The organism is Kribbella sp. NPDC002412 (assembly GCF_053592935.1).
This window is the reverse complement of the sequence record NZ_JBSFBL010000056.1, coordinates 1-49,359: the sequence shown is the minus strand read 5'-3', so window position 1 is coordinate 49,359 and position 49,359 is coordinate 1. Positions and strand designations below refer to the sequence as shown.

General features: G+C 68.2%; 45 protein-coding genes. 10 read left to right on the top strand and 35 right to left on the bottom strand.

What is annotated here, in order from left to right:
* Positions 1-1,300 precede the first annotated feature (1,300 nt).
* Entirely contained in the window at positions 1,301-2,326 is a 1,026-nt protein-coding gene (locus tag ACWCOV_RS33830; protein ID WP_449833424.1) for a YncE family protein, read from the top strand.
* A 291-nt stretch (positions 2,327-2,617) separates the two neighbouring features.
* Here the strand turns inward: ACWCOV_RS33830 and ACWCOV_RS33825 are convergent, their stop codons facing one another.
* Positions 2,618-3,469 (bottom strand): helix-turn-helix transcriptional regulator, encoded by an 852-nt coding sequence (locus ACWCOV_RS33825; protein ID WP_449833423.1) that lies wholly within the window; start codon positions 3,467-3,469, stop codon positions 2,618-2,620.
* Between the two features lie 85 nt (positions 3,470-3,554).
* On the opposite strand from ACWCOV_RS33825, the gene ACWCOV_RS33820 reads away from it, so the two are divergent.
* A complete protein-coding gene (locus tag ACWCOV_RS33820; protein WP_449833422.1) occupies positions 3,555-4,346 on the top strand; it encodes an SDR family NAD(P)-dependent oxidoreductase in 792 nt (263 codons plus the stop codon).
* On the opposite strand, the gene ACWCOV_RS33815 is transcribed toward ACWCOV_RS33820, so the two are convergent.
* Positions 4,347-4,487: a hypothetical protein gene (locus tag ACWCOV_RS33815; RefSeq protein WP_449833421.1), complete on the bottom strand. Its 141-nt coding sequence runs from the start codon at positions 4,485-4,487 to the stop codon at positions 4,347-4,349.
* A gap of 244 nt (positions 4,488-4,731) precedes the next feature.
* Here ACWCOV_RS33815 and ACWCOV_RS33810 point away from each other — a divergent pair, with 244 nt between their 5' ends.
* Positions 4,732-5,790: a recombinase family protein gene (locus ACWCOV_RS33810; protein WP_449833420.1), complete on the top strand. Its 1,059-nt coding sequence runs from the start codon at positions 4,732-4,734 to the stop codon at positions 5,788-5,790.
* Positions 5,791-6,347: 557 nt separating this feature from the next.
* Positions 6,348-6,476 (top strand): hypothetical protein, encoded by a 129-nt coding sequence (locus ACWCOV_RS33805; RefSeq protein WP_449833419.1) that lies wholly within the window; start codon positions 6,348-6,350, stop codon positions 6,474-6,476.
* 12 nt (positions 6,477-6,488) lie between these two features.
* Here the strand turns inward: ACWCOV_RS33805 and ACWCOV_RS33800 are convergent, their stop codons facing one another.
* The 6 genes from ACWCOV_RS33800 to ACWCOV_RS33775 form a co-directional block, all read right to left on the bottom strand.
* Entirely contained in the window at positions 6,489-6,827 is a 339-nt protein-coding gene (locus tag ACWCOV_RS33800; protein ID WP_449833418.1) for an Atu4866 domain-containing protein, read from the bottom strand.
* Between the two features lie 30 nt (positions 6,828-6,857).
* Positions 6,858-7,691, bottom strand: a complete 834-nt coding sequence (locus ACWCOV_RS33795; protein ID WP_449833417.1) for an SDR family NAD(P)-dependent oxidoreductase — start codon at positions 7,689-7,691, stop codon at positions 6,858-6,860.
* 25 nt (positions 7,692-7,716) lie between these two features.
* Positions 7,717-9,132, bottom strand: a complete 1,416-nt coding sequence (locus ACWCOV_RS33790) for an amidohydrolase family protein (RefSeq protein WP_449833416.1) — start codon at positions 9,130-9,132, stop codon at positions 7,717-7,719.
* Positions 9,133-9,909 carry an SDR family oxidoreductase gene (locus tag ACWCOV_RS33785; RefSeq protein ID WP_449833415.1) on the bottom strand — a complete coding sequence of 259 codons (777 nt, stop codon included), beginning with the start codon at positions 9,907-9,909 and terminating at the stop codon, positions 9,133-9,135.
* A 94-nt stretch (positions 9,910-10,003) separates the two neighbouring features.
* Entirely contained in the window at positions 10,004-10,849 is an 846-nt protein-coding gene (locus ACWCOV_RS33780) for an SDR family NAD(P)-dependent oxidoreductase (RefSeq protein ID WP_449833414.1), read from the bottom strand.
* A gap of 108 nt (positions 10,850-10,957) precedes the next feature.
* Entirely contained in the window at positions 10,958-11,812 is an 855-nt protein-coding gene (locus ACWCOV_RS33775) for a helix-turn-helix transcriptional regulator (RefSeq protein WP_449833413.1), read from the bottom strand.
* A gap of 132 nt (positions 11,813-11,944) precedes the next feature.
* Here ACWCOV_RS33775 and ACWCOV_RS33770 point away from each other — a divergent pair, with 132 nt between their 5' ends.
* Both ACWCOV_RS33770 and ACWCOV_RS33765 read left to right on the top strand, forming a co-directional pair.
* The gene (locus tag ACWCOV_RS33770) at positions 11,945-12,769 is read left to right on the top strand and encodes a helix-turn-helix domain-containing protein (RefSeq protein ID WP_449833412.1); all 825 of its coding nucleotides are present in this window, start codon (positions 11,945-11,947) and stop codon (positions 12,767-12,769) included.
* A 431-nt stretch (positions 12,770-13,200) separates the two neighbouring features.
* Positions 13,201-14,829 carry a pentapeptide repeat-containing protein gene (locus ACWCOV_RS33765; RefSeq protein ID WP_449833411.1) on the top strand — a complete coding sequence of 543 codons (1,629 nt, stop codon included), beginning with the start codon at positions 13,201-13,203 and terminating at the stop codon, positions 14,827-14,829.
* A 190-nt stretch (positions 14,830-15,019) separates the two neighbouring features.
* On the opposite strand, the gene ACWCOV_RS33760 is transcribed toward ACWCOV_RS33765, so the two are convergent.
* The 23 genes from ACWCOV_RS33760 to solA all read right to left on the bottom strand — a co-directional run bounded on the left by ACWCOV_RS33760 (position 15,020) and on the right by solA (position 38,111).
* The gene (locus ACWCOV_RS33760) at positions 15,020-15,745 is read right to left on the bottom strand and encodes a hypothetical protein (RefSeq protein WP_449833410.1); all 726 of its coding nucleotides are present in this window, start codon (positions 15,743-15,745) and stop codon (positions 15,020-15,022) included.
* A gap of 86 nt (positions 15,746-15,831) precedes the next feature.
* Positions 15,832-16,722: an AbiTii domain-containing protein gene (locus ACWCOV_RS33755; protein ID WP_449833409.1), complete on the bottom strand. Its 891-nt coding sequence runs from the start codon at positions 16,720-16,722 to the stop codon at positions 15,832-15,834.
* 403 nt (positions 16,723-17,125) lie between these two features.
* Entirely contained in the window at positions 17,126-17,482 is a 357-nt protein-coding gene (locus tag ACWCOV_RS33750; protein ID WP_449833408.1) for a helix-turn-helix domain-containing protein, read from the bottom strand.
* Positions 17,479-18,309: an AAA family ATPase gene (locus ACWCOV_RS33745; protein WP_449833407.1), complete on the bottom strand. Its 831-nt coding sequence runs from the start codon at positions 18,307-18,309 to the stop codon at positions 17,479-17,481. The genes ACWCOV_RS33750 and ACWCOV_RS33745 overlap by 4 nt, the downstream gene beginning before the upstream one ends.
* Positions 18,310-19,042: 733 nt before the next feature.
* Positions 19,043-19,183, bottom strand: coding sequence for a hypothetical protein (locus ACWCOV_RS33740; protein ID WP_449833406.1), 141 nt, complete (start codon positions 19,181-19,183; stop codon positions 19,043-19,045).
* A 234-nt stretch (positions 19,184-19,417) separates the two neighbouring features.
* Entirely contained in the window at positions 19,418-19,768 is a 351-nt protein-coding gene (locus ACWCOV_RS33735) for a hypothetical protein (RefSeq protein ID WP_449833405.1), read from the bottom strand.
* A 110-nt stretch (positions 19,769-19,878) separates the two neighbouring features.
* Positions 19,879-20,112 (bottom strand): hypothetical protein, encoded by a 234-nt coding sequence (locus ACWCOV_RS33730; RefSeq protein WP_449833404.1) that lies wholly within the window; start codon positions 20,110-20,112, stop codon positions 19,879-19,881.
* Between the two features lie 80 nt (positions 20,113-20,192).
* Complete coding sequence (locus ACWCOV_RS33725) at positions 20,193-21,245, bottom strand: tartrate dehydrogenase (RefSeq protein WP_449833403.1); 1,053 nt, start codon at positions 21,243-21,245, stop codon at positions 20,193-20,195.
* Positions 21,242-22,345 carry an alanine dehydrogenase gene (gene ald / locus ACWCOV_RS33720; RefSeq protein ID WP_449833402.1) on the bottom strand — a complete coding sequence of 368 codons (1,104 nt, stop codon included), beginning with the start codon at positions 22,343-22,345 and terminating at the stop codon, positions 21,242-21,244. Before ald ends, ACWCOV_RS33725 begins: the two co-directional genes overlap by 4 nt.
* A 26-nt stretch (positions 22,346-22,371) precedes the next feature.
* The gene (locus ACWCOV_RS33715; protein ID WP_449833401.1) at positions 22,372-23,859 is read right to left on the bottom strand and encodes an NAD-dependent succinate-semialdehyde dehydrogenase; all 1,488 of its coding nucleotides are present in this window, start codon (positions 23,857-23,859) and stop codon (positions 22,372-22,374) included.
* Positions 23,860-23,875: 16 nt separating this feature from the next.
* Positions 23,876-25,141: an aminotransferase family protein gene (locus tag ACWCOV_RS33710; protein ID WP_449833400.1), complete on the bottom strand. Its 1,266-nt coding sequence runs from the start codon at positions 25,139-25,141 to the stop codon at positions 23,876-23,878.
* Between the two features lie 91 nt (positions 25,142-25,232).
* On the bottom strand, positions 25,233-26,516 hold the full coding sequence (locus ACWCOV_RS33705; RefSeq protein WP_449833399.1) for an NAD(P)/FAD-dependent oxidoreductase: 1,284 nt from the start codon (positions 26,514-26,516) through the stop codon (positions 25,233-25,235).
* A 14-nt stretch (positions 26,517-26,530) separates the two neighbouring features.
* Positions 26,531-27,196 (bottom strand): haloacid dehalogenase type II, encoded by a 666-nt coding sequence (locus ACWCOV_RS33700; protein WP_449833398.1) that lies wholly within the window; start codon positions 27,194-27,196, stop codon positions 26,531-26,533.
* 16 nt (positions 27,197-27,212) lie between these two features.
* Positions 27,213-28,148, bottom strand: coding sequence for an aldo/keto reductase (locus ACWCOV_RS33695; protein ID WP_449833397.1), 936 nt, complete (start codon positions 28,146-28,148; stop codon positions 27,213-27,215).
* Positions 28,145-29,599, bottom strand: coding sequence for an aldehyde dehydrogenase family protein (locus tag ACWCOV_RS33690; RefSeq protein WP_449833396.1), 1,455 nt, complete (start codon positions 29,597-29,599; stop codon positions 28,145-28,147). The genes ACWCOV_RS33695 and ACWCOV_RS33690 overlap by 4 nt, the downstream gene beginning before the upstream one ends.
* A complete protein-coding gene (locus tag ACWCOV_RS33685) occupies positions 29,596-30,549 on the bottom strand; it encodes a succinylglutamate desuccinylase/aspartoacylase family protein (RefSeq protein WP_337000070.1) in 954 nt (317 codons plus the stop codon). The genes ACWCOV_RS33690 and ACWCOV_RS33685 overlap by 4 nt, the downstream gene beginning before the upstream one ends.
* A 23-nt stretch (positions 30,550-30,572) precedes the next feature.
* A complete protein-coding gene (locus ACWCOV_RS33680) occupies positions 30,573-31,925 on the bottom strand; it encodes an aminotransferase class III-fold pyridoxal phosphate-dependent enzyme (RefSeq protein WP_449833395.1) in 1,353 nt (450 codons plus the stop codon).
* Complete coding sequence (locus tag ACWCOV_RS33675) at positions 31,922-32,788, bottom strand: ABC transporter permease (protein ID WP_449833394.1); 867 nt, start codon at positions 32,786-32,788, stop codon at positions 31,922-31,924. Before ACWCOV_RS33675 ends, ACWCOV_RS33680 begins: the two co-directional genes overlap by 4 nt.
* Positions 32,785-33,681 (bottom strand): ABC transporter permease, encoded by an 897-nt coding sequence (locus ACWCOV_RS33670; protein WP_449833393.1) that lies wholly within the window; start codon positions 33,679-33,681, stop codon positions 32,785-32,787. The genes ACWCOV_RS33675 and ACWCOV_RS33670 overlap by 4 nt, the downstream gene beginning before the upstream one ends.
* A gap of 7 nt (positions 33,682-33,688) precedes the next feature.
* Positions 33,689-34,822, bottom strand: coding sequence for an ABC transporter ATP-binding protein (locus tag ACWCOV_RS33665; RefSeq protein ID WP_449833392.1), 1,134 nt, complete (start codon positions 34,820-34,822; stop codon positions 33,689-33,691).
* Positions 34,815-35,912: an ABC transporter substrate-binding protein gene (locus ACWCOV_RS33660; RefSeq protein ID WP_449833391.1), complete on the bottom strand. Its 1,098-nt coding sequence runs from the start codon at positions 35,910-35,912 to the stop codon at positions 34,815-34,817. Before ACWCOV_RS33660 ends, ACWCOV_RS33665 begins: the two co-directional genes overlap by 8 nt.
* The gene (locus ACWCOV_RS33655) at positions 35,909-36,955 is read right to left on the bottom strand and encodes a succinylglutamate desuccinylase/aspartoacylase family protein (RefSeq protein WP_449833390.1); all 1,047 of its coding nucleotides are present in this window, start codon (positions 36,953-36,955) and stop codon (positions 35,909-35,911) included. The genes ACWCOV_RS33660 and ACWCOV_RS33655 overlap by 4 nt, the downstream gene beginning before the upstream one ends.
* A 16-nt stretch (positions 36,956-36,971) precedes the next feature.
* On the bottom strand, positions 36,972-38,111 hold the full coding sequence (gene solA / locus ACWCOV_RS33650) for an N-methyl-L-tryptophan oxidase (protein ID WP_449833389.1): 1,140 nt from the start codon (positions 38,109-38,111) through the stop codon (positions 36,972-36,974).
* Between the two features lie 245 nt (positions 38,112-38,356).
* On the opposite strand from solA, the gene ACWCOV_RS33645 reads away from it, so the two are divergent.
* Entirely contained in the window at positions 38,357-39,103 is a 747-nt protein-coding gene (locus ACWCOV_RS33645; protein ID WP_449833388.1) for an IclR family transcriptional regulator, read from the top strand.
* Positions 39,104-39,523: 420 nt separating this feature from the next.
* Here ACWCOV_RS33645 and ACWCOV_RS33640 read toward each other — a convergent pair whose 3' ends face one another.
* Positions 39,524-39,970, bottom strand: coding sequence for a wax ester/triacylglycerol synthase domain-containing protein (locus ACWCOV_RS33640; protein ID WP_449833387.1), 447 nt, complete (start codon positions 39,968-39,970; stop codon positions 39,524-39,526).
* Positions 39,971-40,101: 131 nt separating this feature from the next.
* The gene (locus ACWCOV_RS33635; RefSeq protein ID WP_449833386.1) at positions 40,102-40,386 is read right to left on the bottom strand and encodes a hypothetical protein; all 285 of its coding nucleotides are present in this window, start codon (positions 40,384-40,386) and stop codon (positions 40,102-40,104) included.
* A 370-nt stretch (positions 40,387-40,756) separates the two neighbouring features.
* On the opposite strand from ACWCOV_RS33635, the gene ACWCOV_RS33630 reads away from it, so the two are divergent.
* From ACWCOV_RS33630 to ACWCOV_RS33620, 3 genes are all read left to right on the top strand, one after another.
* Positions 40,757-41,392: a hypothetical protein gene (locus ACWCOV_RS33630; RefSeq protein WP_449833385.1), complete on the top strand. Its 636-nt coding sequence runs from the start codon at positions 40,757-40,759 to the stop codon at positions 41,390-41,392.
* A gap of 329 nt (positions 41,393-41,721) precedes the next feature.
* Positions 41,722-44,652 carry a leucine--tRNA ligase gene (gene leuS, locus ACWCOV_RS33625; RefSeq protein ID WP_449833384.1) on the top strand — a complete coding sequence of 977 codons (2,931 nt, stop codon included), beginning with the start codon at positions 41,722-41,724 and terminating at the stop codon, positions 44,650-44,652.
* 141 nt (positions 44,653-44,793) lie between these two features.
* Positions 44,794-46,392: a DHA2 family efflux MFS transporter permease subunit gene (locus tag ACWCOV_RS33620; RefSeq protein ID WP_449833383.1), complete on the top strand. Its 1,599-nt coding sequence runs from the start codon at positions 44,794-44,796 to the stop codon at positions 46,390-46,392.
* A 239-nt stretch (positions 46,393-46,631) separates the two neighbouring features.
* On the opposite strand, the gene ACWCOV_RS33615 is transcribed toward ACWCOV_RS33620, so the two are convergent.
* Together ACWCOV_RS33615 and ACWCOV_RS33610 are read right to left on the bottom strand one after the other, a co-directional pair.
* Positions 46,632-46,799: a hypothetical protein gene (locus ACWCOV_RS33615; protein ID WP_449833382.1), complete on the bottom strand. Its 168-nt coding sequence runs from the start codon at positions 46,797-46,799 to the stop codon at positions 46,632-46,634.
* A gap of 359 nt (positions 46,800-47,158) precedes the next feature.
* Complete coding sequence (locus ACWCOV_RS33610; protein WP_449833381.1) at positions 47,159-49,015, bottom strand: hypothetical protein; 1,857 nt, start codon at positions 49,013-49,015, stop codon at positions 47,159-47,161.
* Positions 49,016-49,359 lie beyond the last annotated feature (344 nt).

Here is a 49,359-nt window from a genome sequence, read left to right as displayed (position 1 = left end):
GAGCTCGACATCTGGATCCGCGACAACGGCGAGTGGCTCGGCCGCGTCCGCGACAGTCCGGCCGCGTCACCTGGATCCCAGGCACCGACCTCCGCCCGCTGTAGGCGACTCGACGGCAGCCCACAACATGGAGAAGGGAGAGCCGCCGCCTGGCACCGTGAGGCCATCACCGCGGCCACAACGGACGTCGGCGTCGATCAACAGGGCAGGACATCCGGATCGGGGGCTATCCGTCGGTCGGGGGTCGCGGCGAGCAGGAGCCAGGACTGCAGCCACAGCGTGGCCAGCACGAGCACGAGCAACGGCCGTGCATCGGTGAGCAGAGTCCGCGGACCGGCGGCCACCTGCTCGCCAACCACAGGCGGGCCGGCGGCGAGTGGCGCGCTCAGGAACTCCCCTTGCCATTAGCGGCGGCGGCGCCGATAGGGTTCAGAACACATGGACTGAACGCGAATGCGCCAGTGGCGGCAAGCTATGGATGGTCGGAAACGTTCGCGAGAGATGACCGTGACCTGCCATTGAGACCTTCGGCTGTGGCGACGACGAACGCGTTCCAGTCCCACCCGGCGCGGCGGGCCACTGCGGCGTGATGGTGATGTTGAGTCCGAACAGGCTGACGATGGCCGCGGCCGGCAAATCGGCCGCTAACGCGATCAAGGCGGGCGTTGCGGGATGCTCGGACGGAAACGCCGTGCTGGCGCAGGTGTGGACAGAACCCAGGCGTTGATGTGGCCCTTGGTGCTGCGTCCTGGAACAGCCAGAACGGGCCACCGTTGGTCGAGGTGGTGATCAGCGCGAGCGCGCTCGGGTCACAGGGCGGGGCCGGTAGCTCATCGAGGAGCTTGCGCAGGCTAGGCGGCGAGGCGATCACCGGGGCGGTCAGAGTGAGGCGGAGACCGCTGGTGTGAGGTGTTCGTTGGCGAGCTCAACAATTCGGGTCAGCTGAATTCCGTAGAGCAGCAGGAGCGCGCCAGCCGCGCGCAGGTCGAGTGCCAGGTCGCTGTCGTGGAGGCAGCGCCCGTCGTCCCGGCGCCCCGTGCGGTGAATAACAAACCCGGTGGTTCGCGGCATCTAGGTGATCAAGGGGACGCAAAAGCGGCGAACGTCGGCCCGGCAGTGCTCGACCAACCACAGCCGATATCGCGGCCGAAAGAGGCGATTCTGGGGCTCTCGCGACGCTGATTGGAAGGACTTTGAGATGTTGCATGTTTCATTGGCGCTGGCGCCGCTGTGCGGTACGCCGGTACCGCGGCCACGACCGCGGACTGCGTTCACCGCGGGCGGGATCCTCCGACGGGTGATGCCGTTGCTCCTGACAGGGCCACTGGTGGGGCTGTTGCTCGGAGCGATGCCGCCCGCTCAGGCGGCAATTGGGATGCCGGCCGTCGCGAGCCCCGCCGCTTCCGCAATGAGCAATCCCAAGGTGACCACGATCCCTGTTGGCCTCGGGCCTGTTCGGGTCGCCACCAACCCACGAACCAACACCATCTACGTCACCAACAACAGCGACGGCACGATGTCGGTCATCAACGGAAAGAAGAGAACAGTGGTGGCCACCATCCCCGTCGGTGTCATGCCACTAGGGGTCGCGACCAACCCGCAGACTAACACCGCCTATGCGGTCGACCCCCACACCAGGACGATGTCGGTGATCGACGGAGCGGCCAACACGGTGACAGCCACGGTCACCTTGGGCTCCCACCCAGACGAGGCCGCGACCAACCCACAGACCAACACCATCTACGTCACTGACTCAGCCGCCCAAACAGTGTCGGTGATCGACGGAGCGACCAACACGGTGACGGCCACGATCCTCGGGATCTTCAATCCTCTGGGGGTAGCGACCAACCCGCAGACCAACACCGTCTACGTGACCGATGGGAGTCTCGGCAGGGTCGCGGTGATCGACGGAGCAACCAACACGGTGACCGCCACGATCTCTGTTGGCGGCAACCCGGCGCAGGTCGCGACCAACCCGCAGACCAGCACCGTCTACGTGACAGATGCGCCCAGTGGCGGCCCGGGCACGCTGTGGGTGATCGACGGGCAGACGAATACGGTTAAAGCAACGGTTTCCCTGGCCAACAACCCATTCGGCGGGGTGTCCCCGGTCGCGACCAACCCGGTGACCAATACCATCTACGTCGCTCACACCAACAGCGACCTCAGCGGCACCTTATCGGTGATCAGCGGACAGACGAACACGGTGACGGCCACAGTTCCCGTAGAGCAGTTCCCACTAGGGGTCGCGACCAATCCACTGACCAACACTGTCTATGTGGCAAACACTGGAAGCAGCTCGGTGTCGGTGATAGTCCGCACCTGACGCTAGCTGGCGTCTTCGACTTGCCGATCTCCGCCTCCGGGGCCGGCACCTTGTAGCCGTTCCAACCTGCGTCGGTCGCTGTAGCCGGTGCCCGACCGGTAGCTCCACGGGTTCAAGATCACTCATGTATGCGCAGGTGCCCGGACTGCCGAGCAGCGATTCCGCATCGCCGTCTGGCGCATCCCCGGTCAGGCTCGTACTGAGCGACTGCTACGCCGGGAGTCGGTCTACATCGGTCGGCGTGAGGTTGCTGCGGACGCCAGCTGCAGCGCGGCGACAGGACCATGTCTCTCAGCGGGGCACGTCCATGCGCTGGGTGCCGATGACGGACAACAGCCGCAGGGCTTCTTCGGACGGAGATCCGGGGTCAGCGGTGTAGATCACGACCCGCTGATCGCGGTCGGCGATGTCGAGGATGTCGCAGTTGACCGTGACCGGGCCGACCTGCGGATGCTGGAAGGTCTTGCACAGGGTCGGCTCGGCCGAGACGTCGTGGGAGGACCACAGCCGGGCGAACTCTTCACTTCCGGCGAGGAGGTCACGCACCAACTCGGCCACCCCTGGATCGTCGGGGTAACGGGCAGCCGCGGCGCGCAGATCCTGGGCCGAGCTGCGGGCGAACTCCTCCGCGTCCGAGACCCCGTACAGGCGCTGCCCCTGCGGGTGCGGTCCAAGGAACGCGCGGCGAACGAGATTGCGATCCCGCGGCGAGAGGGCTGAGAAGTCCTCCATGAGGGCGGCCGCCAGATGATTCCAGGCGACCACCTCGTACATCGCCGAGGTCACGATCGCAGCGGCCTGCGGCAGCCGCTCCAACAGGTCGCGGATGCTCTGCCGCACCAGGCGCGGGGGCCCCGGCGGCGGACCAGGCGGAGCGCCGGCGAGGTGGTGCAGGTGATCGCGTTCGGCGTCCGACATACGCAGGGCACGGGAAAGCCCAGCCAGGACCTCATGCGACGGGCGCGGCGCGCGAGCCTGTTCCAGTCGCGTGTAGTACTCAGTCGAGATGAATGCCAACTGTGCCACTTCCTCGCGGCGGAGTCCCGGAGTACGGCGGCGCGTCCCAGCAGGCAGCCCCACATCTGCAGGCGTGATCCGCTCGCGCCGGCTGCGGAGGAAGTCGGCCAGTTCTCGTCTGTCCACACTCCCAGTGTGCTCGGTGTCGCACGGCTATCCAGGTACCGCCGGTACCTGGTTGGCCTCGGCGCACTGCCGCAGGCTCGGTGACATGGACAACACACGAACGACTGACACAGTCACCACCGGCATGCTTGTGGACAAGGTCGCCTTCATCACCGGCGCCGGTCGCGGGATCGGCGCCGCCGCAGCTCGGCTTTTCGCCCGGGAAGGCGCCCGAGTACTCCTCGCGGCCCGGACGGAGGCACAACTGAAGGCAGTGACCGAGGAGATCCGGGCTTGGGGAGGCATCGCCGACTACGTGGTCTGCGATCTGGCCGACACAGCCAGCATCCGCGCTGCGATCGACCGGGCCGTGGACCTCTACGGCCGACTCGACATCGCCTTCAACAACGGCGCGGCGATCCAGCAACCCGGCCCCATGGACCAGATGGCGCAGGCCGACTTCGATCACATCTACGCCGTGAACCTCAGGGGTCCGTGGCTGGCCATGATCGCCGAGATCGCCGCCATCCGGGCTACCGCCGGAACAGGGGCCATCCTCAACAACTCCAGCGTCGGCAGCCTGATGGGCAACCCCGAGTTGCCGGCGTACGGCGCAATGAAGCGGGCCGTTAACAGTCTCACTGAGTCGGCCGCGGTCACCTACGGCCCGGAAGGTATCCGCGTGAACGCCATCGCCCCCGGCCACACCCAGACCGAGATGATCCGTACCTGGGAGGCGGACTCCCCCGGTCTCGCCGAACGACTCATCGCGCACACCCCGTTGCGCCGCGCTGCCGACCCCGAGGAAATCGCTCAGGCCGCGGCCTGGCTCCTCAGCGACCGCTCGTCGTACGTGACCGGTACGGTCCTTCGAGTCGACGGCGGCGCGCGGGCCTGATCACAGCTGGGCAGGCGGGGTGGCGCTGATTTCCGCTTCCAGCGCATCCTGGATGATCGCCGAGGTGCTCGGGTCGGCCGGGGATTCGTCCCGGTCGAGCATCGCGGCGTGTTGACCCCCGCGCTTGCTGATGTCGAACAAGGCCTGGTTGCAGAGGATAAGTAGCGTCGGTCACCGGGGGGTTGCTGACCTGCGTGGTACCACCAGCGGGCTCCATCCGGCGTCCGTTCGGCCACGGGCGGGTGTTGAGAATCGATCGTTTCTCGACACCGCCGTCGGCGGCGCCGATTGGCCCGCTGGTGGACCGGATCGGTGTCGAGAAAACGTGTCGAGAAGTCGGAGTGTAGAACAACTTGCCCTAGGCCCTTTCTCGTACAGTTCCGGCATGACGACCGTCGCGGACCTCGCACAGTTGGAACTCGAAGGTGATCCGATCGACCCGATCGGCGGCGGAGCGTTGATCGGGTACGCCCGGGTCTCGACCCGCGACCAGAGGCTGCACCGCCAGGTCGACGCTCTCACTGCGGCCGGTTGCCAGCGGATCTTCGAGGAGAAGCTCAGCGGCAAGAACACCGACCGCCCCGAGCTGGCCAAGTGCCTGGAATACCTGCGCCCCGGAGACACGATCGTCGTCCTCGAGCTGTGGCGTCTCGGTCGGAGCCTGCAGGACCTGATCTCTATCGTCGGCGAACTGCGCCGCCGTGGCATCGGGTTCAAGTCCCTGCACGAAGCACTCGACACCACCACGCCCGGCGGCCGGCTCGTTTTCCACGTCTTCGCCGCCCTGGCCGAGTTCATCCGCGAACTCATCGTCGAGGGCACCAACGAAGGCCTCGCCGCCGCGCGAGCCAGAGGCGTGCGACTCGGCCGGCCTCCGGCGATGACCCCGGAGCAGATCCACTCCGCCCGCACGCTGCTCACCCAGCCCGAGAACAGCGTGTCCTCGATTGCGAAGCTGCTCGGGGTGAGCCGGTCGACGATCTACAAGTACATCCCAGAGCTGACCAGACAGCCGACGCTCCCGATCGACGCCGAGCCGCAACCTGAGGCAGCCGCGTCCATCGAGGCACCGCAGCCGGCTCGGACGGCGAGTGAGCCCGGACCGACTGGCCGAGGGCCAGCGTGTCCGACTTGTGCCTACCGGCCGACCGACTCTCGCGAGCTCCAGCTGCACCGCGACGGTCTCGCCACTATCTGGTTGACCCTCGACCCCGACGATCCCGGGCGGGTCGTCGAGCGGCGCCACTGCGAACGATGCCAGCCGCACCGGGCGCGAATCGTCATGTGCGGGCTCTTCGACACAACCGTCATGCTCGGCGACGACCTGGCCGTACCCGAACTGTCTCCGCTCCCCCAGCCGGCCGTGCAGTGGCTCACAAAGAACGCTTGGAAACAGCACGACGGCGACTGGTACTGCGGCAAGCACACCAAGGCCAGGCAGTGAGCGGGTGGCCGAGCGACTGGAGGTACACACGCTCAGAGGTCGACTGGTCGAGCCGATCAACGTCAAGGAGCGGTGACCAACCTGCCGCCGATTAACGGCAGAATCGGGTCCGGCGCACGAGGGGGCGTCACGTTCAGCCTTGGCGGCTGACTGGCTCAGGTGACGATGGGGCAGGGCGTCCACGACCTGCCGTGGCCCTGGCCGTCCGAGCTCGCCCACCGACTCGTCCACCTGGAGCCACTGCACGCCTTCCTTCCCGAGGACCACGTCCTGGCCGGCAAGAGCGAGCTACGCCCGGCCGATCTGCGCGAGTGGGGCATCGATGCCGGACCCGGCGGGCGCGGCCGAGTGGCGCGGCTACCTGACGCGGCTCGCCGAGCGGTTCGGCGTACCGCTGCGCTTCACTGCTCCGGCCATCGGCCAGCGCCACCTGGTCGACCAGTTCCTGCGGGAGAAGATGGCCATCGGCCTGGGCGAGATGAGCATCGACGCCACCGGATCCGGCTTGCGGAGAGTCCCGATCGTCGAGCCGACCCCCCTTGCTGCCGTGGTCGGTCGTGTGGCATCGCCGCAACCCACGCCCGCTGCTGCAGACCTTGATCGGCAACCTGCGCACCGTCGCCCTGCCGGGTCCGCCAGACCTGGACCACTGGGTGCCCGATCCGGACTTCCTGCCCGTGGACTGACCACCGGACGGCTCACCGCTCCCGGTAGAGCACGAGGTGCTCGTGGTACAGGACTCCTTCGCGGACGTCGCCGGTGGCGGTGAAGCCGGTGTCGTCGACGTAGTCGATGTGGCTGCCGGTGACGGTGTAGCGGCCGGTGTAGGCCCGGGCGCGGCCGTCGCGTGCTTCCTCGTAGCGGCCGTTCGGCAGGAGTTCCTGGCGGATGCGGCCGTCGGCGGTGACCCACATCCCCACGTAGGGGTGGGAAGCGGAGGACGGAGGGGTGGACGGCCGGCGCGCACCGGACCCGTCAGTGGTGCAGGCGGCCAGGGTGACAAGTAGGCCGAAGATGGGGAGGTTCTTCCTGATCACGGTCTGGTCCTTTCAAGAGAAGCCCGGCCGTCATTGCCAGGGTTCGAGCAGTTGGGTGGTCAGCTGGTGCAGTTCGTCCTGGGCGGCGCGGTCGCGGGCGAACTGGCTCGGTTCCGCGGGGCTGCCGTCGTCGAGGTACGCGCCGGACGTCACGCCGGGTGCCGTCGCGGCCTCGACGACATTCCGGCCGCCGTGCTCGGTCGGCGCGCCACCGACGCCGTACATGGCGTGCAGGAGGCCGGTGCTGATCACGCCAGGGCTGATGCTGACGATCGAGGGCGCGGCCGGCCGCCGAGCGAGCCACAACGCGTGCATGATCATCGCCAGCTTCGACCGGGCATAGGCGATGGTCGGGCTGTAGGTGTGGCGCTCGAGCTGGAGGTCGTCCAGGTGCAGGTTGGCCGACAGGTGGGTCGCCGAGGAGACGTGGACGACGCGCCCAGCCGGTTCTTCCGCCAGCAGCGGCGTGAGGCTCTCGGTCAGCAGTACTGCGGCCAGGTAGTTGACCTGGAGGGTCGTCTCGTACCCGTTGGCGCTGAGCCGGCGCTCGGCAGGTCCTGGCCGGCCCGCGTTGTTGACCAGGACGTCCACGTGCCCGGTCAGGTCGCGGATCCGGCCGGCCAGGGTGACGACCTCGTCCAGGTTGTCGAAGTCGGCCTGGAGGTAGTCGATCCTGGCCTTGCCGCCGAGCCGGGACAGCACGGGCTGCACAGCGGTCCGGGTCTCGGGCCCGTGCAGGATGAGATGGGTGGACTCGTCGCGGGCCAACTGCTGCGCTGCGGCCAAGCCGATACCGCTCGTCGCCCCGGTCAGGACGACCGTGCGCCAGGACGGACCGTACTCGTCGGCTACGAGGTCGGTCATGACAATTCCTTTCGGTGCTTGGGTGTCAGGCGTTGCGAGCAGCCTGCAGAACGCGGTCGCGTGACTCGCGAACTTCGTCCCGCAGCGCCTGCAGGTCGATGTCCAGCACGGTGCCGGCCCACTTGCGGACCTGGCCGGCGATGAACACGGCGTCGATGTTGCGCGGGTCGGAGCCGAGCACGAGCGTGCCGATCGGGTCGTTCAGCGGCATGTTGTTCAGGTCCTCGGCGCGGACGACCAGCAGATCGGCCTGCTTGCCCGGCGTGAGCGAGCCGGTGACGTCGCCGAGCCCGATCGACCGGGCGCCTTGCAGGGTAGCGAAGTCGAGCACGTCCTGGACACCGATCCGGGTGGGTGTCCCGGTGGTGCCGTAGGCGCCGTTGACGGCGCGCATCCGCTGGATCGCGTGCAGGGTTCGCATCTGGGTGAACATGTCGCTGGCCAGGGCGACCTCGACGTCGATGCTCAGGCCGGGCCGGATCCCGACCGCGAGCGCCTCGTCGATGGCTGGGACCGCGCTCTCCAGGCCGATCTGGGCGTCCGAGGTGGGCGCGAGCGAGACAGCGGTGCCGGTGTCGGCCGTCGCCTGCCACGCCTCCGGGGTCAGGCCCGTGCAGTGGATGAGGCTGACGTGCGGGCCCAGCAGGCCGTCCTTCGCCCAGGCGACGACGGCGTTCGACGAGGGGACGCCGAAGACGGCGTCGACGCTCACCCCGATGCCCAGGTCGCGGGCGACCCGGGCGAGCCGGTCGCCGTACGCCAGGTCGGGCCCGGCGATCTCGTCGGTGGCCAGCGTGGCCAGGCGCAGGGTGACGAGTTGGTCGTCGGAGCCGAAGTACTGCTCCTTCAGCCGGGACAGGTCGGCCGGCCACTGGCCGTCCCACTCGCCGAAGTGCGGCCGCATCGACGCGTGCACGCCGCGGATGCCGGTGTCGAGCAAGGCCTGGATGGCGCTGTCGGAGTGCGCGGCGGTGCGGGAGTTGTGGGAGAAGTCGAGCATGGTGGTGATGCCGCTGTCGATCGCGGTCAACGCGGCTAGCCTGGTCCCGACGTACACGTCGTGGGGCCGGTACGCCGGGGCGATGCCGGACAGGGTGGACATCACGTACTCGCCCAGGTCGTTCACGTCCGGCATGATCCGGCGCAGCTGCGCCTCCCAGGCGTGGCGGTGGGTGTCGACGAAGCCCGGGGCCAGGACCGATCCGGTCACGTCGATCACCAGCGTGCCGTCGGCGGCCCCGTCGGCACCGCGCAGATCCGGGCCTATGGCAACGATCTTGTCGTCCGCGACGAGCAGGTCGCCCTGGGGCAGCACCCCGAGCTGGGGGTCCATGGTGACGATGGCGGCGCCGGTCAGCAGGATCCGCCGGCCGGGCTCGTCGGAGTGGCTGCGCAACTGGTCCACCACAGCGGCTGCGGGCGTGGTTCCGAGGTTGTTCATTCAGATCACCTGCGCCGTCGGCAGGATGGTGATCTCGGTCAGGTTGACGTGCGCCGGCAGGGCGGCCATGAAGGCCACGGTCTCGGCGACGTCGGACGACTGCAGCACGTCGATCTGCTCGATCAGGTCCGCCATCAGCCGGGTGGCGTCGGGGTCGGTGACGTGGTCGGGCAGTTCGGTGTCGACCATGCCGGGCTCGATGGTCGCCACCCGGATGTTCTTCGGGCCGAGCTCGACCCGCAGCAGCCGGGTCAGGTGGCTGATGTAGGCCTTGGTGCCGGAGTAGACGGAGAACTTCTCCAGGATGCGCGTCGCCGCGATCGACGAGGTAGTGATCAGGTCGGCGGGGCGGCTGGCCTCGGCGGTCGCGGTCAGCTGGGGCAGGAAGGCGCCGATGACGTTCATCACGCCGGTGACGTTCAGGTCGATCTGGCGCTGCCAGTCGTCCATGCGGAGCTCGGTGATGCCGGAGATCAGCTGGACGCCGGCGTTGTTGAAGACGAGATCGGCGGTGCCGAGCTGCTCGGCGACCTGATCGGCCGCGGCCTGGACGGCGTCCCGGCCGGTGACGTCGACGGGGACGGCGACCGCGGTCCCGCCGGCACCGCGGATCGAGTCCACCAGCGCGTCGAGCTTGTCCTTGCGCCGGGCGAGCACGGCGACGTTCGCGCCGAGCTCGGCCAGCCGCTGGGCGGTGGCGGCGCCGATGCCGCTGGAGGCGCCGGAAACCACGGCGACGCGACCGGCCAGCGGAGTACCTGTGAGCAGAGCAGACATGACAAACACCTCTTTCAGGAGTTCACAAGACAGTGGGGGGAGGTGCCGGGGAATCGGCCCCGGCGGGTGATGCGGGTGCGGACCGTGCGCCGGGTTACGCCGCGGTGGCGTCGTCGTGGGCGGTGGCTGCGGACTTCTCGCGCCACGGGGCCAGGTCCTGCTCGATCTGGTCCAGCTTGACCTGCAGCCGCTCGAGCGTGTCGGGGCCGAGGTACAGGTGCGTCGGCAGCTGGTCCTGCGTGCTGACCTCGTAGATCAGGGCCGCGCTCTTGACCGGGTCGCCGAGCTGGGTGTGGTTCGCGGTGCCGACCCAGTCCAGCGTGACGTGGGCGGGCGTGCCGTCGTACTCGGTGATCCGGGTGCTGGGCAGCGACAGCGAGGTGGCGTCCAGGAAGTCGGTCCGCAGGACGCCCGGCTCGACCACCATGGACTGGATGCCGAACGGCGCCAGCTCCTTGGACATCGACTCGCTGATGCCTGCGACGGCGAACTTCGAGGCGCAGTACAGGCCCACGCCCGGCTCGCCCTCGAACCCGGACCGCGAACCGATGTTGACGATCTTGCCCGAGCCCTGGCGGCGCATCACTGGCAGCACGGCGCGGGTCATGTCGATCAGCGCGAAGACGTTGAGGTCGAATAGCGAGCGCGCCTCGGCGTCTGTGATCTCCTCCACCGCGCCCAGCAGACCGCGACCGGCGTTGTTGACCAGGACGTCGATCCCGCCGAACCGCTCGACCGCGGCCTGCACGGCGGCGGGAATCTGCTCGGCCCTGGTCACGTCCAGCTCGACCCCGAGCACGTGGTCGGACGTCTTCAGGTCGTCCGGCAGCCGGCCGAGGTCGCGCGCCGCGACCACGACGTCGTTGCCGCCGGCCAGTGCGGTGCGGGCGATCTCCGCGCCCAGACCGCGGGAGGCTCCGGTGATGAACCAGGTGGCCATGATGTCCTTCTTTCGGCTTGGCTCCGGCGGGAGGTTCCCGCCGCTGACAGCCATGAGTCTGTCGAGGCCGCCAGGGCCGAAGAAGTTCGCGGATTTCCTGGGAGTGCCCTACCTAGGAACAGCGTCGGAGTGGGCGCGCAGGGCCTGGTCGGCGCCCTCGCGCAGCCGGTCGAACGCGACCGCGGTCGGGCTCGCGGGCTCGGCCTGGTAGACGACGAGCTGCTGGTCGGGAGCCCCGTTCACGGTGAACGCCGAGAACTGGATGTGCAGGTCGCCGACCTGCGGATGGCGCAGGTGCTTGCCCTCCTGGGTCTTGGGCTTCACGTCGTGGCGGGCCCACAGGTCGGCGAACTCCGAGCTCTGCGCCGAGAGGTCCGCCACCACCTCGGTGATCCGCGCCGACTCCGGATCGTGCCCGTAGGCGAAGCGCAGCTCTGCCACGCAGGAGTGCGCGGCCCGCTCCCACTCCTGGTAGAAGTCCCGCCCCGCCGGGTCCAGGAAGACCATGCGAGCCAGGTTGTCCGTCGGGGTGAACCCCACGTGCAGCGCGGTGGCCATCGTGTTGCCCGCGAGGATGTCGAGCGCCGGCCCCAGCACGAACGCCGGAGACGTGGACCAGCCGTCCATGAGCTGCAGCAGCTGCGGGCTGACAGGAGTCTCCTCCGCCCGGCTCCAGCGGCGCGACTCCGGCGCCTGGACCAGCCTCCACAGGTGCTCGGTGGCGACGGCGTCCAGCCGCAGCGCCTGTGCCACGGCCTCGACCACCTGCGGAGAGGGGCTGGACTCGCGGCCTTGCTCCAGCCGTACGTAGTAGTCGCTGCTCATCCCGGCCAGCATCGCCACCTCCTCCCGGCGCAGGCCCTTGACCCGGCGACGGCCGTACTCCGGGAGTCCGACGTCTTGCGGCTTGAGGGCATCGCGACGGGCGCGCAGGAAGTCGCCCAACGGTGTGCTGTCGCTCATGCCGCAAGATTAGACGGCCTGCCACCTGTTCGGAGTGGTTGTCCACGAAGCCCTCCTCCCCCCGTATCCAGGGTGTAACGTGCCCAGGCTGAGCAGCGGTTCCGACCCGGTCTTGCGCCTAACCTCGAGATCATGGGCAGTGACGAGACCAACCCGCTGGGCGACTTCCTGCGCGCGCGGCGTGCAGACCTACGTCCCGAGCAGGTCGGCCTGGTCGGGGGCAACCGCCGCGTCCCCGGACTGCGCCGCGACGAGGTGGCGATGCTGGCCGGCCTGAGCGTCGGCCACTACACCCGCCTGGAACAAGGGAAAGAGCTGCACCCCACCCGCCAGACCGTGGCGAGCCTCTCCCACGCGCTGCGCTTGGACAATGCGGCGTCGCTGGAGCTGTACCGGCTGGCGCGCCCGGTCGCCCGAAGAAGCCGCCCCAGCCGCATCGAACGGGCCACTCCCGAGGTGCTCCGGCTGCTCAACGACTGGATCGTGGCCCCTGCCTACCTCCTGGGCCGGTCCCAGGACGTGCTGGCACGCAACCCGCTGGCGGCAGCGCTGCACAACCGGTTCGTCTTCGGTGACAACCTGTTGCGGATGGTCTTCCTCGACCCAGCGGGACGGGAGTTCTTCCGCGACTGGCGCGCCACCGCGCGCGCCGCCGTGCACGACCTCCGCCAGGCCGCCCGCGAAACCCCCGACGAGCAAGGCCTTCGGGAACTGGTCGGCGAACTGTCGATCGCCAGCCCCGACTTCCAGCGCCTGTGGGCCGCCCGCGATCCGCGCGGCCGGATCCACCGGAACGGCCACTACTACCACCCCGACATCGGCGAACTGCACCTCCGCCCGCAGCTGTTCTCGATCACCGACCACCCCGGCCAGCACCTGATCGCCGAACCAGCCGAGCCCGGCTCCCCCTCGGCCGACGCCCTCGCCCTCCTGGGCTCCCTGGTCCCCCAGTCCTGACCCGCACCTACCCCAGCAGCCGGCTGGCGAGCGCGTCGGCGGCCGCTCCGACGGAGAGCAGGCTCGGCGTGACGAACGACGCCCCCGCCGCGATGCCGCCCAGCAGGTGGACCTGGGCGGACCGCGCCGAGGTGGTTTCGGAACGGGGTTCCGAACATCTCGAGATGCGTGTTGGCATATCGGACCGAGCGAGCTCCTGTTGTTCCAAAAACGACCGTTTGCGGAACAGTGGTACGCCTCCCCGGCGCCGCGAACTGCCCGACGTCACCCGGTAGACACATCGTCGCGGCTCGGGCACGGTGGATTCCGGGATGCCGCGTCACCGTGGCTGGCACTGCGGGAGGGGAACTGTGCCGACCTCACGCAAGCGTGCACAAGCACCGAGTCTGGTTGGCCTGCGTCGCGACCGCGACCGCGCACGGACGCCGAACATGGGACCTCTGGTCTTGTACGCATCCGTAGCTGTCGCCGCGGCGGTGGCCGGCGCGGTCGCGCTCTACCTGATCCTGGCCTGGCTGCTTCGCATCGAGCCACATCCCCAAACGGCGACAGCCGAACAGCAAAAACTGCTCGCCGACATGGTGAAGATCGCCCTCGGCCTGGCGGCCGGCATAGGAGCCGCCGTCGCTCTCATCGTTGGCTACCGACGCGCGCGCGTTGATGAGTCTGCTAGCCACCGAGACGACCAGCGGCTGTTCAGCAGCCGATACCAGGACGCCGCCGACCTCATCGGCCATGACAAAGCCGCAGTCCGGCTCGCTGGTATCTACGCGATGTCGCGACTCGCGGACGACTGGGACGAACAGCGGCAACAGTGCATCGACGTACTCTGCGCTTACCTGCGGCTGCCCTACGACCCGGACGACACCAGGAGAATGCCTGGACGGACTCGACGGAGTCGCCACCACACGGAGACGCTCGGCCAGATCGAGCAGAGCAAACCCGGAGAACGGCAGGTCCGCGACACTGTCATCCGACTCATCGGGGCGCACCTGCAACCGAAGGCTAGGCGCCCCTGGCAACGGCATGATCTCGACTTCACCGGAGCTGTCTTCGACGGCGGCGACTTCAGCGGTGCGGTGTTCTCCGGCGGCAACGTCAGCTTCGCGGGCGCGGTGTTCTCCGGCGGCACCGTCGACTTCAGCGGTGCGGTGTTCTCCGGCGGCACCGTCAACTTCGCCGGCGCGGAGATGTCCGGCGGCACCGTCAGATTCGGCAGCGCGGAGATCTCCGGCGGCGACATCGACTTCAGCGGCGCGACGATCTCCGGCGGCACCGTCAGCTTCGGCGGCGCGGAGATCTCCGACGGCGACATCAACTTCTTCGGCGCGACGATCTCTGGCGGCACCGTCAACTTCAACGGTGCGATGATCTCCGGCGGCAACGTCAGCTTCGACAGCGCGACGATCTCCGACGGCAACGTCACCTTCATCCGCGCGAAGATCTCTGGCCGCAATGTCAGCTTCCTCAGCGCGACGATCTCCGGCGGCAAGGTCAGCTTCAGCGGCGCGACGATCTCCGACGGCAACGTCAGCTTCGGCAGCGCGGAGATCTCCGGCGGCACCGTCCACTTCATCAGGACGGAGATGTCCGGCGGCACCGTCAACTTTGCCGGCGCGAAGATGTCCGGCGGCACCGTCAACTTCAACCAGGCGATGTCCGGCGGCACCGTCCACTTCAACCACGCGAAGATCACCGGCAGCAACGTCAACTTCGGCGCCGCGAGGATCTACGACGGCATCGTCAGCTTCAACCGCACAGAGCTCCTCGGCGGCAACATCAACATGAGCGGGCAATTCTTCGGCGGCACCGTTGAGTTCACCGGCGCGATCTTCTCCCGCGGCACGATCAACTTTGCCGGCGCGGAGTTTTCCAGTGGCACGCCACTCGTCGACTTCAGCGGAGCGACGTTCTTCGGCGACAGCGGCAACGTGGACCTTTCCGATGCAATCCTCCCAGACGGCAGCCCGGCGACAGAGGGTCTTCCTGAAGCACCGTGCGCGGGACTGATCATGCCGCTGGTGACGCAGACCTCACCGGGTGAGCCCCCGCCCGACTGATCGCCAGGCGCATTCTCACCGTTTGCCGCACAGGGTGAGGACCCCCGAGCGCGTTCCTCGAGGTCCTCTGGTCGGCGCGGTTTGATCTGACGGCTACTGCTGCTCGCTCGGGCCGAGTAGGGGCGGTGATCTGTTCCAGGGTGAATTCGGCGATGTCCCGGCGCCGACAGATCCGGGTACGAGCGGATGTTCAGAACCCCGCGATGCCGATGTCGATCTCGTCGACGGATCGAGGCAGGCCGGCCGGTGCCGCCGGCATGTGCGGGAAGGTCACGGGTACAGGCACAGTCCAGCTGATGCCGTCGATGGTCACCGTGCAGCGGAGCTGGACTGTCAGGCCCGCGGCGCGCAAGGGGTCGCCGGTCCAGATTCCCTTGACAGCAGTCGTACCGGCCTCGACGGCGGGCAGCGCGACCGACCTCCCGAAGTTGAATACCTCTTCATCTGGGCTGGCGCCCAGGCCGGTGATGGCCTTCTCGTCGTGCCTGGCCGTGAGGGTGATTTCGCCTGAATCGATGTCCCGGTCACAACTGAACTTGAGAGCGTGTCCCCCGAGCTCGTGCTGTTCCCGGCCAAGCTCCAAAACGATGTTCGGGGTTGCTTGCCGGTGCCAGTCGTCGTACTGGATCTTGCGTGCCGCACGCGCCTCTTCCAGGGCACGCTCAGCGATCTCGTTCGCTGCTGCGGTCGCCACATTGGCCAGGCGCACCTCCTCCAGCGCAGCTGAGGAGATCTCGTTGGCCTTCATCATCGTGGCGGTGGCCTGCCGTGCCTCTTCCAGCGCTGCTTCGGATGTCTCGTTCGCCGCGGCGGTCAGCTTGTTGGCTCTCCTCGAGCTACGTAGCGCCAAGGTCGCCGGCACTGCTCCTACTGCTGCACCGATCAGCGCGCCGATCAGGCCGTCCCACAGTTGCAAATCGCTCATGCTTGGCGTCCCTCAGTCGTGGGTTTTGGCTGTGTGGCCGTTTCTCGATCGGCTCAGGCCGCGGCCGCGGGTGACGATCACCACGAAGTCCAGCCGATCCAGGTGAACACCGCGATGGCTCCGGCGATGACAGTGAAGAGGGCGACGAAGAGACCGCGCTTGCGAAGCCGCGCCCAGAACCCTGCCGGCTCTTCCGTGGGAGCAGGGGTCGTGTTGTCGTGACCGGCCAAAGTCGCGTCCTCGCCGTCCGCGGACTGGGTGCCCACCACGGAGGAGTTCTTTCCACTGGCGGCCTGACTCCCGATCGCGGTGCTGTGGTCGGTGGCCAGGACGGCGGAGTGTGCGTCCGGAACGGAGACGTTCGGCCGCTGGTGGTGCTGGGTCGTGTGGTTCACGGTGGGTCGGCCGCCGTTGAAGATGTACATCACAGCCCGATCGGCGTTCGCCTGGTCAGGCACCTCTTCGCCGTCCGGAGTCATAGAGACCAGATCGGCGACTAGCTCCGCCAGCGCGGTACGGATGTGAACCAGGACGCCCTTGATCGACGCGTTGGGGACCTTGTAGTACAACGCCGACACTCTGGTGGTGCTCTGCTCGACGTTGTGCTCTTGCAGCCAGCTACCCAGGAGGTCCGACCAGTCAGGACTCAGGTGATGAGGTTCGTTGCTCTGATCTCCTGCCGCCACCATGGCTTCGAGTTCGCCAACCCCGGCGCCCAGATTCAGCTGCTCCACCGGAACCATCTCGGCAATGGCATCGGGGAGAGCACTCGGCGGGATCCGCTGCTCGCGGCCGTTGTACCCGAAGGGGTTGGTGAGCATCGCGTACAGCGGCACATGAAGCCGCCGGTACTTCGGAAGCACGATGCCCTCGTCGTAGCCGTTGAGCTCGTGCCGGGCCCACTCCCGCATCTTGTCCGAGCCAGCTCTGCCACCGAGCACGATGACCTTCTGGAGCAGCGCCGACACCGGGGTGCTGCGCGAGTAGCCCCCGAGCTTTTGAAGACATGTCGAGCATCCTCCTTCCAAGAGGACCGTTTTCTTGAATGACGGTGGGTGTGCTGTCGGCACGGACCGACAGCACACCCCCCACCAGCTGAACTACTTGTCGTCGACCGGAGGCATGGTCACCGGGGGCGGCGGGGCCTGGGGGACTCGAGGTTGTCGACCACGCTGTGCAGCTTGCGCGCCACCGTGGATCGTCAGACACCAGGACCCTCACGGTCCGCTGCCGCTGCGGCCTGGCGAGTTTCGGCCGCGGTCAGACGGTGCGCGTGCACGTTCCAGACCTGGAGCGCTTCCTGGTGCTGCGCCTCCTGGTCCGCCCGGTGCTTGGGACTCGCGGAGGAGCCGACGAGGAGCTTCCAGGTGCTCAGCTCGGCGTCGTTGTCAGACGCTGCTCCCCGGCCCGAAGAAGAGCGTGGGAAACCGCGAGCCGCGAGCGCACGTCGACCGACTCCCGCAGCTCGAGCGACTCCAGGGCACGCAGGGTGTAGTGCTCCAGGTCGAGGCTCAGCCGCTTCTCGGTGTCCAGACGGTCCCGGACCTGGCGCAGCTCGGCCTGCTCGCCAGCGGTGGCTCCGAGTCCGCCGGCGAACTGGTAGAGCCCACCGACGCTCGGCAGCCGGCGTCCGGAGAACCACTCGCCCAGGGTGCTGCGGGGGATGCCGGTCTCGGCCGCTAGCGCTCGGAGGGAGAACGGCTTGCTGGCCAGCTGCTCGGCCTTCATGGTCGCGAAGGCGCGCAGGTGTTCACCGAACCCCGCAGGGGTGGTGATGTGCCGGAGCGGCAGGGCGGCATCGTTGTTGCTGGCCTTGTTCGTTTCGGACCGGACCACGTCGTTGGTCGCGATCCAGAACTGCTCCCACAGCCGGAGACCGGCGCGTGGGTCACGCCGCAGGCGACCAGGTAGGCGCGGACGACGAGCCAGCTCGCCAGCTCGTCACCGCCCGCGGCCCGCACCATGTGCGCGTGGCTGTACGGCGTACGAGCCGCCAGCTCGCGGTACGTGAGTCCGGCCAGCTCGTGGACCTCACTGTGCAGACGCAGCGCGAACACCAGCCCGACCGACTCCGCCTGCAACCGGCGGGCGACGAACCCGAGGGTGAGCGCCGACGCCTCGTCCAGCCACTGAGCGTCGTCGACCACACAGACCATCGGCTGCTTCTCGGCCGCCTCGGAGAGCAGTCCGAGGACCGCCAGCCCGACGGCGAACCGGTCCGGGGGCGCCTCCGCGCTGAGCCCGAACGCCGTCTCGATCGCGTGGCGTTGCGGCTCGGGCAGTCGCCCCCTCAGGTGGAGCATCGGCGCGCACAGCTGATGCAGACCGGCGTACGGCAGCTCCATCTCGTACTCGACGCCGGCCGCGTTCGCCACCCGGAAATCGGATGCGCTGCTCCGCAGGTACTCCAGCAGCGCCGATTTCCCGACACCCGGCTGCCCGCGCACTACCAGCACCTGACTGTGGCCAGAACGAACAGTGCCGAGGAGCCGATCCAGTACGGCGCACTCGTTGTGCCGACCGCGCAACCCATAACGCGGATGTTCGGTCGACATATCCTGGACGCTACAGCGCCCCCTGAACACTGCCAACTACCTTCTCACTCGCCTTGGTCGGGCCAGTTACTGGCCGTGTTCCTCATGCAACACAGGCAACCGACTGAGGCTCGGGGTTTGCCACCGGGCTCGAGGACGAGCGCCGCTCCCAACTGGCCGTGAAGGCATCAGCAAGCAATGGCAGCAGCTCGTCCAGGTCCGCGTCCTCGACCCTTGAGAACACGAAGCTGTCGGCGGCCTCCTCAGGCCGATGATCGATGAGCACGAGTCCGAGGTGCTCGAAGAGGGCAGGACCTGCGCCAGCGGTGGTCTGCCGCCCGGCCAGCCGACCATGCACTGAGGCAGGACTCGTCCGCCTCCCACGCAACGTCGGGCGGCGCTGGTGTCGTGTACTCGTCGGCAGTGACCATGGCGCGCATCCACGACCAGGCTAGGACCCTCGCCTGACCGCCGTCGATGGTGCCGCGGGTGGGGCCCGGATCGCGCTCGACGTGGTCGATTGATGCCACCGGCATGGGCCTCGCCGGTGAGTGGATACCCGTGGAGCTCGTCACGACCCTTTGCGTTCGCACCCGGCAGCGACCTCGTCGACACCCTCGTCAATCTCAGCCCATACGGCGGCGACCAGTCGTCGAGTCTTCTGGACGGCCCCCGCGCCGGTCCGTCACCACGGAGCACACCTTCGCACGCCAACCGCATCGGCCCGATCCAGGGTTGGTGCCATGCCACCCAACTAATGCACCATCTCGCGGATGTCATCTGCCGACACTTCAAGGGCATTCAGCTCGGCCTCCGCCGCCTTCTTCTCCGCGTATGCGGCGTTGTACGGCTCGGCGTATCCGGCGTTGTACGGCTCAGTCAGAGCGCCACGCACCGACCCGGAGCCTGCACCTCCCTCTCCAGAGCCGACCTCGTCCGGCGTCGCCGCGACGGAGTCCGATCGGCTGCTGGTGCTCCCTGGGGGCAGGTCACCAGGACGGGTGACACCGCACTGTTGCTGCCGTCGACAGAGTCGCCCGAGGATGGCGTTCGCCGGCTGCTGACGAGCTGAATCAGCTCGGGACGGTGCGTCAACCGTCCATCACCGACCGCGAGAGCGTTGCCATCGTCAGGACGACGGGAGGAAGCTGAAAGTCCAGCAACCCGAGGAGTTTTCGTGAGCATGCACACCGAGCCACTGGGGCACGAGCACCTGCCGGACGACGGCTGCGAGACTGTTCCACACGATGATCACGTGGACCATCTCCACGACGGCGAACAACACCCGGAGAGCAAGGTTCACCCCGACCACGGTCAGCCACACACCGAGGACGACGGCTGCGAGACCGTCCTGCACGGAGACCACGTCGATCACGTACACGATGGGCACCGGCACTATCAGCACGGCGACCACGTCCACGAGCACTGACGAAGTGCCGGCGGCCTTTCCCTGCGCCGGCCGACATGGCAGGAGTCGCATCTGTGATCAGTACGCCGGGTTTCGCGGGCACCGGGCACCGACTTCGGCGGATGACCGGGTCGTTGTCAATGGCAACGTAATCAATGCCACGGGGTACCCGGCAATCAACCTCAGCCAGCACCCTGACGCGGATCCATCGCGGGCTGCTGCCAGAGTTCGATCCCAGTTGCACCGTCGGGATCGCCGCCGGTGTGTCCGGTATGGCCGGCGTGCTCTGGCTGATCATTGCCACTGGTTGCCAGGTCGGCGGTGACAGCCGGAGTCGACCAGTTCAACGCCGCCCGCAGGTCGGTGACGTTCTGGCCGGCGAAGCGCAACCTTCGGGGTAGGAAGAGGACAATCAAGGCCGCAACGGGCGCAGGGGCAGCGACGTCTGCTCACGGAGCCCTGAACGTGACACCCACGTCCAGAGTCCCAGGCCGGATCACACGAGTTGCTCGCGAACGGCGTCGGCGACTTCGCGGGTGCCGTGCTGACCGCCGAGGTCCGGGGTTCGTGGGCCGTCGGCCAGTACGGCGTCGACCGCCTGGTTGAGGTCCGCGGCTGCCCTGGTCTCGCCGAGGAAGTCGAGCATCAGCGCCGCGGTGCTGATCTGCCCGACAGGGTTGGCGATCCCCCGGCCCGCGATGTCCGGGGCCGAACCGTGCACTGGTTCGAACATCGACGGGTACGTCCGTTCCGGGTTGAGGTTGCCGCTGGCCGCGACGCCGATCGATCCGACGCACGCGGCGGCAAGGTCGGACAGGATGTCGCCGAAGAGGTTCGACGCGACGATGACGTCGAACTGCTGCGGGCGCGACACCATCGCGGCGGCGAGCGCGTCGATCAGCACGCTGCGCAGTTCCACGCCGGGCTGTTGGGCGACGGCCTCGGCCACGACCTCGTCCCAGAACGGCATCGAGTGGATGATCCCGTTCGATTTCGTTGCCGAGGTCAACTTCCCGGACCGCCGCGCGGCCAGCTCCGCCGCGTACGCCGCGACACGCGCCGTGCCCTTCCTGGTGAACACCGCCTCCTGGACGGCCAGCTCGGCGTCCGTTCCCCGGCCGAACCGGCCGCCGACCTCGGAGTACTCGCCCTCCACGTTCTCCCGCACGATCATCAGGTCGGTGCCGTCGGGATCGGCGAGCGGACTGCGGACACCCTTCACATACCGCGCCGGCCGCAGGTTGACGTACTGCTGGAAACCACGGCGGATCGGAATCAAAAGCCCCCACAAGGTGATGTGGTCCGCGATGTCCGGTGCGCCGACGGCACCGAAGAACACCGCTTCGTGCCGCGCGAGCTGGTCGAGGCCGTCGGCAGGCATCATCGTGCCGTGCGCGCGGTAGTGGTCGGAGCCCCAGGGATACGGGGCCCAGTCGACGGAGAATCCGTGCCGGGCGCCGAGCGCGTCCACGACGTCCGTCGCGGCGGGCACGACCTCATGACCGATGCCGTCGCCGGCGATCACCGCGACCGAATAGTTCCTGCTCACTGGTCTCCTCCAGTCACGAGCCCGGGCCATGCCGCGGCAACCCCCGCATGACGGATCTCGCCCGCATCGACATTCAAACCTTCGGCCAGCAACGGATCCGCGGCGAGCGCCTCGTGGACGCCGGCACCGGCCAGCCGGCGGACATAGGGCAAGGTCGCGTTCGTCAATGCGCGCGTGGAGGTCCGCGGTACGGCGCCCGGCATGTTCGCGACGCAATAGTGGGCGATCCCGTCGACGCGGTACGTCGGTGCGTCGTACGTCGTCGGCCGGGACGTCTCGAAGCAACCACCTTGGTCGATCGAGACGTCGACCAGTACGGCGTCCTGCTTGAGCTTCGCCAAGTGGTTCCGCCGTACCAGCTTCGGGGCGGCGGCGCCGGGAAGCAGAACCGCACCGATGACGACGTCCGCTCCGGCGAGTTCCTCCTCGAGCGCCAGCGGGTCCGACATGACGATGCGCGCGCGGCCGTCGAACAGCTCACCGAGCTGGCGGATGCGGCGAGGAGACGCATCCAGGACGGTCACCTCGGCCTGCATCCCCACTGCCACCAGGGCCGCCTGGGTGCCGACCACTCCCCCGCCGACGATGACGACGCGAGCCGGTGGCACGCCAGGCACCCCGCCCATGAGGATGCCCGGACCGCCACTCGGATGTTGCAACTGGTTGGCCGCCGCTTGTGCTGCCAGCCGACCGGCGACCTCGCTCATCGGCGCCAGCAGCGGCAGTTGCCCGTCGGCATCACGCACGGTCTCGTAGGCGATCGCGGTGGTCTTCGCCGCCATCAGCGCCGCCGTCAACTCACGGTCGGCCGCAAGGTGCAGGTAGGTGAAGACAGCCAGGTCGGGACGCAGGTGTTCGTACTCGCGTGCGATCGGCTCCTTCACCTTGACGAGGAGTTCGGCCTCGCCCCACGCGCGTTCGGTGGACACGATGCGGGCCCCGGCCCGGATGTAGTCCTCGTCGGCGAAACCCGCGCCGAGACCGGCGCCCTGCTCCACGACGACCTCATGACCGTCCGCCACCAGGGCGGCTGTCCCGGCCGGTGTCAGACCGACTCGCCGCTCGGCCGGCTTGATCTCCTTGACAACACTTACTCGCATGATTGCTCCGACTGTGGTGTGGCGGATCAGGACTTGTTGACGGCGAGGTACTTCGTCTCGAGGTACTCCTCGATGCCCTCGTGGCCGCCCTCCCGGCCCAGACCGGAGTGCTTGACCCCGCCGAACGGCGCGGCGACGTTCGAGACGATCCCCTGGTTGACGCCGACCATGCCGGTCTCGAGCGCGTCGGAGACTCGCAGCGCACGGTCGAGGTTCTCCGTGAACACGTAGGCGGCCAGGCCGTACGGCGTGGCGTTGGCGAGTGCGATCGCCTCCGCCTCGGTCCCGAACCGCACGATCGGCGCGACCGGGCCGAAGATCTCCTCGTCGAGGATCCGGGCACCGGCCGGGACGTGGTCCACGACGGTCGGCGGGTAGAAGTGGCCGGGCATCGTCAGCGGATCGCCGCCGGTGACCAGCTGCGCACCGCGGACCACGGCGTCCGTGACCAGCTCTGAGCATTTGTTGACCGCACGATCGTCGATGAGCGGACCGAGCGCGACCCCCGGCTGGGTGCCCGGGCCGACCTCGACGGCGGCCATCGCCCGCTGGAAACGCGCCACGAACTCGTCAGCGATCCCTTCCTGCACGAGGATTCGGTTGGCGGCCACGCACGACTGCCCGCCGTTGCGGAGCTTCGCGACGAGTGCCCCCTTGACCGCGCGCTCGAGGTCGGCGTCGTCGAAGATGACCAGCGGCGCGTTGCCGCCGAGTTCCATCGAGGTGCGCACGAGTTGGCTCGCGCTCTGCTCGACGAGCCGCTGGCCGACGGCAGTCGATCCGGTGAACGACACCTTGCGCAGCCGCGCGTCGGCCATCAGTGGAGCGCTGACCGCACCCGGGTTGGTGGTCGTGATCACGGTGAGCACGCCTTCCGGTACGCCGGCATCCAGCAGGATCTGCGCCATCAGCAGGCTGGTCAGCGGTGTCAGGGCGGCGGGTTTGAGTACGACGGTGCATCCGGCCGCCAGCGCCGGAGCGATCTTGCGGGTCCCCATGGCGAGTGGGAAGTTCCACGGGGTGATCAGCAGGCACGGGCCGACAGGCTGCGGTGACGTGATGATGCGTGAGCCGCCGTCCGGACTGGCGGTGTGCCGTCCGTCGAGACGGACGGCCTCCTCGGCGTACCAGCGGACGAAGTCGGCCGCGTAGGCGACCTCGGCGCGGGATTCGTCCACCGGCTTGCCCATCTCGAGGGTGATGAGCAGCGCCAGGTCGTCCGTCCGCGCGACCAGTGCGTCGTAGGCACGGCGTAGGACCTCACTGCGTTCCCGGGGCGAGGTGGCTGCCCAGGCTGGGCCGGCGTCGACCGCCGCGTCGAGCGCAGCCAGCGCGTCGGCCGATGTGCAGTCGGCGACCTGGAGGAGCTCCGCTCCGGTGGCCGGGTCGTAGACCGGGAACGTCTCACCGTGCTCAGCGGGTCGCCAGGACCCGATGAGGAGCCCGGTCGGGATATGGTCCAGCACGTCGGAACGCCGCTGTGCAGAGATGTCGTGCGTGTCGAGGATCGTCATCGAAGTCTTCCTTGGGTCAGGCGGTGAACTGGTCGAGCGCGACGCGGACGGTCTTGGCGATGAAGGAGACCTCGTCGTCGGTGACGACGAACGGCGGGCAGATGTGCAGGGTGTTGTTGTGGATCACGCGGGTCAGCAGTCCGGCGTCGAGGCAGGCGTCCACAACGGCTTCACCGGGTACGTCGGCCCGCAGTTGCACCCCGGCGAGGAAACCTGTCCCACTCCGCACCTCCGCGACGAGAGGATGGTCAGCCAGCGGCTGGATCGCGTTGTGCAGCACGCCTTCGAGCTCGGCCGATCGCTCGAGCAGGTGCTCCTGCTCGAGGATGTCGATATTGGCGTGCGCGACAGCGCACGCGGTCGCGTGGCCGGAGTACGTGATGCCGTGCCGAAGGATCGGAGCGTCATCGGAGCTGAAGAACCGCGCCCAGACACGCGGGCCGATCAGAATGCCGCCCAGTGGTGCGTAGCCGGAGGTGATGCCCTTCGCCATCAGCACCATGTCCGGCTCGAGACCGAACCGCTCACAGGCGAACATCGTGCCGGTCCGGCCGAAGCCGGTGATCACCTCGTCGGCGATGAAGAGAATGTCGTGCTGCCGGGCGAGGCGCTGCAGACCTTCGAGGTAGCCGGGTGCCGGTGCGATCACCCCGCCGGTTCCGATCACCGGCTCGGCCACGACCGCCGCGATCCGCTCGGGACCGAGTTCGGCGATCAGCGCCTCGGCCCCGGCCAGGTCGTTGGCCGGGATCCGGGCAGTCTCGGGGATCAATGAGTCGGAGCCATAGCCCTCTCGGTTGTACTCGAGGCCGGCGATGCTGGTGCCGAAGCCGTGCAGGCCGTGGTACGCGTTGTGCCGGCTCAGGATGATCCGCTTGTCCGGTCGCCCCTCCAGTTGCCAGTGACGGCGTGCGAGCTTGCAGGCGAGATCGACCGAGTCGGAGCCGCCGCTGGTCCAGAACACCTTGGCATCCGGGATCGGCCCCAGCGCGGTGACCCGGTCGGCGAGGCTGAGTGCGACGTCGTTCACGAAGCGACCGAACACGTGGTACGTCTCGAGCTTCAGCATCTGCTCGTAGGCCACCCTGGCAATGGCTTCCCGGCCGTGGCCGACGTTCGCGTGCCACAGGCCGGCCGGCGCATCGAGGAGCTCTGCGCCATCCGCCGTGATCACCGTGGCGCCGCGCCCGCCGACAATCGTGACCCTCTTCTCCAGAGCGGTCGGCATGTGCGCCTGTGCGTGCCAGAGCGAAGCTCCGGCCAGTGGCGTCGCGCTGGTCATGGTCTCTCCATCCCATGTTGCAGACTTTAGGATTGTTGACAATCTGAGGGTAAGGCTAACCCTCGTAGGCGGAACCCATGGAGGTGCTACCTCAGCGGAAGCGGTCCTTGGCCTTGTAATAGGCGCCGGCGAACGGCAGGAACCAGGCGGTCCCGTTGTAGAACGGCACCGGAACCTTCGGGAAGCCGAGGCCGCGGAGCGGGTTGGCCTCCGGGTGTCCGTCCATCACCTCGGCCATGCGCTGGCCCATGTAGGTGGCCATCTGTACGCCGTGCCCGCAGTACCCCATCGAGTAGTACAGACCGTCGGCCTCGCCGGCGTGCGGGATCCGGTCGTAGCTGAAGCCGACGTTGCCGCCCCACACGTAGTCGATCCGTACGTCGGACAGCCGCGGAAAGATCGTGGCCAGCTCGCGCTTGAGCACGTCGCCGGACTTCAGATCCGAGGCCGGGTTCGACGGGGCGAAGCGGGCCCGGCCGCCGAAGGCGAGACGGTTGTCCGGGGTGAGCCGGATGTAGTGGCCGATGTTCTTGGAATCGACCACCAGCCGGCGGTTGGGGATGAGCTCGCGAGCGAGGTCGTCGCCGAGCGGCTCGGTGACGATGATGAAGCTGCCGACATTGATGAGGCGCTTGCGGAACCAGGGCAACGACTTGTCGGTATAGGCGTCGGTGGCGGCCATCACCTGCCGGGCGTGGATGGTGCCGTGCAGGGTCTCGACCAGGAAGGTACCGTCGGCCTGGCGGGTGAGAGCGGTCGCGGCGTTGCGTTCGTGAATCTGGGCGCCGGCGCGCTCGGCGGCGTCAGCGAGACCATGGACGTACTTGCCCACGTGCAGCCCGGCACTGAGCGGGTCAAGCAGGGCGCCGTGGTAGTAGTCGGAGTCGAGTTCGGCACGCAGCTCGCTCTTGCTCAGCAGGATCGTGTCATGGCCGAAGTTGTCCGCCAGGTCACGCTGCTTGGCGCGCATCGCGTCGAAGTGCTGCGGTTTGTACGCGACCCCGAGCCGCCCGACGCGGTCGAAATCGCAGTCGATCCGCTCCTCGACCGTCAGTTCCTCGACCACGTCGACGGCCGTCCGGAAGGCGCCGTACAGCTCACGGGCACGCTCCTGGCCATAACGCCTCCGGGCCTCGTCGACGCCGATGGTGATGCCCTGCGTACACATGCTGCCGTTGCGGCCCGAGGCACCCGAGCCGATCTTGTCCTTCTCGACCAGGACGACCTGCGCACCTTTGCGGGCGGCGTGGTACGCGGTGGACAGGCCGGTGAGACCGCCGCCGATCACCACGACGTCGGCGTGGTCGGGCAGTGGCTTCCCACTTCGGTCCGGCAGCGGTGGCGCGGTGTCGAGCCAGTAAGGGATCTGCTTCATGACAGGGCTCCTGGTCAGCATCCGAGCAGGCCGGGCAACCCGGACAGGTCGGACAGCTCGTCGTACGGCTGGTAGTCGGTGCTGCCGGGGCGGCCGTACCGATTGATCCAGACCCGGCGCTTCAGGCCCAGGTCGCGGGTGGGGATGAGGTCGTACTCCCAGCCCTGGGCAGTGTGGATGACCTGGGCCGGGTCGACGCCCATGGTCTTGAAGGCGTACTCGAAGGTCTGGCGGTCCGGCTTGTAGGCGCCGGCCTGCTGGGCGGTGATGACGTAGTCGAACTCGACGCCGATGTTCTCGACGTTCCGCGCGATCATGTTGTCGTCGGTGTTGGAGATGATGGCGATCTCGTACTTGGTCTTCAGCGCGCGCAGCGCCTCCGGGACCTCAGGCCAGGGGCCGAAGGTGGGGACGGCCTCGACCAGGGCGTCGCCGTCAGACGTGCGGTACTCCAGGCCGTGCAGGCGCATGGCGTTGCGCAGGCTGGAGTGCAGGATCTCGTGGTACGGGCGGTAGGCCTCCAGGACTGCCTGGAACCGCATGACGCGGAAGTCGTCGAGAAACTCGTCGACGTCCAGGTTGTCCAGATCCAGCCGGTCCTCGATGACCTTCAGGGTCGTGGGGCCGAGCTCGAAGTCGATCAGGGTCGCATAGGCGTCGAAGGTGACGATCTCTCGCATGGTGTTCGTCCTCATTTCAGACCACCCGTTCGCCGGGGGTCACGATGGTGTCGAGTGCGGCCAGGTCGGCCACGGTGGGGCTCCACTCGGCCGCCGCCGCGTCGGCAGTGACCTGTTCGGGGGTCATGGCTCCGCAGATCACGGAGCCGACGGCAGGGAGGGCAGCGAGTCCGCCGACTGCGACCTGCAGCAGCGACAGGTCGCGCTCCGCGCCGTACGCCGAGAGTGCTTCGACCCGGTCGAGAGCGTTCTCGGTGAGCCAGCCGTGCCGCCAGGAGAGCCGGCTGCCCGTTGGTGGTTGCTCGCCTCGCCGGTACTTGCCGGTGAGCAGGCCATTGGCGAGGGGGTAATACGGCAGCAGGCCGACGTTTGCGCGAAGGCAGGCGGGGACGAGTTCGGTCTCCGCGCTGCGGTCGAGCAGGTGATAGCGGGCCTGCGTGCTGACGAAGGCATCGGTGAGCTGATCGGCGGGCACGTTGGAACAGCCGACGTAGCGAATCTTGCCTTCAGCAACCAGCTCGTGAAGTACGGCGACGGTCTCGTCGAGCGGGGTGACACCGTCCGGCTCGTGGTACTGGTACAGGTCGATCCACTCCGTGCCGAGCCTGCGCAGCGACTGCTCCAGAGCGTGCCGAATGTAGCGGCGGGCACCACGCGGGCCGAGCGCCCGGTCGTCATACATCTCCATGCCGAACTTCGTGGCGAGGACGACGCGGTCGCGATCCGCCTTGAGAGCGGCGCCGAGCAGTCGTTCGCCGTCACCACGCGAGCCACCCCCGTCGCCGTACCCGCCGTAGATGTCGGCAGTGTCGAACAGGTTGATGCCGGCGTCCAGGGCCGCATAGACCACCGCCCTGGTGCCGTCCTCGTCGAGGCGCGAGCCGACGTTGTTGCCGCCGAGCCCGACCACGGAGACCGCCGGCCCGCGAAGGCCGAGCCGCTGGTACCTCATGACCGGTTCCCGAACCCGATGCAGACGTTCTTGGTCTGGGTGTAGCTCGCCAGCGCGTCGAGACCTTTCTCCCGGCCCCAGCCGCTGTGCTTGTAGCCACCGAAAGGCAACTCGACCCCGGTACCGACACCGGTGGCGTTGATGTAGACCTGGCCTGCCTTGATGCCTTCGGCCACCCGCATCGCTTTGTCGATGTCGCGGGTCCAGACGTACGACGACAGACCGTACGGACTGTCGTTGGCGATGGCGACCGCCTCGTCGAGATCGTCGAACTCGAGCACGGTCACCACCGGGCCGAAGATCTCCTCGCGCGCGGTCCGGGCCTCGTTCGTCAGACCAGTCAGCACGGTCGGCTGGATGAAGTAGCCGTCGGCAAGCTCTGGATCTGCCGGAGCGCCGCCGCCCGCTCGGACCACCGCACCCTCCTCGCGCGCCAACTCGAGGTAGCCACGGACCCGGTCGCGTTGCCGAGCCGAGACGAGCGGACCCACGTCCGGATCCGATGAGCCCGGACCGAGCCGCAGCGCTGCGGCATGCGCCGCAAGCTTGTCGAGGAACTCCTCGGCGCCGCGCTGGACCAGCACCCGGGTGCCGGCCGAGCAGGTCTGCCCGGCGTTACCGAAGGCCGAGCCGGCGACCGCGGCGAGCGCCAGGTCGAAGTCGGCGTCGGCGAAGACGACGACGGGCGACTTGCCGCCGAGTTCCACCACCGAGGGCACCACGTTGGCGGCTGACGCCTGGGCCACCTTGATGCCGGTGGCCACCGACCCGGTGAAGGTGACCTGGTCGATGCCCGAGTGCCCGGCCAGCGCGGCGCCGGTGTCGCCGTCCCCAGGTACGACGTTCAGCACGCCTGGCGGCAGCCCGCAGTCCAGCGCGATGGCGGCGATCTCCAGCGGTGTCAGCGGCGCCTCGGGCGATGGCTTGAGCACCACCGTGCAGCCCGCGGCGAGCGCCGGTGCACTCCCCCGGGCTGTGTTCTGCAGGGGGTAGTTGAACGGGATGATCTGACCAGACACACCGATCGGCTCGCGCACCGTGTAGTCGAGCAGGCCGGGTCCGAGCGGAATCGTCGTACCGCCGAGCTTGTCGGTGATTCCGGCATAGAACTCGAAGTAACGCGCCGCCGCTTCGACGTCGGCCTTCGCCTGCTGCAGCGGCTTGCCGACGTCCAGGCTCTCCAGCCGGGCCAGCCGGTCGCTCTGGTCGCGGATCGCCATCGAGATCCGGTACAGCAGCCTGCCACGGTCCGCGGTCCGCATCCGCCCCCACTCGGGAGCGGTCAGGGCTCCGCGCGCGGCCGCGACCGCGTGGTCGACATCCACTGACCCGGCCAAGGCGACCTCGGCGATCGGGGTGCCGTGGGCTGGGTCGACAACGGTGAACGTGCGTCCATCGGCAGCAGGCACCTGCTTGCCGTCGATAAGAAGGAGGCGCGGTTCGCCGGTCATGGCCGGATCTCGCCTTCGACAGCGCCGAAGATCACGACCTCGTCGCCCGGCCGAACGGTCCGCAACCGCCGGACCCACAGCACGATGCCGTCCTGCGGCGCGTTGATCTCCTCGAGGGTGTTGCCGTAGTGGTCGACGACCTTCGCGATCGGGTCGCCGCCCTTGCAGGTCTCCCCCGGTCCGGCGTAGGCGACGAAGAAGCCGCCGGACGCCGAGCGGGCGAAGCTGCCGGTCACAGCGGTGTAGCGGTCGCGCAGCTCAGGTTCGCCGTCGACCATGCCGAGCTGGCGCATGATGTTGCGGACAGCAACGACGTGTAGCTCGACGTTCTCTTCGCGGTACGTACCGCCGCCGACCTCGATGGTGACGGCAGGCTTGCCCGCCGCGAGCGTCGGGTGGCGGACCGTGCCACCCCACTTGCCGCCCTTCCAGATCAGCTCGTGCCCTGCCGCCAGGCCGATACCGGTGGCCAAGTCCTCGTAGCCGCCCTGCACGATGGTGAGCGGGGCGATCTCACCGTACGTGCCGCCGGTGTGCAGGTCGACGAGCGCGTCGATGACGGGAACCACCTGCTCGACGAACGTGGCCGCCAGGCGCAGGGAGTACGAACCTTCGGGGTCGCCCGGGAAGATCCGGTTCAGGTTGAGGTGATCCAGGCCGCTGCTGCGGGCCGCGGCCTCGAACGCAGGGGTGTTCATGCAGGGAATCCCGACCAGTGTGCCGCGCAGGGTTGCGGGGTCGGTCTCGGCGACGACCCGGCGGACGGCTTCCTGTCCGTCGTACTCGTCGCCGTGCACGCCGGCGTCCACGCAGAGGACAGGGCCCGGCTCGGTGCCGTTGACAACGATCAACGGGATCCCCAGCTCCACGCCGTAGGTACTGGTGCCGACCGGGATCAGCCCTTCAGCTCGTTCACCGGGGGCGCAGGTCAGCGGACCGATGGAGTACATGGTTCGTCCTTTCGATGGTGTGGTCAACGGGTGAGCGCGTGCGAGGCTTCGTCGAGGGTGTCCGCGATGATGTCGGCGATCCGGTCGAGGAGCTCGCGATCGCTCACCAGTGGTGGTGCGATCTGCAAGATCGGCGCGGCTCGGTTGTAGACCCGGGCGAGCAGTCCGGCCTCGCGCAGCCGGCGCGGGATGAGGTCGGCGACCAGTGCGCTGCGGGCGGCCGCACTGAAACCGCCGTTCTCGGCGTCGCCGGCGAGTTCGAGCGCGTAGAAGAAGCCGGCACCTCGAACGTCGCCGACGATCGGCAGCGGACCGAGGTCCGCCATCCGCTTGCCCAGGTGGTCCTGCAGGTCGCGGACGTTGTCCAGGACCCGGTCGCGCTCGAAGATGTGCAGACTGCGGAGGGCGATCGCCGCACTGAGTGGATGCCCGCCGAACGTGTAGCCGTGATTGAGTACCGCGCCCGGCCGGTTGATCACCTCGGCGACCCGGGCGCCCACCAGGGTCGCCCCCATCGGCGCGTAGCCCGCGGTGATGCCCTTGGCAACGGTCACGATGTCCGGGCGGGCGTCGTACCGGTCACCGCCGAACCACTCGCCCAGCCGGCCGAACGCGGTGATCACCTCGTCCACGACCAGCAGGAAACCGTACCGATCGGCCAGCGCCCGCAGGCCCGGCCAATAGCCGTCCGGCGGGGTGATGCAGCCGCCTCGATTCTGCACCGGCTCGACGATCAGCATCGCGATCGTCTCCGGCCCCTCGGCGACGATCACCCCTTCCAGCTCCGCCAGCAGATGCCTGGTGAAGGCCGCGTCGTCGGCGAACTCGGACGGCTGCCCGACACGGCTGGTGTTCGACACGAACAACGTCTCGATCGCCGGTGGCCCGAACGGCTCCGTCAACCCGGGGTCGTCGGTCAGCGACAGTGCGCCGAGCGTCAGCCCGTGGTAGGCGCCGCGCCGGGAGATCGCCTTGGTACGGCGTGGCTCGCCGCGCAGCGCGTGATACTTCCGGGCGATCTTCCACGCGGCCTCGACCGCCTCCGCACCCCCGCTGGAGAAGAAGGTGTGCTCGACGTCCACCGGCGCGATCCCGGCCAGCCGCTCGGCCAGTTCGATGGCCGTCGGGTGCGCCGACGCGGACCACAACGGGCTGAAGCACAGCTCCCGCAGTTGCTCGGCGGCTGCGGTTGCGAACTCCTCGGCGTAGGAGTAGCCGAGCTGGCAGCAGTACAGGCCGGACAGGCCGTCGATGTAGCGGTTGCCGTCCACGTCGTCGACGTACGGCCCCTCCCCGCGCCGTACGACGAACAGGTTCTCGCCGTCGCGGCCGAGTGAGCCGTTGGCGGTCATGTTGAGCAGCAGGTTCCGCGTCATGCCGCGTCTCCTTCGGTCTTCGCCAGACCGGTGGTCGTCTCGACCGACAACAGACCGCTTTGGCGCCCGGAGCCGAGCCACCGCATCACTGCCACCAGCACGAGAGCCAGTACGGCGAAGGCGATGAGGACGGCGCTGATCGCGGTCACGGTCGGATCGATGTCGAACGCGAGCGAGTTGAACATCTGCACGGGCAGGGTCACGGTCGTCCCCGACGACAGGAACTGCGCGATGAAGAACTCGTCGAAGCTGGTGATGAACGAGAAGACGGCCGCGGCGACCATGCCTGGCGCGGCGAGCGGGAAAGTGATCCGCCGCGCGATGGTGAGCCGGCCGGCCCCCATGCTCGCCGCCGCGTCCTCGAGGCGTTCGTCGATGCCGCGGAACGTCGCGATCAGGATCATCACGGCGATCGGCGAGGCCAGCACGGTGTGGCCGAGGGCGATCGCGATCGGGCTGCCCAGCATCGCGGCGGGTTCGAACAGCAGGAACAGTCCGAGCGCGATGACCACCTGCGGGATCAGCAGGGGCCCGAGCACGAGTGCGTAGACGGCCGACCGAAGCGGCAGCTCGCTACGGGTCAGCGCTGTCGCCGCCGTGATCGCCAGAATCAGCGAGAACACGGTCGTGATGGACGCGACCAGCGCGCTCAACGACAACGCGGCCGGCCACCCACTGTCCTTCGCGAACACGGCCTGGTACCAGTTCAGAGTCCAGCCCTCGGGTGGGAACGCGCCGAAAGCATCCTTGCCGAAGGACGTGACGATGATGACGACGATCGGCAACACGAGGAAAAGCACGATCAAGGCCGCACCGACGCCGAGCGCGATCCGTCCGATCCGAGTACTGCGCAGGCCGATCACGACGCACTCCTCTTCTTGGCATTGGCGCCGAGTCGCCCGACGAGCTTCAGCAACACCAGCCCGGCGAAGGTGACGAGCAGCAGGACGACGCCTTGCGCTGCCGCACTGTTCCACTGGCTGTTCTTCATGACTTGCTGGTTGATCATCGCTGCGACCATGGTCTGCTTCGGGCCACCCATCAGTGCCGGCGTGATGTAGTAGCCGAGCGCAAGGATGAAGCTGAGCAGGGCCGCGCTGGCCAGGCCTGGGGCGATCAGCGGCAGATAGACCCGGCGGAAGATCACCAACCGTCCGGCCCCCATGCTGGCGGCCGCGGCAAGCAGACGCCGATCCACCCCACGCATCGCGCCGTACAGGACGAGCACGGTGTAGGGAAGCATCACCGAACTGGTGCCGATGATCACGCCGAGCTCGTTGTAGAGCAGCTGGAACGGTGCTCCCGGCACCCAGAGGTCGGTCAGCACCTGGTTCACCACGCCGTGTTCACCGAGCAGGATGATCCAGCCGTACGTCCGCACCAGAGCACTGATGAAATGCGGGACGACGACCACGAGCATGATCAGTCCCGCCCACAGCGGGCGCAACCGAGACACCGCGCTGGCCAGCACGAATCCGACCACGAGGCTGATCAGCGCCGTCTCGGCCGAGACTCGCAACGTGGTGAGCAACACGGTCAGGTTCGAGCCGCTGAGCGCATCGACGTACCAGTGCAGGGTCAGCGAACCGTTCGCGGCCTTGAGGCTCAGGAACAACGTGCTGAGGATCGGGAAGACGAACAACGCCAGCAGGTAGACGACGATCGGTGTCGCGTTCAGCAACCCGAGGCGGGTACGGCGGGTGCCCAAGAGGCGACGCTGCGGGGCCCGGGGCGCAGCGGCGATGGACGCAGTCATGGCTGACCTACCGCCCTTCGGTGCCGAAGAGGTTGACGTCCTGGGCATCCGCCTTGACACCGATCCGCTCGCCGGCGATCGGCGCCCACCCGGCCGGTGCCTCGATGCGCAGCAACGTGTCGAGGCCGGCAAGACGCAGGCCGACGCGGACGAGCGTGCCGACGTACGTGACCGTCTCGACGGTGCCCGTACAGAAGCCCTCGTCGGGCGGACACGCGCGGAGCCGGCCCGGCTGGATGGCAGCCTCCACCGCGGTGCCACGCGCGAAGGCGTGTGGTCGCGCCCTCAGCACGCCGCCGTGCGCCAGCCTGACCAGGGTGTGCTCGCCGGCGGTCTCCTCCACCTGACCAGGCAGGAAGTTCGCCGCACCGAGGAAGTCGGCGACGAACGGTGTCTTCGGCCGCTCGAACAGCTCGCGTGGCGTGCCGAACTGATCGATCCGCCCGTCGCGCATCACGGCGATCCGGTCGGACAGCACCAGCGCCTCCTCCTGGTCATGCGTCACGTAGATCACGGTCAGGCCCAGCTCGCGCTGGATCGCCTTGATCTCCACCTGGAGCTGGTCGCGCAGCTTCTTGTCCAGTGCGCCCAGCGGCTCGTCCATCAGGACCACGGGCGGCCGGTACACCAACGCGCGGCACAGCGCTACGCGCTGCTGCTGGCCGCCGGACAGCTCGCGCGGATAGCGGCCGCCGTACCCGGCCAGACCGACGATCTCCAGCGTCTCGCCGACACGTCGACGTACGTCGGCCTTCGACACCCCACGCAACTGCAGCGGGAACGCGATGTTCTCGCCGACGGTCATGTGCGGAAACAGCAGATACTGCTGGAAGACGAAGCCCAGATTCCGCTTCTGCGGGGCGAGCCTGGTCACGTCCCGATCGCCGACGGTGATGGTCCCGGAATCCGGCTCCGCGAAGCCGGCGATCATCATCAGGGTCGTCGTCTTGCCCGAGCCGGACGCGCCGAGGAAGGTGACGAACTCGCCGGCGGCGATCTCCATCGACGCCTCGTCGACGGCGACCACGTTCCCGTAGGTCTTGCGTAGCGACACGACGGACAGCGGCTTGCCGATCCCGGCCGGCGCCGGTGATCCGGCGGCGGTGGCAGGCGACTCGGCTACGGTGCGGATGTCAGACACGAGCCCACTCCAGCCAGCGCTTGTTGACGGCGCCCTCGTTCTTCAGCCACCACTCGGTATCCAGATCGAACCCCTGGTCGCGGTACTCCGGCGCGGACGCCAGGTTGGCGCGCACGTCGGCCGGCAGGCTGTCGAACGCCGCCGCGGAGACCGGGTTCGTGGGGTAGATCTTCGCCAGGCCGGCCTGGGTCTCAGGCCGCAAGGAGAAGTCGATGAGCTGGTACGCGGCGTCGAGGTTGGCGGCGCCCTTGGGGATGGCGTATCCCTGGCCTTGCCGGCGTGCGCCGGCGAACTGGTACGCCAACGGAACGCCTTGCTTGATCAGCGCACTGAGGCGGCCGTGCCAGCACGTGCCCAGCACCACTTCCTTGCGGCTGAGCAGCACGCCGGGGAGGTTGCCCGTGTCCCAGTACTTCCGCACGGACCCCTTGATCCGGTCCAGCGACTTGAACGCCCGGTCCACGTCGATCGGGTACAGCTTGTCCATCGGTACGCCGTCGGCGAGCAGCGCGAACTCCAACTCGGGCAGGTCGGCGTCCGGGTGTTGGAGCGAGCGGCTGCCGGGGAACGCCTTGGTGTCCCAGAAGTCCGGCCAGGAGCTCGGCTTCCTGCCGCCGAACTGGTCGGTGCGGTAGGCCATGACGCTGGCGTAGTACGCCTTGCCGACGGCGTGCTCGGTGACCATGTTGGCCGGGATGTTCGCCGCCTTGAAGCTCTTCAGCCGATCGAAGTCGAGCTTCTCGATCCCGTCGTCCCGGACGAACTTCAGGAAGTCCATCATCGAGTTGTCGATCAGGTCGAACTGCGGCCGGCCCTGCTTGATCTGGGCGAGCATCTGGGCGTACTGGACATTCACCACCTGGACCTGGATGCCGGTCTCCTTGGTGAAGGGCTCGTAGATGCCTTTCTGCAGTGCTTCGCCGTACGCCCCGCCACTGTTGCGCACGGCAAGGGTCTTCGTCGAACCGGCGGCGCCGTCGGCGCGGCTGGTACCGGAGCCGCAGGCCGTCAGGGCAGGTACGGCGGCGGCTGCTGACAATCCTGCGACGCCTTGCAGGAAGGACCGGCGCCCGATCACGGAATCTTTCATGACAACACCTCAGGTTCTGACGGGGTTTGGAGGGATTCGGCGGTTCGGTCCGGCGCTGCGGCCGTCGCGATCGCCGCGAGTTCGGTGCCTGGGACAACGGTGAGCCCGCGCATCCCGTAGAAGATCGTTCCGGACGCTGGAGCGCGGACCACATGTTCGTGACCGTCGGCCGGGTCGACGATGCGACCGATGACCTGGCCGTCGATCACCTCGTCGCCGGCGACGAACTCCGGGTACCAGAGACCGGTGGCGTCGGCGCTGACGTCTCCGGCCCATACCCATTCACGGCCACCCGTGGGCTGGACCCCGCTCTGGTCGAGGACGCCGACCCGGCGCAGGACCGCGGTCAGGCCGTCCACCAGTCCGCCGATCACGGCCGGGTCGCGCTCGCCGAGCTGGCCGGTCTCGACCAGGATGGCCGGGACGCCTTGGCGGACCGCGGCCGCATGGCTGTTCCCACCCTCGGCGTTCTGGCCGAAAATGATGTCCTCGATACCGACAGCACGCGCCATCGCGGCAGTCGTTGCATCAACCTCTGGGACACCGGTGAGACGGACACCGACGAAGTGCCGGAGAGTCTGGTCGATCCCGCCGGAGTGCAGGTCGACGTAGGCGTCCGCGCCATCGATCAGCTGCGCGAAGAGCCAGGCGGCCATCCGCTCGGTGGGGCTACCGTGGGGGTCGCCGGGGAAGACGCGGTTGATGTTCACCCCGTCGATCGAGGAAACGTTGAGGCGTCCCCGGTACGCGGCCAGCGGGTTCGCGACGATGCAGATGAGCACCTGTCCGCGCACCTCCTCGGCGTCCAGCTGGGATGCGAGCCGGTGGGCGGCGTCCACACCGGTGAACTCGCCGCCGTGCACACCCGCGGTGATCACCACGCGCGGCCCCGGCCGCGCGCCGGCCACCAGGGCGAGTGGTACGTCTACGGTCAAGGTGCCGAGATCTGCAGGCACGATGCCACGTACCGTGGTGCCCGGCTCGGCCCGCAGCTGGCCGAGGCTCAGCGGCCGCGCCTGGCCGGCGTTCTTTGTCGTCGTCATGTCGTCCTCAGTGCTGTCAGGCCGCGACGCGGTCAACGGTGGAGATGAAGTCGATCGGCTGGGGCGATGAGCCGGTCAGTGCGAGATCGGCGGCGATATCGCCCATGGCCGGCGAGAGCTTGAAGCCGTGGCCGGAGAATCCGGCGAGCAGTACGACGTTGTCGTTGCCCCGGCCTGGCAGCGGGCCGACCAGGGGGCGGCTGCTCTCGGTGTAGCCCTCCATGAAGACCGACAGGCGAATCGGGTCTGGGTGCAGGTCGGGGAGGTAGCGCCCGAGGAGGTCGGTGAAGGTCTCCAGCTCCGCGGGCTCCACGGTGCGTTTCAGCTGGTTGGGATCGCCCACCGGCTGATGCAATGCGCGAGACAGGCCGAGCTTGACCGAGACACCGTCCGGCGATGGGAGGCCGTAACAGTGCGTGGGTGCTGTGCGAATGAACGCGGGCCGCTCCTCGCCGTGCCACGCGTTGGTAGTGGGTACGTACCAGGCGTTGATCAGCCGGCGGATCTCCACCTCCCACGGCAGGTCTGGCAGCAAGTCGTTGACCCACGGGCCAACCGTGACCACAGCCGCGTCGAAGCGCTCGCTGCCGTGGTCGGTGTGGATCGCGACGCCGTCTCCGGACGGGACGATCTCGCGGACCGGTGTGTAGCGCTCGATCCGCGCGCCGAGTTGTTCGGCCCGCAGCGCCGCCGACTGGATGGTCAGCTCGGGCCGGATGAACCCGGCGTGCCGGTCGAGCACCGCCGCGTCGCCGTCCTCGATGCGGAACTGCGGGAAACGCTTCGCGAGCTGTTCAGCATCGAGGATCTCGTGATCGAGTCCGTGCTCGGCGATCGAGTCCAGGACGGTCCGCATCTGCTGGTGCTTCGTCGGCCCCATCAGCAGACAGCCGGTCAACCGGCGCAGCTCGCGACCGGTCTCTTCCTGGAGCCTGTCCCACAAGGCATCGGCGTGCCGCAGCAGCGGAACGTAGCGCGAGTCCTCGAAGTGCGCACTGCGGAAGATCCTGCTCTCACCGCCGGCGGCACTGCGGTCGTGGCCCGGGGCGAAACGGTCATACCCAACGACCTCGGCTCCACGGGCCGCCAGCCGCCAGGCGGCCTGGCTGCCCATCGTTCCGACGCCGACGACGGCGACGCGCTTCTTCGCAGACACGGTTTTCCTCTCGTCGCGCTGGACGGATGACGGCGTCCGGCGGGGGGATGTCTCTCGGGATGGGCCGTTGATGACGGCTTGTCGGACTCGCACCGCCGGGGATGTTCGCGGTGGGTCTTGCGCGATCCATGCCACATTGTGGTACGGTGTGCTGGAATCTGGCACAACCTTCGCAGGGGCTCGACAGCGAGTCAAGAGGTGCCCGCGAAGAAAACATCTGACGTAACAGGGGAAACCTGATGGAAATGAAGAGCGTGACCCGATCGCTGCGGATCCTCGAGGCGGTCGCTCAGCACCAACCGGTGACCGTCGGCGAACTGACCAAGCTCTTCGGGCTGCCCAAATCCACCGTGCAGCGCACCCTGATCACCCTCAACGAAGCCGGCTGGCTGCGGGCCAACCGCAAAGACACCACCCGCTGGGAGATAGGCGTCCGCGTCCTCGCCGTACGGCCGGCCGCGCTCCAGGGATCGAGCCTGTTCGCGGCCGCGCGAGAGCCGATGATCCGGCTCCGGGACAAGGTCAACGAGACCATCCACCTGTCGGTGCCTGATGCCCTTCAATGCATGGTCGTGGTCGACCGGGTCGACTGCGACCACGCCGTACGGACGTATCACGAGATCGGCGACACCTCGCCGCTGCACGCCACCGCAACGGGACGGGCCGTCCTCGCCAACCTGCCCGCAGCCGATGTCGACGAGCTCATCGACCGAGGCCTGGACAGCTACAGCGAGTCGACGCTGACAGATCCGTCCGAACTACGCACCGAGCTCAAGCGGGTGCGGGCCAACGGATACTCCGTGAACCGCAACCAGTACCGCCCGGACGTGTGCGCCATTGCCGCCCCCATCCTGGACACCGACGGCACTCCCCTGGCCGCGGTGGCCATCTCGATGCCCGACTCCCGCTACGACCCGGCCAAGGAGCGCGAACTCGGCCGACTCGTCACCGACACGGCCGCCGACGTCACCGCCCGCCGACTCGGTGCGTAGACAGCTGCTGCCGCCACCACGCCGTGGCCGGGGTCTACCAGCAGGTGTAGTCCGTGGAGGGGATTCAACGGCAACCAGCAATCATCATCAGCGGTTACGGGAATGGCCGGCCTCGTCCGGGTCTAGGACGACGCGTGTGGTCAACGTGCGTGTTCCTCCTCGGACACACTCTCCACACGCCGGGCAGGCGTAATGACGACTTTCAGCCATCCGCGTTCGATGGTCATAGTCGAAGCTCAGACGCAACGCCTGGGTGCGGCGCCGAGTTCCCTCCGTAACAGGTACTGCAGACCCTCCCAGCGTGACGACGCCCGCGCGTGGCGTGGATCGTGTGAGCATCAAGGACGACGTGTGGGAGTTCCTGACCAGTCGGCGCGCGCAGGTCTTCACCAGCACCGGTCGCGTCCTCAGTGCCCGGGTCTACCCGACTACCCCGCCTCCCTGGAGAATCGACGCACCGCCAACGGCGCGGTCGGGTAGCGGCTGAGCCGAACCCGCCCCACTCCCGGAGACCAGCATGATCCGCCACATCGGGCGGTCACGGGCCATCGGCGTCTCGGTGGCGTCGGCGACAAGGCCCCACAGATCGGGCAGGCCGTCCGACGTACGGCGTATGACGTGCGACGACCAGTCGATGTCGTCGACCTCCACCCAACGGGGACGTCGCCAGTACGACGATCGCGCAAGTCGCTGGCGGAACCGCGGCAGCCTCACGAGTTCGTTCCGTACCACCTCACGCACCTGATCCACCGACAGCTGTTCGTCGCCCGTCGGCTCGAACACCACCAGACCGCCGACATGCTGCGGCGCTCCCGCGGTCTCGACATGCAGGAAGAACGCGTCCGCCGACTGTACGACGTTCCTCATTGATCCTCCCGCACACCGGCCGCGAGCGTCCGACTCCATCAACCTGCTGCCGAAGATCGGCATCGTCCTCTACCAGTGACCTCCGGCGGCCAGACAACGAGCCGGCTGAGCCGGACGCGATCGGCGTCGGCTCAGGTCAGTGGCTCGACTCGGTAGTCGCCGCCATCCTCGATCAGCAACACGCCTTCCCCTTTGCCCAGCGACGGGATCACCTGGCAGGCGAGTCCGAGTACGGCGGCCTCGTTGGTCGGGCTGTGCCCCACGACGAGTGCCCGTCCGCCCTCCGGCAGTCCATCCACTACCTGTCGCAACACCCACCCCAGGAGCCATGACTCCCGCTCGACGAGATCCGGGTCGATCGCCCGCATGGCCTCGACATCCGCACCCTTCCCGCTGCCTTGGCCGCCGCCCGCCACCGATCCTCCACCGAGGATCGCAACCCGGGCGCCTCCGTGATCGGTATCTCGTCCTGATCGGCCGAGCTGCGCAGGATCTCCAGCATCTGGGTGCAGCGTGCCGCACCGGTGGACACGAACGCCGCGTACGGCGGATGCAGCCGACCGCTGATCGCCTCAGCATCCGCTACTCCGCGGGGTGTGAGGCGATCGCCGTCGTTGTCGGTGTGCCGACGCAGCTCGACGTACCGCACATGGCCAGTGTGCGCCACAGGTTGTCTGAGCGCGGCCCGATGGATGATCGCCGGCCGATCGCATCCCCGCTTCTCGCGCACCGCTCAGCAACAGAGGGGCCACGCCGCCACCGGACGTGATTTTGCGTCAGCGAAGAGTGATCATGGACGTATCTAGGGATGTGAGGGTTGTGGCAGCGGATCTGCGCCCCGGAATCAGGGCCGGCCTCGGGCTCGGCGGGCTCGCGCTCGTCGTTGTCGGGGTACTCCTCGCCTTCCGCGGCGCCAGCGATCTCACCGCGCTCGGAGCATTGCTCGTGGGCGCGGTCGTGGCTGTTACAGCCGTGAGCGGGCGGCTGCCCAAGGAGGTCGGGCTGCAACGCGTCACCTTCGGCGCCGACGATCGCAGCGCTCAGGCCTACCGGGAGGCCCTGTACGACGCAGTCCGGCAAGCACTTCCCGAGATCGACCCGCCTACCCGGGACAAGGACTGGCATCCCCGACGGCCGACGTACTGGGTGGACGAACTCCAGCTCCGGGTTGTCATTCGATGGGCGCGCGATCGGTCGGTCCACCTCGATGTCTCGACGGTCGAGTCAGACCTTTCCGGGACGCGCGACGCCGTCGCGGTACTGCTCATCACGAACGTCGACGAGATCGACGACCTCATCGCCGCAGCCCGGTCGAGGGCGGGTGAACGGGCCGCCGTCGTCCGTTGGCGGTCGACCGAGGACAACCCCACCCTCCGGTACACCGCCCGCGGCCTCGGCGCATCGGACGGCCAATCATCCTGACCGGCCGCTGCCGCTGCCGCTGCCGCTGCGCCGCCTGTTCTGTTTGGTCGGTGAGAAGGCCGTCGTCGTGTTCTCGAAGGACCGCGGAGCGGCCGGTTGCCTCGAGCAATGGCGGCGGGCTCACAACAGGCCGACGAGCTCGCTGGTGTTGGGAGGACGTGTAGGACTCCCCCAACCCAACTCAGTAGGCCCGGTTGGCCGCGTTACCATCGACGGGTGAGCATCCGCCTCCTTACCGGGCCGCGCTGACAGATTCCAGTCAGTGCGGCGAGCCCTCGTGAACTACGAGGGCTCTTTTCGTATCCGGACCCGACCAAGGAGCGACGACGATGAGCGACGTAGTCGACGGGACCACGCAGACACCGACGGCTGGTATCCCTTTGCATCGCTACACCGCGGCGCTGGCGAGGCGGATCGAGACGGCCTGGCAGGAGCGGTGGGAGCGGGAGGGCACCTTCCATGCCGCCAACCCGACCGGGCCGCTGTCCGACGGGTTCGACGAGGTCGCCGGCCGGCCGCGCCGCTACGTGCTGGACATGTTCCCGTACCCGAGCGGCGATGGGCTGCACGTCGGCCACCCGCTGGGCTACATCGGTACAGACGTCTATGCCCGTTACCTGCGGATGTCCGGGGCCAATGTGCTGCACACGATGGGCTTCGACGCGTTCGGCCTGCCCGCCGAGCAGTACGCGGTGGAGACCGGGCAACACCCCCGAGACACCACCGAGGCCAACATCCGGACCTACCGGCGGCAACTGCGCCGGCTGGGCCTGGGCCACGACCCGCGCCGCAGCGTCGCCACCACGGACGTCGATTTCTACCACTGGACCCAATGGATCTTCCTGCAGATCTTCGACGCGTGGTACGACCCGGGCGCGCGAAAGGCCCGCCCGGTCGCCGATCTCCGGACCGACTTGGACGCCCGGGTCCGGGAGCCGGCCGAGGGCACCAACCCGTTCGGCCGGCCGTGGCCCGAGCTGTCCGCAGTCGAGCGCCGGCACGTGGTGGACGCACACCGGCTGGCGTACCGGTCGGATGCGGTCGTCAACTGGTGCCCCGGCCTGGGCACCGTGCTGGCCAACGAGGAGGTCACCCCCGACGGCCGTAGCGAGCGCGGAAACTTCCCGGTCTACCGGCGGCCGCTGACTCAGTGGATGCTGCGGATCACCGCGTTCGCGGACCGGCTGATCGACGACCTGGACTCCGTCGACTGGCCGGAGTCGGTGGCCCAGATGCAGCGCAACTGGATCGGCCGATCCAGCGGCGCGCGGGTCAGCTTCGGCTCGCCCGGTGGCGACGTCGAGGTCTTCACCACCCGGCCGGACACATTGTTCGGCGCCACCTACTTGGTTCTCGCCCCGGAGCACCCGCTGGTGGACGAGGTCACGGCCGACCGGTGGCCGGACGACGTACGTCCGGAGTGGACCGGTGGCGCCCCGACGCCGGCCGAGGCCGTAGCGGAGTACCGCGAGGCAGCCTCGCAGCGCTCAGACCTGGAGCGGCAGACCGAGGGCCGGGACAAAACCGGCGTCTTCACCGGGTCATCCGTGCTGAACCCAGTCAACGGGGAGCAGGTGCCGATCTTCGTCGCCGACTACGTACTGATGGGGTATGGCAGCGGCGCGATCATGGCGGTGCCCGCGCACGACCAGCGCGACCTGGAGTTCGCACAGAAGTTCCACCTGCCGGTCGTCAAGGTGGTCGAGCCGCCGGCCGAGTGGAACGAGCGGCACCGGATCGGCCCGCACACCCCGCCGGCCGAGTGGCCGGAGGCGTACGCCGGTGACGGCGTCCTAGTCGCCTCTGCGAATGCCGAGGTCTCGCTGAACGGGCTTGGCAAGGAGGAGGCGAAGGCCCGGATCATAGCCTGGCTGCAGGTGCAGGGCCGGGGCGAGGTGGCGATCACGTACAAGCTGCGGGACTGGCTGTTCAGCCGACAGCGGTACTGGGGCGAGCCGTTCCCGATCGTTTACGACGAGCACGGGCTGCCGGTACCGCTGCCCGAGTCGATGCTGCCGGTCGAGTTGCCTGAGATGACGGACTTCTCACCGCGTACGTACGACGGCCCGGACGCGGCCGACTCAGAACCGGAGCCGCCGCTGTCCCGGCTGGCGGACTGGGTCGAGGTCGAGCTGGACCTGGGCGACGGGCTGAAGAAGTACCACCGCGAGACCAACACGATGCCGCAGTGGGCCGGTTCCTGCTGGTACGAGATCCGCTACCTGGACCCGGCCAACCACGACCGCTTCGTCGACCCGGAGGTCGAGCGGTACTGGATGGGGCCGAACGCCGACAATCCGACCGGCGGCGCCGACCTGTACGTCGGCGGCGTCGAGCACGCCGTACTGCACCTGCTGTACGCACGCTTCTGGCAGAAGGTCCTGTACGACCTGGGGCACGTGTCGGCGTCCGAGCCGTTCGCCCGGCTGTTCAACCAGGGCTACATCCAGGCCGCCGCGTACACCGACGAGCGCGGCTTCTACGTGCCGGCGGCGCAGGTCACCGAGGTCGACGGCAGCTTCACCTACGAGGGCCGGCCGGTCACCCGCGAGTTCGGCAAGATGGGCAAGAGCCTGAAGAACTCCGTCGCCCCGGATGAGATGTACGCCGAGTACGGCGCGGACACGCTGCGACTGTACGAGATGTTCACCGGGCCGCTGGAGCAGTCCCGGCCATGGGACAACAAGGCGGTCATCGGGGTCCACCGGCTACTGCAGCGGGTCTGGCGCAACGTCGTCGACGAGGCGACCGGTTCGCCACGGGTGTCTGCGGACGCTGTCGACGAGGAGACCCGACGGCAGCTGCACCGGACCATCGCGGCCGTACGCGAGGGCATGGAGACACTGCGCTTCAACACCGCGATCGCCCGCATCACCGAGCTGAACAACCACCTGACCGCGCGATGGGGCGCGACCGGAGGAGCACCACGGGAGGTCGTCGAGCCACTGCTGCTGATGCTGGCGCCCCTGGCGCCACACGTCGCCGAGGAGCTCTGGTCGCGGCTGGGGCATGCAGAGTCGCTGGCGTGGGAGACCTTCCCGGTCGCCGACCCGACGCTGCTCGCGACCGAGACAGTCGAGATCGCGGTGCAGGTGAACGGCAAAGTGCGGGCGACGACCTTGGTGCCCGCCGATGCCGACAAAGCGAGCACCGAGGCGCTGGTCCTGGCCGACGCTCTCGTGGTCCGCGTGCTCGCCGGCGTCCAGGTTCAGCGGGTCATCGTGGTGCCCGGGCGGCTGGTCAACATCGTCACCGGATAACCACGGTCGGCCCGAGATGGCTGGTGTGGAAAGCCGAGTCCGGACCGGGCTCGACAAACCGGCTGATCGAGGATGTGCTCGTGCCCGGGCAGGATCCGCGCGTAGTCTCGGGGGATGTGATTCGTGCTCAGGGGGAGGAAAATGAGCCAGCCAGCGACCCACTCCGAACATCCCGACCACATCGATGCCGCCGTACTGAAGATCGCCGGTGTCGTCGTGTTGGGCGCGATCATGTCGATCCTCGACATCACCGTGGTCAACGTCGCCTTGCCGACCTTCCAGGACGAGTTCGGCACGCCCGACAACCCGGTCACCTACTCCCACGTCGCCTGGACGGTCACCGCGTACACGCTCGCGCTCGCGACCGTGATTCCGCTGACCGGATGGGCGGCTGACCGGTTCGGCACCAAGCGGCTCTACATGACCGCGATCTTCCTCTTCACCGCCGGGTCCGCCCTGTGTGCCACCGCGTCGACCATCAACATGCTCATCGGCTTCCGCGTCCTGCAGGGACTGGGCGGCGGCATGCTGATGCCGCTCGGCATGACCATCATGACCCGCGCCGCGGGGCCACACCGGATGGGACGGCTGATGGCCATCCTCGGGGTGCCCATGCTGCTCGGCCCGATCCTCGGACCGATCCTGGGCGGCTGGCTGATCCAGGTGGCGAGCTGGCACTGGATCTTCCTCATCAACGTACCGCTCGGCGTCATCGCCCTCGTCTACGCCTGGTTCGCGCTGGCCAAGGACAGCCCAGAGCGGTCGGAGTCGCTCGACGTCGTCGGAGTGGCGCTGATGTCCCCCGGTCTCGCCTTGTTCCTCTTCGGCGTATCCTCCCTGCCCGCCGAGAACGGCGACTTCACCGCCCCACGGGTATGGGTCTCGATGCTGGCCGGGGTGCTGCTGATGGCGGCGTTCGTCTGGCACTCGTTCCGGCCGGAGCACCCCTTGCTCGACCTCCGGCTGTTCCGCAACCGCAACCTCACCGTCTCGATCGTCACGATGTTCCTGTTCGCCGCGGCGTTCTTCGGCGGGCTGCTCCTGGTGCCCACCTACTTCCAGCAGATCCGCGGCGAGTCCACGCTGCAGGCAGGTCTCCTGGTGGCGCCGCAGGGACTCGGCGCCATGGTGACCATGCCGATCGCCGGGAGACTCGTGGACAAGGTGCCGGTGGGCCGGATCGTGCCCGTCGGGCTCATCCTGATCGTCGTTGGCATGTTCGGCCTGACCCAGCTCACGGCGACGACGCCGTACCCCCTGATCATCGGCATGCTGGTCGTGATGGGCTTCGGGATGGGCGCCACGATGATGCCGTTGTTCACCTCGGCGCTGAAGACGCTCTCCCGCCCTCAGGTCGCGCGCGGCTCCACCCTGCTGAACATCACCCAGCAGATCGCCTCATCCTGCGGCGTCGCGACGATGTCAGTCATCCTCACCAATCAGCTCAACAACTCGCCGATCATCCCCGGCACGCAAAACGTCCCCGGGCTGGGCGAAGGCCTCCGCGAGACCCAGGCGGCCATCCTGTCCAACACTCAGCCGGAGAACCTCGCCCCGCTCCATATCGACCCCGCCGCGATCGCGCGCGGGCTGGTCGACGCCGCCGCGGCGTTCGCACACACCTTCTGGGTCGCCTGGGTGCTTGTAGCCCTCACCTTGGTGCCGGCCCTCATGCTCCCCCGCAAACGCGAGAAGGCACGCCTCGTCGACGAGGGCGCGCCACCCGCGGTGATCGACTGACCGCGGCGCCGGATCGAACCCCGCAGCGGTGACGCAGCCAGTCCCCGATCGAGAGCCCGGGCCAGGTCTCCCAGCCGAGCGAGCGTTCCACCGGTAGTACGTCGTGTTCTCCAATCGCTGGGTCTGAAACTATCGGGCTGGGCCAGGCCACCCTCATCGGGCGGAGGATTCCCCATAGGTAGCCGCCATTTCGTGCCACGGGTGATGCCACGCAGCTCGATCCCACGGTGCATTCAAGTTCATGCGCTGCTGAGGCATCTGCCGCGCGGAAGCTGGGCCTCGCCCGGGTCTACCAGTGCGGCGTCGAGGGTCTCGGCGAGCCGCTCCGCCGCGGCGGCGGTGACCGCCCGCCCCAAGCTGGCAGCGTCGGACTTCGCCAGGTTGACGAGGCGCTGAACCATCCGCATGCCGACGTGGTGTGAGCCGCTTCAGCCAGGCACGATCGGCCGGTCAGGTGGCGCCTTGTAGGTCGTCGCCGAACTCGGCCAGTTCCGCGATCTGATCCAGTGCGATCCGCACCAGCCCGATTCGCACCAGCCCGATTCGCCAACCACACTGCGATCGTCGGTTAGCGCAGACAGGTGCAGGCGGGCGACCTGCTGTGTGTTGCTGGTTCGCACTCTTGCCTGCTCGCGGCCGGGCTCTTCAGTTGGTAGAGCGAGATTGGCTCGTCCGCCCCGGTCGGGGTCAGATGGCCACAGTGCCACTACCGACGGTCGCCCGCGTGGCGACCGTCGGGTGTGGTGGCTACGGCTTGAAAGCGCGCTCAGGATTCGTCGGTGAAGGTTCCGCCGAAGATATCGGAGTTGCCGAAGGTCGCCGGGCAGTCATTGTTCGGGCCTGGGCGCAGCTCCGTGGAGTGCGTGGCCGGCAGTTCGGCTGCCGCGTCTTGGTCCTCCTTCTGGTCTCCCACAATGGGTTCAGTGGTGCCGGCCAGGACGTCCTCGACGAACGCCTGACGGTAGGTGTTGATGGCGGGACAGACGGCTCCGTTGCGCATGTCGTTCCAGACCGCGGAGCCGTAGTCCCGTGTGGCGACGGCGTAGTTGTAGTCGCCGAGGAACTCCGAGGTCAGGCTGTTGGCGCTGGACGCGCGCCCGTCGCCTACTGCGCCACGCAACACTGTCGTAAACGCGCCGACGGTGTGCGCGGTCCCGGTGATGTCGGCGTGCCGGACCACGCCCAGCACCCGGCGCGCCGAGGTCGTGTCGTTGCGCCACGGATCGAGCCAGGCGTTGTAGACCAGCCACGCGTCAGTGCCGTCAGGCGAGATCGCCACCGCCGGGAAGTTCGCTCGGTCACTGCCCTCGCTGACTACCACCTTGGCCGAGTAGGTGCCGCCGCCGTTGGTCGAGCTCACCAGGAACGCCTTCTCGAGGTTGGTTCCCTGACTGTCGTCGGACCAGGTGAGCAGGATCTGGTCGGTGGCGTCCGCACCGGTCGGCGCACCGTTGGCGATGTCGAACGACGGGAAGGTGTTGGTCCGGGCGCCCGCGATGCCGTCGATGGTGAATCGGCCCTGCGCGGGGTCGAACTGCCCGATTCCGCCCAGCCCCGAGACCACAGCCCTGGGGCGCTCGAAATTCTGGCCACCGTTGAAGGACCGGGTCTGGAAGAACACACCCTGGCGCGTTCGGATGTCGGTACCGACCCACACCACGTAGACCACACCTTGGCTGTCGGTCCGAATCGCACAGCCCTGCCGGCCGCCCGTCTGGTTGTTGTTCGTCGCCGCGGACAGCTGGCGCGTGGTCCACGTGTCACCCCCGTCGGTGGAACGAGCGAACAGCACCGGTTCGGCTCCGGCGGCCCCGCGGAACCCGACGTTACAGACGTAGGCGTTCCCGAAGTGAGGGCTGCTCTCGGCGTTGTCGGCCCAGATCTGTTCCTTGTCACTGAACAGGGCCTGGTTCTGCCTGGTCACGACCACCGGGTCCATCCAGGCGTCGTTGTCACCGGCGATGGCGCCCGCCAGGTCATCGGTGCGGGACACCGCGATGGCGGCATCGCCGGGAAAACCGGGATTGCCCGGGAAGTTCGTGGCGATGTTCGCGTAGTACAGCCGCTGCCCGTTGGACCAGGAGAAGTTCCCGGCGGCGTCGGGAACCGGACCGAAGACCAGTTCGGGGTCGCCGTTGGAAACCATGCCGTTGACGTCGTAGTTGGGCAGCGTGCCGATCGGGCCGTTGGGATCAGGCACGCAGCCGGTGTCGCCGGCCGGGGGTTGGCCAGGCGCGACGTCGGGAGCGCCGAGGCAGGACGGTGCGACGCGCGCCGAGAAGCCGGTGTACGTCGGTTGCGTCCACGTGCGGCCGGAGTCGGTCGAGAATTGGATGCCGGACAGGCCCACGCCCGGAGTGAAGGGGCAGGTGCGGTCATCGCCGGCGTTACACGCCTCCATGTCGACGTTGTCATTGGCCCCCGCCGCGAGAATCGCGGGGTTGACCGGGTTCACGGCCAGACCCGGCTCGTTCTGCTTGTTCTGGGAGAACAGCAAGTCATTGCTGCCCACGGTGACTTCCGTCGACCCGCCAGGTGTGATCGGCGCGGCCTGGGCCGGCGTTGGGAGAAGTAGTGCTGCGAATGCCACGGCGACCGTCGCGGCGACGTTGATCCTGCGCATGACGCTCCTCCAGCTAGATGGATCGTTCAGCGCGGCGCGCCCGGCTGCCCCGAGCACCGGCCAGGTGGTCGCAACCTCACAGTTTTGTACGCTCGAGCAGCCCCGGCAAGGGGAGCCGCGGCCAGCGGCCGGGCCGATCCGAGAGTTATGGCGGCAGAAGCTGGACGGTCAGGGGGAGTTACTCATCCTTATCAACGGATGATCACGTGCATGGTCGCTCCTCAGGTGGTCTGCGGGCTCCGAGGCCTGTCGCACGGTTGAGGTGCTCGCCGCAGCCGAGCGGTGGCTACTCACGCTCGTGGCGCTGCAGCCAAGCGTCACGTGGGCCCACGTGGTCTGGCTGC

Excerpts from the sequence above, each read along its gene's own strand:
- ACWCOV_RS33745 (WP_449833407.1), bottom strand. The coding sequence starts at position 18,309 with ATGTCGACCGAACATCCGCGTTATGGGTTGCGCGGTCGGCACAACGAG.
- ACWCOV_RS33710 (WP_449833400.1), bottom strand. The coding sequence starts at position 25,141 with ATGACCAGCGCGACGCCACTGGCCGGAGCTTCGCTCTGGCACGCACAG.
- ACWCOV_RS33670 (WP_449833393.1), bottom strand. The coding sequence starts at position 33,681 with ATGACTGCGTCCATCGCCGCTGCGCCCCGGGCCCCGCAGCGTCGCCTC.
- ACWCOV_RS33685 (WP_337000070.1), bottom strand. The coding sequence starts at position 30,549 with ATGTACTCCATCGGTCCGCTGACCTGCGCCCCCGGTGAACGAGCTGAA.
- ACWCOV_RS33820 (WP_449833422.1), top strand. The coding sequence starts at position 3,555 with ATGGACAACACACGAACGACTGACACAGTCACCACCGGCATGCTTGTG.
- ACWCOV_RS33810 (WP_449833420.1), top strand. The coding sequence starts at position 4,732 with ATGACGACCGTCGCGGACCTCGCACAGTTGGAACTCGAAGGTGATCCG.
- ACWCOV_RS33645 (WP_449833388.1), top strand. The coding sequence starts at position 38,357 with ATGAAGAGCGTGACCCGATCGCTGCGGATCCTCGAGGCGGTCGCTCAG.
- ACWCOV_RS33655 (WP_449833390.1), bottom strand. The coding sequence starts at position 36,955 with ATGACGACGACAAAGAACGCCGGCCAGGCGCGGCCGCTGAGCCTCGGC.
- ACWCOV_RS33640 (WP_449833387.1), bottom strand. The coding sequence starts at position 39,970 with ATGAGGAACGTCGTACAGTCGGCGGACGCGTTCTTCCTGCATGTCGAG.
- ACWCOV_RS33795 (WP_449833417.1), bottom strand. The coding sequence starts at position 7,691 with ATGACCGACCTCGTAGCCGACGAGTACGGTCCGTCCTGGCGCACGGTC.
- ACWCOV_RS33735 (WP_449833405.1), bottom strand. The coding sequence starts at position 19,768 with ATGCGACTCCTGCCATGTCGGCCGGCGCAGGGAAAGGCCGCCGGCACT.
- ACWCOV_RS33750 (WP_449833408.1), bottom strand. The coding sequence starts at position 17,482 with ATGAAGGCCGAGCAGCTGGCCAGCAAGCCGTTCTCCCTCCGAGCGCTA.
- ACWCOV_RS33705 (WP_449833399.1), bottom strand. The coding sequence starts at position 26,516 with ATGAAGCAGATCCCTTACTGGCTCGACACCGCGCCACCGCTGCCGGAC.
- ACWCOV_RS33620 (WP_449833383.1), top strand. The coding sequence starts at position 44,794 with ATGAGCCAGCCAGCGACCCACTCCGAACATCCCGACCACATCGATGCC.
- ACWCOV_RS33770 (WP_449833412.1), top strand. The coding sequence starts at position 11,945 with ATGGGCAGTGACGAGACCAACCCGCTGGGCGACTTCCTGCGCGCGCGG.
- leuS (WP_449833384.1), top strand. The coding sequence starts at position 41,722 with ATGAGCGACGTAGTCGACGGGACCACGCAGACACCGACGGCTGGTATC.
- ACWCOV_RS33780 (WP_449833414.1), bottom strand. The coding sequence starts at position 10,849 with ATGGCCACCTGGTTCATCACCGGAGCCTCCCGCGGTCTGGGCGCGGAG.
- ACWCOV_RS33700 (WP_449833398.1), bottom strand. The coding sequence starts at position 27,196 with ATGCGAGAGATCGTCACCTTCGACGCCTATGCGACCCTGATCGACTTC.
- ACWCOV_RS33790 (WP_449833416.1), bottom strand. The coding sequence starts at position 9,132 with ATGAACAACCTCGGAACCACGCCCGCAGCCGCTGTGGTGGACCAGTTG.
- ACWCOV_RS33660 (WP_449833391.1), bottom strand. The coding sequence starts at position 35,912 with ATGAAAGATTCCGTGATCGGGCGCCGGTCCTTCCTGCAAGGCGTCGCA.
- ACWCOV_RS33690 (WP_449833396.1), bottom strand. The coding sequence starts at position 29,599 with ATGACCGGCGAACCGCGCCTCCTTCTTATCGACGGCAAGCAGGTGCCT.
- ACWCOV_RS33765 (WP_449833411.1), top strand. The coding sequence starts at position 13,201 with ATGGGACCTCTGGTCTTGTACGCATCCGTAGCTGTCGCCGCGGCGGTG.
- ald (WP_449833402.1), bottom strand. The coding sequence starts at position 22,345 with ATGCGAGTAAGTGTTGTCAAGGAGATCAAGCCGGCCGAGCGGCGAGTC.
- ACWCOV_RS33615 (WP_449833382.1), bottom strand. The coding sequence starts at position 46,799 with ATGCGGATGGTTCAGCGCCTCGTCAACCTGGCGAAGTCCGACGCTGCC.
- ACWCOV_RS33680 (WP_449833395.1), bottom strand. The coding sequence starts at position 31,925 with ATGACGCGGAACCTGCTGCTCAACATGACCGCCAACGGCTCACTCGGC.
- ACWCOV_RS33715 (WP_449833401.1), bottom strand. The coding sequence starts at position 23,859 with ATGACGATCCTCGACACGCACGACATCTCTGCACAGCGGCGTTCCGAC.
- ACWCOV_RS33695 (WP_449833397.1), bottom strand. The coding sequence starts at position 28,148 with ATGAGGTACCAGCGGCTCGGCCTTCGCGGGCCGGCGGTCTCCGTGGTC.
- ACWCOV_RS33830 (WP_449833424.1), top strand. The coding sequence starts at position 1,301 with ATGCCGTTGCTCCTGACAGGGCCACTGGTGGGGCTGTTGCTCGGAGCG.
- ACWCOV_RS33775 (WP_449833413.1), bottom strand. The coding sequence starts at position 11,812 with ATGAGCGACAGCACACCGTTGGGCGACTTCCTGCGCGCCCGTCGCGAT.
- ACWCOV_RS33610 (WP_449833381.1), bottom strand. The coding sequence starts at position 49,015 with ATGCGCAGGATCAACGTCGCCGCGACGGTCGCCGTGGCATTCGCAGCA.
- ACWCOV_RS33785 (WP_449833415.1), bottom strand. The coding sequence starts at position 9,909 with ATGTCTGCTCTGCTCACAGGTACTCCGCTGGCCGGTCGCGTCGCCGTG.